This window comes from Kitasatospora sp. NPDC029312 (assembly GCF_055569215.1).
Window position 1 is genome coordinate 153,893 of the sequence record NZ_JBVHXY010000004.1, and the last position, 51,298, is coordinate 205,190.

Genomic DNA, 51,298 nt, shown 5'->3' on the forward strand with positions numbered 1-51,298 from the left:
CGTCGAGCGGGCCAACGCGACGGGCCAGTTGGAGCACAAGCTCGGGCGTTGCCGGCGCAGCCTGCTTCTTGACCAACTTCGCCTGGTTCTTGGCCTTGATGGCGGCCGTGCGGCTCCTACGTCGGCCGAAGAGCGGGTTCACCGCGAGCTTCCCCGCGTCGACCGCACCAGTCATGATCTGGCTCATCAGCGTGAGGCAGTGCGAGGCGGTGGTGTCGTCGTGTGTCTCGCCGACGGAGTTGGCCCAGGATTCCGCCTCGAACCAGTTGACCTGGTTGAGCGGCACGTGTTCCCAGCGCGGCAGGATGTGAGTGTCCAGCCGGTCCCACCGCGTGGTGTTGGTGCGGCCTCGAGGGGCCTTCGCAGCCATCCACTCCCGGGCCCACTGGCCGAACTGCATCTGTGCGGCCTTGGGGTCGATCCAACGGCCAGCGCGAATGAGGGCTTCCTGCTCCTGCCCGTACTCCTTAGCGGTCTTCTCCGTGGGGAATCCGGGCGCGCTGCCGTAGTTGATCCCGTCGGGCAGCAGGTACCGGGCTCGCCACGTGTACTGCTTCGTCTTCTTGCCGTTGCGGACTTTGTAGACCTTCTCGGCGTACGCCAAGGGGCACCCCTCTTTGTCCTGGCAGGCGGGGCCTGCCGTCCCGCAAGACCCCGCCGTGCCAAGGGTGCTACACGTCGGTCCCGCCGAACGTCCTCAGGAGGTCCGGGTCTTCGCGGAGCCGCTGGCCGAGCTTGAGCGCCTGGGCCTCGGTCACGAGGTTGGCGTTCAGCAGGACCACCGGGCACGCGCCGGCCTTCCGTCGGACGACCGCTAGGCCGCCGTGGGGGATGTCCGGTACGCGCTCGATCCGCAGCCGCATGGGAGCGGTCCCCCTTACCTGGTTGGGTGACCCCCCTCACTCAGGTAGCGGAATCCTGACACACGGTTGGCATATGCGCACGGGTTTGCGGGCGTGTCGTGTGATTGTCGACTTACTCCGAGTCGTCGGAGAAGATCTCGTGCGCGGCTCTCTGCAGCTTCGACCACTTCTTCTGCAGCTTGCGCCGTTCCTCGGGCGTGAGGTCCCGGGTTTCGCCCTCCTTCCAGATGATCACCACGTCGCCCTCGTCGGGCGTGTCGAGGGCGATCGCCGTAGCGTCCGCGACCCGGCCACCGAGCAGGGCTGCCCGCACCCGCCCGGTCAGGTCGTCAAGGAGCTCATCGACCTCGCCGTCTTCGGCTTCAGCGTTCGGTGCGGCGTCGCCGTGCGACCCGCGCGTCGTGGGGTTGCCACCCGCCAGGACGGTTTCGACGCTGTCCTCGGTCCAGCCCAGGGCCGTAGCGATAGCCCTGTGTGTCGCAGTGACCTTGGCGTACGAGCGCGATCCCCTTTCCAGGGTCTGGACTGTCGACAGGCCTACGCCAACGGCCTTGGCAAGGTCGTCTTGAGTCATGCCACTGCTCTGCCGCGCCGCCTTCATGGCGCGTCCAAGGCGGCCCCAGTCTCTGTCCATGGCCCCATGATGCCCCATGTTCATGCAACTCCGACGCCAGGATCAAGCCTTTTGAGCTGCACTTAAGACTCAAGTCGACCTTCGAAGTGTTGCATCAGGAGCCCCACACGGCCAGCGAGCCTCAACTCTCACCGGTAGAAAGTGTGGCCATCATGTAGCCAGAGGCCTTGAAAGTTGAGGCTCAGTGTGGTGAGCTTCTCTCGTGACACCGAACGGCACCGCAATCAGGGCCATACGGAGATCTCAACAATTGAGCCTCCGCGAGGTCGCCGCCAGAACTGGCCGGGACGTCGGCTTCCTCTCCCGCTTGGAGAGGGGTCTATCCGGAGCCAGCGAGGAGACGCTTCGGCGAATCGCCGCGACGCTGACGGTGCCCGTAGCCGCTATCAACCGAGAGGAACAGCCGTGACCGTGCTGGTCGAGCCGCCCGTGCTCTCCGCAGCGGACCGGCTCCGGCTCTACACGCCGGAGGAGGTGATCGAGATGAAGCTCCTGCCCTACACCGTCCGAACGTTGAAGGACGCCGCGTACAACAAGCGCATCCCGCACACCAAGGTCGCCGGGAAGATTCGCTTCCGTCTGGACCACGTGTTCGCGATCCAGCAGGCCGGTGACGTTGACCCGGCCACTCGCGGCCGTCGCCGCGCCGCCTAAACCACCCCTGACATGGGTCGGGCCCCCGCCCGGCAGTCACCCGGTCGCACCCGGATGCCGCCCGCGAAGGCCCTGGACCCCACCCCAACCAGAGAAGAGGTGGACGTCGTGTCCCCCATCATCCCCTACACGTTCCCGGACACGGGAACCCCGGTCCGGATCGTAACCCTCGACGGTGAGCCCTGGTGGGTCGCCAAGGACGTGTGCACTGTCCTCGACATCAAGAACAGCCGCGACGCCGTCGCCCGGCTCGACGCCGATGGGGTCGGTCAGACCGACGTCATCGACTCGCTGGGCAGGACGCAGGTCGCGGCCATCGTCAACGAGGCTGGCCTGTACGAGCTGATCATCCGCTCCGACCGCCCGCAGGCCCGCGCGTTCCGGCGGTGGATCACCGCCGAGGTGTTGCCGAGCATCCGCCGTGTGGGTTCGTACTCGGTGGCGCCGGCCGCGCCGGTGCTGCCGGACATCACCACCCCGCAGGGTGTGCTGGCGTTGGCCCAGCAGTTCGCTCGGACCGCCGAGCAGTTGGTCGAGGCGGACGCGAAGCTGCGCGAGCTGGAGCCGAAGGCGCTCGCTCACGACACGCTGATGGCCGCGCAGGACGGTGACGTCCTGGTGCGTGAGGCCGCGAAGGTGCTGGGCTGGCAGGAGAAGCAGCTCCGGACGTTCCTGCTGGACGAGCACCTGATCTACCGCCGACAGGCGACGTGCGGCGCCGGCCAGTACGACTTCTACGCCGCGCACGCGCCGCACTTCAACGCGGTGGTGCGGGTGGTGACCCACACGTGGGGGGACTGCGCGCACTACACGCTGCACATCACGCCGCGTGGCATGGAGCTGGTCCAGAAGCGGATCGCTCGGCGTCAGGCGGAGATGCGTGACGCGATCGGCGGTGCGGCCTGATGGGCGAGTTGGAGCTGAACGTGCTGATCGACGCCCTGGTCGCGGAGTCGACCGTGCCGGTCGACGTGCTGGTGGTCGAGGGACCGGTGTCCGACGCCGTCGAGTTGCCGGCGTGGTCGCCCGCGACGGAGGCCCTGATTGCCGAGTACATGGCGCGGACGGGCGGTGCTCGATGAACGCGCCGAAGGTGATGTCGCTGCAGGAGGCCGTGGAGGCCGGCCTGCTGGAGGGGTCGCTGATCGTGCGGGCCCAGACGGTGGTGGACCGGGCGAACGCGCTGCAGGCCCGCCCGGGACCGTTCATGGAGTCGACCGAGGCCGCGGGGCTCTTCGGCTCGATGCAGGCCACGATCGAGGGCCTCATGCACGAGCTGTACGTGTCCCGCCTGCAGGTGCAGGGCTTGGAACGCCTGCTGGGTGTCAAGGAGGCCGCGTGATGGCCGAGTACACGCCGGACGAGAAGGCCGCTGCTGCGGTGGCGGGTGAGGACTGGCTGGAGTCGGGGCTGAACCCGGAGCTGTTGCTGATGGGCCGGTTCATGGACGACCACGGCGACCCCCGCGAGTGGAACGAGACGACGGCCGCCCTGTACGCGGCCGAGCACAACCGGCTGATGGGAGGGGCCCGATGAGCGCCCAGGACGGGATGTTGCACGCCCGCATCGACGCGATGTGGATGCACGTGGTGCTGCGGGCCCGTGGGCCGCGCTACGACACGCTGCGGACGCTGGCTGAGGCGTGGGGTGACTCGCGGCAGCGGGTGATCGACGCGCTGGACGAGCTCGCGGCGGTGGTCGAGCAGGGCGGGCCGGCTTGGGACACGGCGGTCGAGAACGTCGAGGCTGACCTGCAGATGGGCGAGGCCGAGGTCGAGTTGACGCACGTGGACGCCTACCGGTTGTTGGACGAGTTGTTGGCGGCGGCGCCGTTGACGATGTCGGCCCGGCAGGAGACCGCTCGGGCGCCCGAGGTCATCGCGTTCCCGCACCAGCACCAGCGCGGGGAGGTGGCGTGATGCCGTGGATCTCCCGCCGCGCGGCCGCTGAGGCCGCCGCCGCGATGAGCCAGCTTCGCGACCGCATCCGACGGTTGGAGGCGGACCTCGCCGAGCAGGGTCGAGCGAACGGGCGCCTCGCCAACCGCCTGTCGGCCGCCGAGGCCGCGAACGCCGGTGCCATCGCCGCCGTCCGGTCCGCCCACCAAGGGCAGCACCAGGAGAACGCCAGGTTGCGGGCGCTGGTCGACCAGCAGCGAACCACGATCCGTTCGCTGAACTCGCAGCTCGACAACGGGCTCGGTTACACGGCCGAGGAGATCGCGTTGCTGAACGCGGGGGCGGTGACCACGCGATGACGATCACCGAGCTGCCGGGGCACTTCGCCCCGGCCGCCGGGCCCATCGTTACCGAGCCCGGTGTCTACGAGATGACCAACGAGCAGTACCACGCCGACCCGGTCCCGGGCGGAAGCCTCTCCTCGACCGGGGCCCGCAGGCTGCTGGCCCCGTCCTGCCCGGCGCTGTTCCAGCACGAGCGCACCAACGGCCGGGCGCCGAAGCGGGCGTTCGACTTCGGCTCGGCCGCGCACATGGTGGTGCTCGGGGCGGGCCCGGAGTTGGTGCGGATCGACGCGGACGAGTGGCGGACCAACGCCATCAAGGCCGAGGTTGCCGAGGTCCGTGAGCGGGGCGCGATCCCGCTGCGGCCTGCCGAGTGGGACCAGGTGCACGCTATGGCGGCCGCGATCCGCCAGCACCCTGTGGCGTCCCGGCTGTTCGCCCCGGGTAGCGGGCTGCCGGAGCAGTCGCTGTTCTGGGCCGACCAGGCCACCGGTGTGTGGCGGCGGTGCCGTCCGGACTGGCTGCCGTATCCGACCGGTGGCCGGCTGATCGTCCCGGACTACAAGACGTGCGTGTCGGCGGATCCGCGGTCGATCGAGCGGGCGGTGTACGACCACGGCTACTACCAGCAGGACCCGTGGTACGTGGACGGTATCCGGGCGGTGCTCGGCGTCGAGGACGTTGTCATGGTCTTCGTGTTCCAGGAGAAGACCGCCCCCTTCTTGATCCACGTCGTGCAGCTCGACCCGGTCGCGCTCCGTGCCGGTCGCCGCCGCAACCGCGAGGCCCTCTCGATCTACCAGGCGTGCACCGCTTCCGGGCAGTGGCCCGGCTACTCCGACCGCGTCGAGATCGTCTCCCTGCCCGCCTGGGCCGAGAAGCAGGAGAACCAGTGAGCAACATCGAGCAGTTCATGCCGCAGGCGCCGGCCCGGATCGGGCAGGGCACCGCGGTCGAGCAGTCCCGCGCCGTCGCCGAGGTCCAGGCCGCGATCGTCGTCGCCCAGCAGTGCCCCCGCAACGTGCAGGCCGCCGTCGCCGAGATGCGCCAGTCGTGCCAGCAGAAGGGCCTCGCCGAGCGGGCGTTCTTCCGGTACTCCCGCGGCGGGTCCACGGTCTCCGGCCCGTCGGTGCACCTGGCTCGTGAGCTGGCCCGCTGCTGGGGCAACATCCAGTACGGCCTCGCCGAGCTCCGCCGCGACGACGAGTACGGCGAGTCCGAGATGCAGGCCTTCGCCTGGGACGTGCAAACCAACGCCCGGTCGTCGCAGGTGTTCATCGTGCCGCACAAGCGCGACGTGAAGGGCGGCCCGAAGAAGCTCGTCGACCTCCGCGACATTTACGAGAACAACGCCAACAACGGCGCCAGGCGCCTGCGTGAGGCGATCTTCTCCGTCCTGCCTGCCTGGTTCGTTGAGGAGGCCAAGGACATCTGCACCCGAACCATCACCAGTGGCGGCGGCAAGCCGCTGCCGCAGCGCATCGCCGACGCTGTCCGGATGTTCGAGGGCATGGGGGTGACCGTCGACCGGATCGAGGCCAAACTCGGCCGGCCGAGCGGGAAGTGGACGGAGTTCGATGTCGCCCAGCTCGGCGTGACGTACAAGTCGGTGCAACGCGGCGAGGTCACCCTCGACGAGGAGTTCCCGGCCGACCGGGTGACCATCGCCGAGATCGCCAAGCTCCCCGTGCCGCAGCCCGCCGAAACGACCGCAGCCGCGACCGAGTCGGCCGCGTGGCCGCAGGTCGCACAGCCCGGGGGTGCCGAGTGAGCTGGTGGGAGCGCGAGTGGCTCGCGCTGGATCTGGAGACCACGGGCCTGGACGTCGAGTCCGACCGCATCGTCACGGCGGCAACCGCGCGCTGCACGCGCGGGGTGCCGTGCGAGACCCGAACGTGGCTGGCTGACGCCGGGCGGCAGGACATCCCGCTGGAGGCCACGAAGATCCACGGGATCCCGACCCGGCACGCGCACCGGTACGGGCAGCATGTTGAGCTTGTCGCCCGTGCGGTGGGCACGACCGTGGTCGAGGCCGCCAACGACGGGGTCCCGGTGGTCGTGGCGAACGCTCCGTACGACCTGACCCTGTTGAGTCGGGAGTTGTGGCGCGCCAACGTGTGGAGGGGTCTCAAGTCCCGGGCGAGCCTCCTGGTTCTGGACCCGCTGCTGCTCGACTGGAAGCTCGCCCCGTACCGGGAGGGCCGCCGACGGCTCGAAGACCTCTGCGACTACTACGACGTCGATCACGACGGCCCGCACCGGGCTGACGCGGACGCTGTGGCCGCCGCCGCGGTGACGTACAAGATCACCGGCTACCACCCCCAGCTGCGGGCCATGACCCTCGCCGAGGTCCACGAGGCGCAGGTGCGGTGGGCGGCGGAGCGTGCAGCGGCCCGACAGGCGTATCAGCGCCGCACCAACCCGAACGCGGTCGTGAACGGCCACTGGCCGCTCATCCCCCGGCAGGAGGTGGCGTCTTGATCCTCAAGGTCCGCAACGGTGCCGACATCGACATCCTGCTGCGGTTCCGCTCGCCCGCCACCGTGACCGCTCATGTCACCACGGACGACGGCCTCGACCTGGTCGCCGTCGAACGGGCGCTGACCGGCGAGATGCCCCGACCGCAGCTCCGGGCCTTGGAGGCCCACCTCGCCTGGCGACTGATCACCAGCCCACAGGAGGAGGCCCCCGACCGGCCACTCGCCGCACTCCTGGGCGTCTCCGACCGCACGATCTGCCGCTGGCGTAACCAGCAGACCCGGGCTGATCAGGCCCTCGAACCGAGGCCCGGAGGTGGCGAGATGAGCAGGTCCATCGACTGGCGCGCGGCGGCGCTGTGCGGTGACGACCCGGACAGCTGGTTCCTGGAGGAGGTCCGGCCGCAGTCGGCGAAGCACCTCGCCACCATGGCGGCCAAGGAGGCCTGTCGGCGGTGCCCGGTTCGGCGTCAGTGCAGGACCGAGGCCCTTCGGCTCGAGGCCGGGCAGCCAGCGCAGATGCGGTACGGCGTCTTCGGGGCCATGACCCCGGAGGAACGCGCGGCGGCGGACCCGATCGTGCAGGCCCGAAAGCAGGTGGCGGCGTGACCGCGAACCGGTACAAGGACCCGGCGGACCGGGCGGAGTCGTACGGCGCCTCGCTAACGCTGGCCGAACTGCCCGAGGAGACCCGGTCGGCGGCCCGCCGGTACATCGCCAGCCAGGCCCGGGACGCCGCGGACGAGCAGCTGCTGCTGGCCATCCTCGGCCTCGACCAGCCGGCGTGACCTGCGGCCAGTGGCTGCCCGCGGTGAACCGCTACTGCGGGCAGCCCACCCGGCCCTACCCCTGCGGCGCCAGGTGCGCCAACCACACCCCCGCCCGACAGAACGGGCGCCCCGAACCACCCACCACTCCAATGGAGACGCGATGACCACCGTGGCCGTCACCACCACGAACCTCCCGGCCCACCAGCTCGCCGAAGCCCTCGACCAGGTCATGCCGCACATGGCCAAGCCGCAGAGCAGCACCCCGATCCTGTCGAGCGTCTACTTCGACAACAACGGCACCTACCTCCACGCCGTCGCCACCGACCGCTACACCCTCGCCGTCGCCCGCCGCCGTCTGCGGTCCAGCGAGGGCGAATGGACCGCCACCGTGGGCGCCATGCACGCCACCTACCTGCAGTCCTGGGCTGCTGCCCACGGCTACAGCGACACCGTCGACTTGACCGTGACCCCGGGGCAGATGACCGCGGTCAGCAACATGGGCCGCATTGTGCTGCCGACCATGGACGGTGCTCACGCCCCGTGGAAGGCACTGATCAACAAGCACATCGAACGTCAGGCGGAGACGGTCGACATCTCCGGGCTGGACACGCAGTACCTGGCTCGCTGGGCGAAGGCCGGTCGCCACCTGCAGATCACCCAGTCCTCCGCGGAGGCACCGTTCATCGTGGCCGGCCCCGACTTCCTCGGCATGCAGATGCCGATCCGGCAAGTCCGCGGGGAAGCACCGTCCAGGGCCGCCCTTGCCGCCGAATGGGCCGGCTCGCTCGGCTTCGCCGTCGAACCGGGCGTCGACCTGCCGCTGGCGGCCGAGAACGACCACGGCCCGACGATGACCGAAGACCTCCTCAAGCAGGTACTCATCTCATCCCAGGAGCTGTACGACGTGATCGGCGGCACGAACTACGCCGCCATCGGCGCCCACAGCCGGGCCGGGTCCCACGCGTGGATCGCACACCGCCTGCTGCAGGTCCTGCGAGTGATCGACCCGCGCACGACCGAGCTGGCGCTCGCCGATATTTCGGACGAGTTGGACAGCGGCGACTTCGCCGAGACCGCCTTCGACGAAGCCGAGCGGCTCGGACACGACCCGCAGGCCTGGATCGACGCCTATATCGAGGGCCGCCAGAAGCGCGCCGAGGCGGCGGCTGAGCAGGCCAACGCGCAGGGCTGACGCCCGCCTGACTGCCTGGGGCGGGGTGTCACCGCCCCCGCCCCAGGCCACCAACCACCCGCACCAACTGACCGGAGACCAGCACATGCCGTGGTTCGCCGTCGACGATGGGTTCGACAGCCACCCGAAGGTCCGCAAGGCGGGCAACGCCGCCGCGGGGCTGTTCTGCCGGCTCGGAGCGTTCAGCGCCCGACACTCCACCGACGGCCGGATCGACGGCATCGTGGCCCGCAGCTACGGCACCGCCGCCCAGCTCGCCAAGCTCGTCGCAGTCGGCATGCTGCACGACGCCCCGCACAACTGCGACCCGAAGCGCTGCCCGCAGCCGCCGGAGGACGGGTACGCGCTGCACGACTACCTCTTCTACAACCGGTCGCGGAGCCAGGTCGAGGCTGCGCGGGAGGCCGGCCGGAAGCGCCAGCAGAAGGGCCGCGACGCTCAGAAACAGGAGCGAACCGAAGCTCAACCGGGCCTCACCCGAGACTCAGGTGAAACTCACCTGAGGTCCGGGTGGGATCCGGTTGACCCCCAAAACGAATCCCGGTTTTCGGATTCCGTTGCAGGTCAGGAGGGTTCGTCACGGCGTGACACCCTCCAGGGTGCGACGGTGGTCCCCTCCCCGCCCCTCCCATCCCCCGTTCCTTCCTTCGGAAGGAACGCTGCTGCAGCAGAGCGGCCCGCGGCCTACCCCGACCGGCTCGGCGACCTGAAGGCCGCGATCGCCAACGCCGGGATCGCCGGCATCGGCTGGTCCCTCCGCGAATCCCAGTGGGAGTACACCCGCCAGGCCGTCGAACGCGTCGGCATCCCCGCGATGGTCGCGTACGCGATCAACTCCGCCCGCCTGAAGGGCGTCCCCGCCACCGCAGCCGCCTGGGTCGACGGCTGGCGCTCCCTCGAAGCACCCGTGCAGCAGGACGGCGTCGCCTACCTGCCCGCAGCGGTCGGCGGCCTACCGCCCCAGCTGTCCCGCACCGATCAGAAGTTCGCCGCCGGCCTCTCCCTCGCCGCGCGACTCGAAGCCGAGGACAACCAATGAACCGAGCCGAAGCAGCAAAGATCCTGACCAAGGCGTCCGCATTCGACGGACGCGACCCCAGCAGCGAAGCCGCCGCCACCGCCTGGGCCGAAGCCCTCCACGACGTCCCCGCCGACGCCGACGCCTTCGCCGCAGTCAGCCGCTTCTACTCCGAATCGACGGGCACCGAACCCGGCGGTCGCCGCTGGATGGAGCCCCACCACCTTCGCACCGTTCGTCGCAAGATCCGCGCCGAACGTCTCAGCAACGGCGCAGTGGTCTACGACGGCGACCCCGACGAGACCCCCGAGCAGTACCTGGCTCGCCGCCGAGCGCAGGAGAACGCAGCCGGGAGCGGTGACGTTCCAGTACGGCCAGCCCTTACCGCGATCGGTCCGAGGCGTTCGCCGGCCGTCAACGCCGAGCTGTCCGAGGACGACGTGCGGGCCCTGCGCCAGCAGCAGGACCTACGGCGGATGATGCGCGACACCTCGACCGCCTCGACCGCCACCCACCAGGCCCGCCGGGCCGCGATACTCGCCCACCCCGACCTCGCCGAGCAGCTCACCCAGCCGCCACTCGCCCTCGCCAGCCCGAGCCAGTGGACCGGCTACCTGCCACCCGAGCGCCTCCCCGACGGCCGGCCCAACCGGTCCCCGGTCCGCACGCAGATCCTCGCCCTGGTAGCAGACGCCGAACGCCGCCCCATCCGCACAGCCGCCTGAACGGAGCCACCATGACCACCCAGCCGACCATCGAGCAGCGCGTCGCCGAACGCTTCCGGCTCGACGTCGCCCAGCACAAGCTCACCGTCCTCCACGAGGACGGCCTCTACCGGCACTACCGGTACGCCACCCCCGGTGACAGCTCGCACTGGTTCGACATCGTCACCTGGCCCGGCACCCTAGTGATCAAGGGCGACATGGGCAGCTACACCTTCAGCCGCACCCAGGACATGCTCGACTTCTTCCGCCGCTCCGCCTGGGACGGCGGCCCCAACCTCCAGTACTGGGCCGAGAAGGTGGACGCCGTCGACCGGCACGCTGGCGTCCGCGAGTACTCCGAGGAACTCCTCCGCCAGCACATCGCCGACGACCTGGCCGACCTCACGGACTCCGGCACCGTCTCCGCCGAGTACCTGGCCGGCCTGCGCGAAGAACTCGACGATGAGCTGCTCGGCGAGCTTCCCATCTGGTGCATCGAGGACGAGGGCAACGCCCTCGCTGGCATCCGCCAGTTCGAGTACCGGCCCGCTGGTGAGGAGCCGTTCACCTTCGACCCCACCGAGTGGGACGTCCGCGACTGGGCCTGGCACTACGTGTGGTGCTGCCACGCCATCGTCTGGGGCATCGCTGCCTACGACCGCGCCAAGGCCGAGAAGCCCGCACCCGTCCAGGCCGCCGCGGCCACGGCGGAACCGGACGACGACCAGCTGGTCCTTGTCGCGGCCGGCGCCACCGAGGGGACCGCTCGATGACCACCCAGGCCGTCGAGGTCCGGTGTGCGCGCTGCCAGCAGCGCCGGGTCGTCCACCCCGCCAACCCCGACTGGGGTCACGCCCCCAGCCCGCTGTGCACCACCTGCTGGACCCGCTACGCGGACGCCCGCGAGGCCGACGACTACGTCGACTGGGACGACGCCCTCCGCAACGCCAGCGGCGACGAGGTCACCCACGTACTCACCGCCACCGAGGAGCCCACCCGATGAACCAGCCCCAGCCCCGGCACTTCGTTCACTGCTACGTCTACGACGGCTTCGACTGCACCTGCAGCACCCCCGCCGGCACCTACGACGGCAACCGACCCGGTCCTGAGGAGAGCCAGCCCGAAGCCGACTGCAGCAACTGCAACGCCATCGACCGCAGCACCTGCCCGACCTGCAGCTGCACCCCCGCCGGGCCCGACGCGCCCCTCGACCTCGACGCCATCCAGGCCCGGCACGACGCCGCCACCCCCGGGCCGTGGCGCTTCGAGCAGCATGGCCCGTTCGGCGATGACACGGTGATCGGCTTCAACGGCGCCATCGTTGGCGCGTTCACCTTCGGTGTCGGCGACGAGGCAGATGCTGACGCCGAGTTCACGATCGCCGCCCACACCGACGTCGCGGCCCTCCTCGCCCGGGTCCGGCAGCTGGAGGCCGAGTTGGCCGGCATGACCGACCTCCGCGACCGTGCCATCGCCCAGCAGGACAAGCTGCGTGATCAGCTCGCCACCGCCGAGGCCGAGCTCCGCCGCGAGCGCGCCGCCCACCACAGCACCATCGACGAGCGTGACCGGGCCACCGACTGCGCCGACCGCCTGGCCGCCGTCGTCGCCCCCATCGACGTCCGCGGCGAACACTCGATCGGCAACTGCTCCTGGGAGGCGGCCCTGCACTACGCCGCCGAGCAGAAGCCCGCCGAGCCCGCCCTCACCGGCTGGGCCGCCGACATGGCCGACGCCGGCCTCACCCCGTACGAAGGCGCCATCACCCTCGACGCCGACGACGAGCCCTTCGTGCGGCTGCACGTCGCCTTCGCCGCCGACATGCCCGACCCGGAGCGCGAACGCTTCCTCGTCGGGCTCGGCCGGATCATCCTCGACGAGCTCTGAGGCCCCGCGCGCGGCCAGGACCGGACCACAGGCGGCCGCGCACGCCCACAGGCACCCCCCGAGTGCCACCCGAACGCCCACAGGCCCACATAGAGGCCGCCACGCCAGCCACAGGAGCCACCACCGTGACCATCGTTCACGCCGTCGAACGCATCCCCACCAGCCCCAGCGACCTCGCCTGCCTCATGTGGGAGCTGGAGCAGAACACCAAGCCCGGCCAACCCGACCCCTCCATCGCCCTGTGGGAGCGCCTGTACGCCCAGGAGGGCCACGACGTCGCCTCCCCGCTCTGGGCCGCCGCCTGCTCGTACTACGACCACATGTTCGCCGGTGACGACACCGACGACTGACCACCTTCTGGCCGCCCGGTCCCACGCCGGGCGACCAACCCCGAAGGAGCAACCCGTGACCGACCAGCCCGCCGACCTGCTCGCCGCCGCAGCCCAGCAACTCCGCGACCACATCGCCACCGGCAGGGCCGTCGTCCTCAACCCCAACGCCACGGAGTACCTCGCCCTGTGGCTGGAGACCACCGCCACCAACATCGACCTCGTCGACTACTGCATCGTCCACGGCGACGACCACCCGTGCCGTTGCATCGCCGAGCCCTGGGGCCTGGCCCGCGCGGTGCTCGGCCAGGACGGCGGCCAGCAGTGACTGGCGCCATCGTCTGTCCCACCCTCTGCTGGCCCTGCCAGTTCGGCCAGCACTACACCCCGCCCGCCCCGCACCCCTGGGCCGATGACGAGGACCACGCCCACGCTGCCGCAACCGGTCAGCCCGAGCCCACAGGCAACTGCGGCTGCTGGTGCGCCAAGACCGTCGGCCCGACGCGTGACGCTCAGCCCCTGGCTGGTCCTGGCCGGCGCCCTCGGCGGCGCCGGCCTCACCACCACCCTCTACGCACTCCACCCCTGGAGACGCACATGAACCCCGACCTCGCCACCGTCCTCGCCTGCAGCCCCGTCGCCTTCTGGTTCGCCTGCCGCATCGCCACCGCCCGGAGGATCCCCATGCCCGACATGCCCGACGACATCGGCGTCACCCCCGCCACTGGCACCCGGCCTGCCATCCTCTGGGCCCGCTACGGCAACACCACCGAGTTCCACGCCGTTCGCGGCACCCGGCAGGTCGACAGCGAGGCCGCCGACCACGAGGAGCCCCAGCCGTGACCACCGTCCCCACCCTCGAACAGCTCGGCATCCTCGCCAACATCGCCGACCGACGCATGCTCACCCCCGACGAGGCCGACCGCCTGCGCGCCGGTATCAGCGCGTTCGGCCGAGCCCTCAAGGCCGCCGCCGTCGGCCGCCTCGACCAGCAGGCGGCCGCCCGCCAGAAAGCCGAGAACGACCGGCTCCGCGCCCTCACCGCCGACTACGAACAGGTCATCGAGAACCAGCGCACCGAACTCCTTGCCGTCCGGCGCTCACTCGCCGGCACCGGCGCCGCCCTCCGTCGCGCCGAGGCCAAGGCCCGCCAGGCCGAGGCCAATCTGCAGGCCGCACTCACCCGGGATGCAGCATGACCAGCGCCTACACGCAGGACCTCATCAAGCAGCGCGACCGTGCCGCCGCGGAACTCCGCGCCGCCGAAGACGAGCTCGCCCGGTGGCGGCGCCAGGGCCGACGTGCCGACCGCTACCGCGCCGCCTGGCAGAGCGCGCGCCGCCGAGCCGTCGTCGCCCGCGTCGCCGTCAACAATGTGGCTGCCGCGGCCGAACAAGGTTGTGACGACCTCGGCCGCATGGCCCACGACCTGCTGGCCCGCGCTGAGCAGGCTGAGGCCGCGCTCACGCAGCCCCACCGCGCCCACGCCAGCCAGGACGCCCGATCCATGCTCCTGAATCTCCTCGCCCAGTGGGGAATGCGGAGCGGCCACGGCGCACGAGCCATCGTGGACGAGGCACTGCGCAGACACGCTGCCGAGCTGGGAACCAGCTTCGAGGCCCGGCCGCCGTCCTGCCCCACCTGCCTCTGGCCCGATCACCACGGCATCACCTGCCACGAGAACCTCGCCGTCCTGCGCTCGGCCGACGCGTCGTCGTGACCTGCCCCGACGACCTGTGGGACGGCTGGGAGGACGAGGCCCTACTCGACGACCTCGACCCCGACCAGTGGGACCCCATCCCGCCGCCCCGCACTATCCACGACGTCATCCCTGACCTCGCCGACTACCAGCCCAGGAGGACAGCATGACCAGCCGTACCGCCCGTTTCGCCGCCGCTTACGCGCTCCTCACCGCCGCCCACGAGGTCGCGGACCACTGGGTCCAAACCGACGGACAGGCCGCCGCCAAGGGCCAGCCCGGTCCCGATGGTGCCCGCAGCTGCGCGGCACACGTCGCCACCTACACCGCCACCCAGGCCATCGCCCTCATCGGCGGCGCCCGCCTGTTGGGCACGCACCTGCGGCCCGTGCCTACCGCCGCCGCGCTCGCCATCTCCGCCATCACCCACTACGCGGCTGACCGGCAGGCTGGCCACTGGCGCGACACGCACCCCCGCGGCGTCGCCCGCCTCGCCCACGCCACCGGCAGCAGCGCCTGGCTCCAGCGCGACCCCGGATCGCCCTACCTCCTCGACCAGGCCTGGCACAAGGGCTGGATCGCCGCCGCCGCGCTCATCGCCGCCTACTAACCCACCCGCCAAGAACAGCGCACCAGGAGACCGCACATGCTCCCCACCCCGCACCTGGACCGCCTCCGCACCCAGCTCGGCCAGCTGCCCGAGCTGATCACCCTGGCCCACCTCGCTCTCCAGCCCGGTGCGAGTCGGCGTGGGGCCCGCGTCTCCGGCGCCACCCGCACCGCACCGTTGCCGTGCAACCCCGGCGCCCTCTCCCTGATCGGCCCCACCGCCACCGCGACCGTCCACGACGAGTACGGCGACCAGGACGACACCCCCGGCCTCGACCTCCTCACCACCTGGGCCCGGACCGTGATCGAGGACCGGCAGCGCGCCAACGACTGGAGCGGATGGCTGCGGGTCAGCGCGCCGTTCATGCCGCTCGACTGGCGGGAGTCGACCGTCAGCCTCGCCGTCGCCTACCTGCGGCTCCACCTCGACTTCGCCGCCGGCCGCCCGTACGCCCGTGACCTTGCCGACGAGATCGGCCGCCTCCACGGCCACCTCAACCGAGCCGCCGGCCAGCCCATAGCCCCGCCGGCTCGACGGCAGGTGTGCCCCCGCTGCCAGCTCCTCACCGTCACCGTTCGGGCGGACGGGATGCGCGAGTGCTCGGACGTGGACTGCCAGGCTGTCCTGTCCGCCACCGAGTACGCCGACCGCGCCGAGCGCACCATCGCCGAACTCACCGCGGCCTGAGCTGCCAACCAGCGCCGGGCCAACCACGGATGCGCCCGGATGCGTGGCGGATGCGCCCCTGGTCAACGACATGAAACGGCCCCGCTCGGATACTCCGGGCGGGGCCGTGATGCGTGCGTGATGCGCCAGCAGAAACGTCACTTCGGGTGTAGGTCAGTCCTGCGGCCCTGCTGCGGTTTTCGGGTCTGGAAGTACGGCAACGCCTGTTTCCAGTCGACCACCTTTGACCGCCCCACCGTGATCACGGGCGGGAAGTTCGGATCTTCGCGGTGGAGCTGGGACACGCGCTGATGGCTCATCGACTTGACGATGTGCTCTGCCACGAGTCTTCGCGCTAGTTCACGAAACGACACCATGTCGGGCCCTCCTTCGTCGTCGGCCACTGGCACCATTCTTCCTGACTTACTAGCCATATGGCTAGGAAGTCGCTACCTTGGTTCTGGCAACAAAGAAGGCCCCGGCCGGCGCGCGAACGCCATATGGCCGGGGCCAGTCCCACCCTCATGCCGCTAAGCCGAGGAGAGCAGGACCATGCAGCAGCGTACCCGCAGCCAGCGCCGGATCATCAAGGCGCGCACCCACAACCAGCGCCAGACCACCAAGGCCCTGCGCACCGGTCAGCCCCTCACCGCCAAGGCTGCCCTCATCGACCGCGGCATGGACGCCGCCACCGCCGCCCGCTACTCCAGCGCGTTCTCCAAGGCCGCCGGCCCGGGCGTCGGCTCGGTCACCGAGCTGAAGCCGCGCCGGTCCAAGTCCACCGGCGAGCTCGTCGTCCTCAAGGTCCCGGCGAAGACCTTCACGCCCGCCCAGATCACCGCCGCGCTCGCCGTGTACCGGCCGAAGACCAACAAGGCCGCCGCCGAGCTGTTCGCCCGCCTCGCCCTCGCCGCCTAGGAGTCAGCATGACCACCGCCAAGAAGCACACCATCGTCATTACCCGCTCGCAGCTCTACCCGGAGGTCGCCCGGCCCGGTCCGGCCTGGCGGTGGAGCTACGACTACACGGTCGACGGAGGACCGGTCTGCCAGTACGGCACCGGCCTCGCGTCCCTGCGGCGCAGGCTGCGCGAGAAGTTCGGTGCGCGCAACGTCGACATCGTCGAGAGCTGGAAGCAGAACCCCACCGCCTGACCCTCGCAGTTGGCTCGGCGGCCGTGACCACCCCGGACGCCGAGCCCACCACCACCCGCGCCGCTTCCCCGGAGCACACCACCATGACCACCAAGCCCACCCCGCCGACCGCAACCGGCGCCATCGGCTGGGGCACCGCCATGGGACTCGTCCGCGCCGCCGCCGCCCTCATGGCCGGCTGGTCCCTCTACACCGTCGCCCGCCACTACGACGTCCCCCGGCCCCTCGCCCTCGCCGCCGGACTCGTCTTCGACGGCGTCGCCTACATGTGCCTCCGCATGGCCAGCGAAGCCGTCCGCGCCGGACGCTCCGCCGCCGGACCCGTCCTCGCCACCCTCGGCATGGCCGCCACCAGCATCTACCTCAACCTCGTCCACGCCCGCTTCACCGGCGGCGGACGACCCGCCGAAGTCCTCTACGCCTCACCGGCCGTCGGCCTCCTCCTCGTCTCCGCCCTCGCCTGGGCCACCGAACGAGCCGCCGCCCGCGCCGAACGCGGCGAGACCCCCATGCGCCTGCCCGCTTACGGCGCCCTCGGCTGGGCCCTCGCCCGAGACGAGGCCATCACCAACCTCCGCAAGCGCGCCGTCGCCCACGTGACCAGCGGCGCATCCATGCCGCATCCGCCCGCATCCGCCGTCCGGCGCACCGATCACCGCGCCCTGCTTCGCGAGCGCTTCGCCGCCATGGACCCCGCCGACGCCGTCGAGATCGCCGCCGCCTCCCACCCCGACAAGAGCCACGCCGAACTCGCGGAGATGCTCGCCACCTACGGCATCACCGTCTCCACCCTCGACGTCTCGCTCATCCTCGGCGAGGCCGCCGTGCCCACCGTCACCCTCGACCGCGTCCCCCAGCCCACGGCCGCGCCCGCACCCGCCATCGGCGCCCAGATGCGCCCGCATGCGGCACCGAATGCGCCGCAGGTCACCGGCCTGTCCAAGGCAGCCGCGATCACAACCATGGCCCAGCACCTCGGCGGCCTCGACACCCCCGCCGAATCCATCGCCATCGCCCTCGCCAAGCAGGACGTCACGGCCGACCTGGCCTACATCCGGCACCGCCTGTCCAAGGCCAAGAAGAAGGCCGCCGAGACGGCCATGCAGACCGAGCAGCAGCGCGCTGAACACGAGCGCCGCCACGGCAACGGCGGCTACGCCTGAAGGACATCACCGCGCGGACGGTCACCGCCGGGCCAGCCGCACACCCACGACGCCCCCGACAACCCTCCACGCCAGGAGACAGCCATGGGCCTCAGGTCCCTGCTCACCGGCGGCAACAAGACCGCCAGCACCACCCCGACCGGCCGCACCGCCAAGGACCGCCTGCGCGACAGCGACAACGTCCGCAAGGCCGACACCAACACCGCCAAGTGGCTCCGATCCGGCGGCCTCGCCCCCAAGAAGCGGAGCTGACCATGACGCCGCCACCCCCTCCGCCAGCCCACCCACCCACGATCGGACGGCCCCCCGAACAGGAACCCGTCCTCGAGTGGTGGCGCAAGAGCTGGCCCCCGAAACAGCCCGAGACGCACACCGAGCCCACGGCGCCTGTCGAAGCTGCCCAACAGCAGCCCTTCGACTGGAACGCCTTCGCGCACCAGATGGGCCACACCATCGGAACGCTGATCAACGAGACTCCCGAACAACGGGAAGCCCGCACCCAGGCCGACCGCGAAGCCCGCTACGCGGCCGAGGGGGAGACGGACGCCGAGCGCAAAGCCCGCCACCGTCGCGAGGCCGCCGCCCGCAAGCGCTCGGCATCCGCTCTGTGGCGCCAGGACAGCACCGGGCGAGCCCGCCGGTTCCGCCGCTGGTGCATCCTCACCGCCCTGTCTGCCTCCGCCGGTTACTCGATCGGCCTGGTCCAGTGGCTCGGCCACCTGCCCTACGGCGTCACCGTCGCCGCCCTGGCCGGGACCTACTGCCTCGACGTCTGGCTGCGCGGCGGCTGGTTCTCGGCAGTGCGCATCGCCGACCTGCACGGCGTGCGTCCGCTGATCGCGATCACTCTCACCCGCGTGCCCTTCGGCTCCGCGCTCGCTGCCAGCCTCCACCTCGGCCCCCTGCTGTCCGCCACCAGCCAGCTCTTCCACCACTAGGAGTACCGATCATGACTTCGCTGTTCGGCGCCTTTGGGTCCGGTGGCGTCTGCCTGGCCATCGCGGTCTGGGTGATCGTCGGCCACCGAGGCAAAGGCAAGCTCGCCGAGAAGCACAAGGACAGCCACACCGCCTGGTGGATGATCCTCTTCGGCGTATTCGCCGCCGGGGCTGGCCAGGCGTTCAGCGCACCGGGCACGGTGGGTGACACTCTCGCCCACGCCTTCTCCTCGCAGAACCAGGCGTTCGGCAACGTCGGCGTTGGCGCCGTCGCCGCGATCCTGACGATCGTTCTGTTCGGCACCAAGCCCCGGCCCATCCTGGACAGCATCCTCGGGCCCACCCTGCCGAGCGTGTACGCCGCCGCCGGTGGACTCTGGGCCCTCCCGCTCGCCGTGCTCGGCTCCGTGCTCAAGCCCCTGGTTGGTGCCTGATGAAGCGCTACCTCGAAGGGGTGTCGCTCACAGCCGTCGCCCAAGGTAACCGGCGCCTGCTGGCCCCACTGAAGACCCGCCACGCGGACGCGAAGGCCAGCCACACCGAAGCGCTCACAGCGTGGAAGGAACGCCGGGCCAAGGCCCGCGAGATCAAGGACCCCGACCAGCGCGCCAAGGCCCTGGAGGAGTTGCAGGGGGAGCGCCCCACCCACCCTCTGCTCGTCGCCACCGGGTGCACCGTCGTCGCGGCGGTGATCGTGTGGCCGATGCTCCACGGCCACCGAGCCGCCCTCCTCGCAGGAGCAGCAACTCTGTGGGTCCTGGCCGCCCTAATCGTCGGCCAGGACAACAGCGACTCGTCCGGCAAGGCCACCGCAAGCCCGGGGAACGACGCTGACGACCACGAGCCGGACGACGGGGAGTGGGTCCAGGAAGCCCCCGCACCCGAGGTGCTGTGGGCCCTCATCCGGCACACCGCCGGCCTCACCAAACAGGGCACCGCCGCACACCTCCAAGCGGTCCTCGAAGAGGGCCAGAAGCGGGGCCAGATGACCGACTGGAAGGTCGCCGATCTCGCCGACGAACTGGCCTCCCACGGGGTCGCCGTGGTGGAGCAGAAGAAGCTCACGATCGGGGGCCGCCAGTACAACCGCTCGGCTGTCCTCCTAGCCGACCTCCCCGAGGCCGACCCCGCGACCGTCCCGGCCATCGTCCACAGCGCCGCATGAGAGCGGTCCCCCGAGCCACCCGCGGCCCACCCCGAAGCCGACCAGTAGGCGGTAGGAACCGCAGGTCAGAGCCATCCCTACCGCTGTCCTACCCGGCCCCTACCGGGCCGTCCTACCCGACGACCTACCGACACCGGAGAGATCATGACCGTCATCCAGGCCCTCGGGGCCAGCACCGTCCTGACCCGAGCCGAGTACGACGAGCTCGTCTGCTGCGGTCAGCCCGCGCGCGTCGCCCACGCCACCGACACCCTGCCCGTGGCCGGAGCCGTCTGCGGTACCTGCCTGTGTGCCGTTACCTCGGTGCGCTACGGGGAGGCCAGCGTGCGCCCCTGTGACACGCACGCCCACTGACCCCTGACCCGAGAGGAAACGGCACCGTGACCATCGACCAGCAGCTCGACGCCGCGCACAACCGCCTCACCGAACTCCAGCAGCGCTTCATCGAGTGCGTCTTCGACGCGGACGAGCGTCGCCGTCTCGTCGACCAGATCCGTGCGATCCGCGACGAGATCACCCGGCTGTACGAGCTCCTGCCGGCCTGACCACGCCCCGGGGCGGCCGCCACGCCTGCCAGCAAACCGGCCGCCCCGGGCCTCCACCACCCAACACAGAGCAGGGAGACCGCCATCATGGCGTACAGCAACGGCGACGGAGAGCAGCCCACGACGGCCCAGGCCGAACCGCGCGTTGTCGAGCGCGGCGACGGCTACAGCGTCGTCTGGCCCCAGCCCGCACCCCAGCCCCAGCCCGGCAAGTAACCAACCCGCCCGCCCCAGGAACTACCGGGGCGGGCGGTTCCGCGAGAGGATGGACACATGACGCGCATCATCCGCAGCTGGATCCAGGCCCCCGGATTCGTGGAGGTCGTGGCCAAATCCGTATTCGCCGCAGCCCTCTGGTGCAGCCTGATCATCGCGCTGCGAGCGATCGGGTGACCGACGATCTCCCGCTGCCGTACGCCGACCACCCCGACTACCGGCCCGAGTGGGCGCCCAACGCCTGACCGGCAGGGACCGCTTGCGGAGTGATCGCTTCCCGTCGTAACCTCAGCTGCAGCAGGTAGCCCCTGCCCAGAAACGCCCCGAAGGCCCCGCAGACCAACGTCGCGGGGCCTTCGTGCTACCCGGGGAGGTGCGATGACCCGCTATCCCAACCCGCCGCTCGACCAGATCCACCCGGCCGACATCGCCGACCGAGCCGGCACCGCCGCCGCGTTCGGAGTCAGCGAGTCTGCGGTGAAGAAGTGGGCGATGCTCGGGCTGATCGAGGCACTTCCCATCCCCGGCGGCCCGCACCTGTACCACCTGCCCACCGCCGCCAAGGCCGAGTACCACTGCTGGCTCAACGGCGCCAACCGGCCCGCACGCGGCGGACGCCGACCCGACTGGCGCGTCGGACAAACCGCCGCGTAAGCGAACGAAACGCCGATGCTTGCGTGGTGGATGCCATGCCTGTCAAACTGCCGACGTTCGGCCAAGCCGGACACCACAGACCGCCGACAGACCTTCGGTCGGCCATATAGGTCCCGCTAGCCCGCAGAACACGGCGGCGGCGCAAGCCGTCTACATTGGCGAATGGGCCGAGCCTAACGAGTGGTGCCAAGCCGTGACGGCCCCTCGTTTTTTCTTCCGGAAGCCCCGCTGACTGCGGGGCTTCCGTGTTTCTGAGCCCAGCGGCCCCATCATCCCCCCAACGGGGCCGCTGCCTAATCACTGGGAGGTGACCATGCCCGGACGCCAGCTCGGCCCGGTCACCGACGAGATTCGTGCCGAGATCCTCCGCCTGCACGCCGAGGGCCTGTCCCGTAACGAGATCATGCGGCGCGTCGACCGGTCCGCCCGGGTTGTCACCGAGACCGTGCAAAACGCTGGGCTCACATTCGCCCGCTCCGCGCAGGTCGTCGCTGCAACCTCCGCCCGCCAGGTCGACAACCGGGACCGCCGAACCCGAGCCGTCCAGCGTCTCTACGACCGCGTCGAGCGCATCCAGGACCGCCTCGAAGAGGACGAGTACCGGTACCAGCACGTCACGCACACCGGCATGGTCGTCACCGTCTCCGACGAGTACCCGCCCGCCTCCGACGAGAAGCACCTTGCGAGCGCGGTCACCGGCTACCTGAACTCCGCGGCCCGCCTCGAAGCCATCGACGCCGGCACCGGCGCCGACGACGCCCTGTCCATGCTCGGCGCCCTCGCAGCCGGCATCGCGCGCTACGCGGAGGAGGACACCGGCGGGGAGGGCTGATGCTCGATCAGTTGCCGCTGTCCCGCAAGCAGCTCCGCTCCGTCGCGCAGGCTACGGCCCGCATCAACATCTGGTCCGGGGCGATCCGCTCCGGCAAGACCATCGCCAGCTTGTTGGCGTTCCTGATCGCCGTCTCGACCGCGCCGACGACCGGCCTGATCGTCATCGTCGGCCGGTCGCTACAAACGATCGAGCGCAACGTCCTCGACCCGCTGCAGACGCCCGAGCTATTCGGCCCGCTTGCCCGCCAGGTCCAGCACACCCGCGGCGCCACCACCGCCACGATCCTCGGCCGCACGATCCACCTGATCGGCGCCGCCGACGCCCGCGCCGAAGGCCGGCTGCGTGGCCTCACTGCCTCGCTCGCCTACGTGGACGAGGCGACGCTCATCCCCGAAGGGTTCTTCAACCAGCTCCTCGGCCGGCTGTCGGTTCCGGGCGCCCGGCTGTTCTCGACCACGAACCCCGACGGTCCGGCCCACTGGCTGAAGACTCGGTTCCTCGACCGCGCCAGTGAACTGGACCTGCGGTCGTGGCACTTCACGCTCGACGACAACCCGTCCCTCGCGCCGGCCTACGTCGCCTCCCTCAAGGCCGAGTATGTCGGGCTCTGGTACCGGCGGTTCATCGATGGCGCCTGGGTCCAGGCCGAGGGCGCCGTCTACGACATGTGGCAGCCCGACACCATGGTCGCCGACGTGCTGCCTCCGATGCAGCGTCTTCTTGGCGTCGGCGTCGACTACGGCACCGTCAACGCCTTCTCCGCCCTGTTGCTGGGCCTGGGTATCGATGGGCGGCTGTACGTCGTCTCCGAGTACCGCCACGACTCCCGCATCACCCGCCGACAGCTCACGGACGCCCAGTACTCCCAGGGCCTGCGCGACTGGCTGACCGCTCAGGACGCCCACCCGGACTGGCTGTTCGTCGACCCCTCGGCCGCCTCGTTCATGACCCAGCTGTGGGCCGACGGCCTCAGCAACGTGGCCAAGGCCGACAACGAAGTGCTGGACGGCATCCGCTCCGTGGGTGTCGCGCTCGGCTCCGGCCGGCTCCTGGTGCATCGCTCATGCCGCGGTCTGATCGACGAACTGCCCGGCTACGCGTGGGACGACAGCGCGGCAGCCAAGGGCCAGGACAAGCCCCTCAAGGTCAACGACCACTCCGTGGACGCCCTGCGGTACGTCCTGCACTCCACCGCGCACGAGTGGCGCGGCCTCATCCGCACCGACCTCAGCCAGGCCGCCTGACGGTCCTGACACGCCCGCAGGAGGTGACTGTGCCCCTGCCCGCGAACAACACCGCCTGGCCACCGATCGACCCCGTCGTCCGCACCTCCCTGGCCGACTGGTCCGCCTGGTACAGCGGCGACCCGGACAAGCTGCAACTGCAGTACCTGAACCGCGGCATCCGGCAGCCGGTCACCCGGCCGTCGCAGCTGCGAGGCGGGATGATCGGTCGCTTCAGTCGCTGGTGGTGGGGCCAGCCGACCCCGATCGGCGAGCGCCGCACCAAGATCCACGTACCACTCGCGGGGGACATCTCCCGCGCGTCCTCCGACCTGCTGTTCTCCGAGCCACCGAAGATCACCGTGGGTGACTCGGCCACGCAGGAACGGATCGACGACCTCATCGGCGAAGGCCTGCATGCCAGCCTCCTGGAAGCCGGCGAGGTAGGCTCCGCTCTCGGCGGCTCCTACCTGCGCGTCGTCTGGGACACGGACATCAGGCCCCGCCCGTGGATCACCGCGGTCGCGGGAGACGGAGCTGTCCCCGAGTTCCGGTACGGCGTCCTCGTGGCCGTCACGTTCTGGACCGTGATCCAGTGCGACGGCAAGAGCTTCGTCCGTCACCTGGAGCGGCACGAACGCGGCCAGATCCTCCACGGCCTCTATGAGGGCACCGTCGACAATCTCGGCAAGGCCGTGCCGCTCGCCGAGTACGACGCCACCGCCCCGCTGGCCGAGCAGGTCGACGAGCAGTCCGCGATCCCCACCGGCGCCCCGAACAACCTGACCGCCGCGTACATCCCCAACATGCGTCCAGCCCGCTCCTGGCGGGACATCCCCAGCGCCGCGTACTGGGGCCAGTCCGACTACCAGGGCGTCGAGGCCCTGTTCGACGCCCTCGACGAGACCTACTCGTCGTGGATGCGAGACATCCGCCTCGCCAAGGGCCGCATCATGCTGTCCGGCCAGTACCTCACCAGCTCCGGCCCCGGCCAAGGCGCCTCGTTCGACGAGGACCGCGAGGTCTACGCCGCACTGAACATCCCGCCCACCAGCGACGAGGGCATCACCGTCAGCCAGTTCGCGATTCGCCACGCCGAACACAAGGCCACCGCGGACGCGCTCATCGAGCAGGCGATCCGCATGGCCGGCTACTCCACCGCCACGTTCGGCGAGCCCGACGGATCCGCGATCACCGCCACCGAAGTCCGCGCCCGGCAGGCCCGCACGCTCACCACCCGCGGCCGGAAGGTCCTCTACGCCAGCCCGGCGCTGGCTGACATCATCGAGGCCCTCCTCGCTGTCGAGGCCGGGCCGCAGTTCAACGCCCGCGACATCGTGGTGGAGCGGCCGACGATCGATTGGCAGGACTCCATCAGCGAGTCACCGCAAGACCTCGCCACCACCGCGAACCTGCTGAAGGCCGCGGAGTCTGCCAGCACCGAGACCCGCGTCCGTCTGGTCAACCCGGACTGGGACGACGAACGGGTCGAGGAAGAGGTCGAGCGTATTCTCGCCGAGACGGGCATCGGCCCGATGGCAGACCCGGCCCGCATCGGCGCCGGCGGCTACACCATCGCGCCGCCCACCGAACCCGAGCCAGACCAAGACGACGAACCCGAGCAGTAGGGGGTGCAGTGTCCGCATCCCCCTCTGACGGTGTCGACCTGGCCCGAGCGATCGGCCGGATCTACGAGGACGCCGAGGACGTCCTGCTGGCCATCCTCGCGCGCGCCCTCGCCGAGGGCATCGAGTCCCCGCGGTGGGCCGAGCTCAAGCTCGCGGCGATCGGCAACCTGCGGGCCGCCGTCGAGGACGTCACCCGCGGCTTGCAGCGCGACGCCGACGGTGCGATCGGCCGGGCCGTCCACGAGGCCTACCAGCGCGGCGGACAGGCCGCAGTGGCCGAACTCGGCGCCCTCCCGGAAGGGCTGCGGCACGTTGCCGCGCGGGCCCTGCCCGGTGCGGCGGCTGTCGACCGGCTCGCCCACCAGGCCCTCGACGACACCCGGCCGATCTACCGGCGGATCCTGCGAGCCATCCCGGACGCCTACCAGGCGATCGTGCAACGCGTCTCCGGCTCCGTCCTCCTCGGCGGGCTGACCCGCCGCCAGGCTGCCCAACGAGCCCTCGACCAGTTCGCCGGCCGAGGCATCACGGGGTTCGTCGACCGGGCCGGCCGGAACTGGCAGATGGCCTCCTACGCCGAGATGGCCGTCCGCTCCGTCACCGGCCGCGCCGCGATCCAGGGCCACGTCGACCACCTGCAGGCCGCCGGCCGCGAGCTCGTCATCGTCTCGGACGCCCCGCTGGAGTGCCCGCTGTGCGCCCCGTGGGAGGGCGAGGTGCTGTCCATCGGCGGACAGTCCGGCCCGCACACACTGACCGAGGAGCACGCCACCGTGGACGGCAGGCCGGTCGTCGTGCACGTCGCCGGCAGCCTGGCGGAGGCCCGCGCGGCTGGCCTGTTCCACCCGAACTGCCGCCACTCCCTGAGCCTGTACCTGCCCGGCGTCACCATCCGACCGCAGGCGCCCCCACATCCTGGTGGTGCGACGTACGAGGACACGCAGCAGCAGCGCTACTACGAGCGGCAGGTACGTGCCTGGAAGCGGCGTCAGGCCGCAGCCATGGACGACGGTGCCCGCCGCAAGGCGGGGACCCGGATCCGCGACTACCAGAAGCTGATTCGCGACCTGACCCAGGACAAGCAGCTCCCGCGCAAGCGAGAGCGCGAGCAGGTGCCCGACACCGCGCGGAAGGCCAAGAGCGACCAAGGCAACAAGTTCTGATCAGACATGGCTCTAGCCTGTAATCGGGACAGACCGTTAGACCACTGACCAGCAACCAGGCCGCCGGTACTTGTCGGTCTGTGTGGCGGATGCCGAGAGGGATCTCAAACCGCCTACCGTGGGACCATGAATTTGACCTTTCTCGCCCCTATAGTGGTGGCCTTGCTCACGACCGTTGGCGTTCTTATCAATCGGCAATACCAGCAACCGCAGGGCCGACATCGAGTCAAGGTGGATCTTGAGATCCTGAAGCTGCTGCCACACGACAGTGAGGTAAGGGTCCTCCTGGGGCGCCACATCGATAGTACGATCAGGAAGATCGTCACCGTTGAGGATGCGCGGCGGCGCGATCCGGCGGGCATCGGCGCGGGCATCTTCCTACTCATTCTGTCCGGATCCAGTTTCTACGGCGTGGCAGCAAGCCACGGTGACGCATCGAAAGCCTGGCTAGCCACGGGGATCTACTTCGCCCTTTTCGGAGTCGCCATGCTTGTGGAGGGATGCATTAGCCGTGAGCGGACTATTGAGGGACCGCCAAGCTTTCCCCTAAATCTGATCATCGGATCCGGACGTCCCACGAGACGATCCACAGGAAAGGAATCTTGATCAGTGTCGAACTAGGCACTAATGGTCTACGCTGCTTGCTGGTAGGTCTAGTTCTGAGGAGACAAGTGGGATTCCGCGATGATTCTGTGCGCGCCATTCAGGCCGGTCTGCAGGCCGCCCGTACTGGCCAGCCCGTAACCGTGTGCCCGCACCCCCGCGGCACCATGCTCCGCACCGCATTGGTGCGCGGATACGCCCAGGGGTAACACCCCGGCACCACCTGATCTGAAGGGCCCGCCCCACGAAGGGGACGGGCCCTTTTGCATGCCCGCCAGGTGCGGGCACTCCACGACCGCCCCCAGGAGGGCCGATCATGCACGCCCCTGTCCGGCACCCGTCCGCCACCTACGCCCCGCAGACCGTCCTCGGCTGGCGCCGCGACGGGCGCCCCATCTACCCGATCGCGGGCGGCAACGGCGAAGGCGAGACCGTCCCCGACGCGCCGGCCTCCGAGACGCCCGAGGCGACGAACACCCCAGCCGAGCAGCCGAAGGCGGAGGCACCGAAGCCCGCTCCGCCGACCAAGGCTGCCGACGACAGCACTGCCACCATCGCCCGCCTGGAGAAGCAGCTAGCCGACGCCCGCAAGGACGCCGGCGCCGCCCGGGTCAACGCGAAGCAGCAGGCCGCCGAGGAGGCGAAGGCCGAACTCGCCCAGCAGATCGGCCGAGCGCTCGGCCTGGTCAAGGACGACACCCCACCGGACCCCGCCGAGCTGACCAAGCAGATCGCCGCGCACACCGGCCGAATCGGCGAGCTGGAGTCCGCGCTCCGCGCGAAGGACGTCGAGCTCGCGGTGCACGCCGCCGCCGAGAAGCACCAGGCAAAGACCAGTGCCCTCCTCGACTCGCGGTCCTTCGTCCGCGCGATCCGCGAGCTCGACCCCTCGGCCAAGGACTTCGGATCGCAGCTTGATGCCGCGATCAAGCAGGCCGTCGCTGACAACCCCACTTTCCGCACGCAGCCCCAGGCGGGCCGTAGCGGCGCCGACCTCACCGGCGGGCCCGGTGAAACCGGCAAAGCACGTTCCACATCCCTCGGGGCCGCGATCAAGGCGGCCTACCAGCAGTAAGGAGGGGCCGCAGTGCCCATCACCCTCGCCCAGGCGCAGGTCAACACCCTCGCCGACATCGACTTCGCCGTCATCGACAACCTCCGCCGCTACTCCTGGGTCCTCGACCAGATGGTCTTCGACGACACCGTCACCCCCGGCACCGGCGGCGGCACCCTGACCTACGGCTACACCCGCCTCACCACCGCCCGCAACGCGGCATTCCGCAACTACAACGAGGAGTACACCGCAGCGCAGGCAGCTCGCCAGCGGTACACCGTCGACCTCAAGCCGTTGGGCGGGGCGTTCACGATCGACCGCACTCTCGCCCGCCTCGGCCCCGCCGCGACGAACGAAATCAGCTTCCAGATGCAGCAGCTGCTGACCGGCACCCGGACCACGTTCCAGCAGCAGCTGATCCGCGGCGACAGCTCCACCGATGGCGGGTTCGACGGCCTCGACAAGAGCCTCACCGGCCAGAACACCGAGTACCTGCCGCTCAACAACGGTGCCACCACCGGCTACCTCGACTGGACCCCCGGCACGATCAACAGCCAGTCGCTGGCCATGGCCGCCCTCGACCAGCTCGACAACTTCCTCTCGCAGATCGTCCCCAGCCACACCGGCGGCGGCGACGCGGGCATGCCCGGCGCCTTGCCGCCTGGTGTGAAGGCCATCCTCGGCAACACCCAGAGCATCACCCGCGTGCGCGCACTCGCCCGCTGGGCCGCGATGTACACCGCCGTCCAGGACGACCTCGGCCGCAAGATCGAGTCGTACGGGCAGTGGGTCCTGGTGGACATGGGTGACGTCGCCCTCGGCACCGGGCCGATCATCCCGATCCAGACGCGCGACCCCGACGGCGCCGGCGCCGGCGGCAACATCACCGGCCTGACCGACCTGTACGCCGTCTCGTTCGGCCTGGACGCCCTTCACGGCGCCTCCGTCGCCGGCCAGCCGCTGGTCAACACCTACATGCCCGACTTCAACCTGCCCGGCGCAATCAAGTCAGGCGAGATCGAGATGGGCCCGGTTGCTGCGGTCATCCGCAACACCCGAGCGTGCGGTGTCCTCCGAAACATCAAGGTGAGCTGACCATGACCGAGATCATCGTCACGCACCCCGACCAGCAGTTCAGCGGCGACATCGTGGGCGTGCGCTTTGAGGGCGGCACGGCCACCATCGACAGCGCCAACCAGGGTGCCGCCTACGGCTACTTCCAGCGCGCCGGTTACGGCCTGGTCGCGGCGGACGAGCGCGTCGAGGCCGTCGGCTTCGACCCGGGCGCCGACGCCGTGCCCGACATCAGCGAGCTCGGCGCCGAGACGGCAACAGACGCCACCGACACGTCCGAGTCGGCCGACGAGGCCAGCGCCACCGACACCAAGTCCCGGAAGGGGAGTCAGTCGTGACCACCATGGGCCGCTACGTCGGCATCATCCGCGACGAGCTCTCGTACGCGAGTGACGTCGTCCGCCAAGAGCTCGGCGGCGCCGACCCCGGCTCCGCCTACTACCGATCCAACATGCCCAGGCTCCTCGCCTCGGCGGACACGGGCGCGCTGACCACGCAGGTCATGACGAGCGTGCCGATCTACCTGCGCAAGGGCGACGTCGTCTCCAACCTGACGTTCCGCTCTGGCGCGACGGCCGCGTCCGTCCCGACCAACCAGTGGGCGGCGCTGTACAGCTCGGCCGCGACGCCGGCGCTGCTCGCCCAGTCCGCTGACGCGACGACCACGGCGTGGGGCGCGACCACGAACAAGACGTTTCCGCTCGCTTCCCCGGTGACGATCACCGCTGACGGCTGGTACTGGGCCTCGATCATGGTCAAGGCCACCACCCCGCCCAGCCTGGTCGGAGTCTCCACGACCGCGTCGGCCGGCATCGTCACGGGCGAGAAGAACCTCGCGCAGACGTCCGGCTCCGCGCTTACCGGAACCGCGCCGGCCACCATCGCCACCCCGACCGCGGTCGCCACGGTGCCGCTCGTCATCGTCACCTGAGGAGGCGACCGTGGCACTCCAGAACACCCAGCTCCTGGTCAGCCTCAGCACGCTACTGACCGGCACCGCGCCAATCAGCGGCGCCACCCCGCAGCTGCCCGTCACCTACCAGCAGGCCCTCGGACTCGGCTCCGGCACCGGCGCCGGCCAGGCTGACAAGCTCTGGGTCTCCGGCGGGCGCACTCTCGCGGCGTCGGCAAACGAGGACCTTGACCTCGCCGGCACGCTGCTCGACGCGTTCGGCGGCACGCTCACCCTCGCCCGGGTGAAGGGGATCATCATCGCCGCGTCCGCCGCCAACACCAACAACGTCGTAATCGGCGCCGCGGCGGCGAACGGGTTCTTCGCCTGGGCCGGGTCCGCGACCGACAAGGTCAACGTCCGACCCGGTGGCGTGTTCGCCCTGCTCGCCCCGGACGCCACCGCCTACCCGGTCACTGGCGGAACCGCAGACCTCCTGCGGGTCACCAACGGCGGCTCGGGGACGTCGGTCACCTACGACGTGATCGTCATCGGCTCCAGCGCGTAGGAGGTGGCCTGTGGCCCGCGTCTACGCCACCGCAGCCCAACTCGCCGCCTACCTCGGCCAGGCGGCGCCACCGGACGCGGACCGACTCCTCGCCCGTGCGTCCGCGTTCCTGGACTCGCAGGTGTTCCGGCTGGCCGTCTACAACGCCAGCACGACCACCGGAATGCCCACCGACCAGCCGGTCGCCGACGCCTTCGCCAACGCCACCTGCGCACAGGTCGAGTGGTGGCAGGGCGTCGGCGACATGACCGGGGCAGTCGGCGCGGGCTGGAGCACCGTCCGCATCGGAACAGCCCACATGCAGCGGCCGGACGGCGCCGTGTCGGGCATGGCAAGCCCGGCACGCGAGGTCGCCCCCGCAGTCTGGGACTACCTCAACAACCCCGACTTGGTCGACTTCTTCCGGGTCGGCTCGCAGTGGACGGGGCTCGGCTGGTGAGCATGATCGCCTTTCTCATGCGGCACAGCATCACCGTTGAGCCCTACCTCGGCGACTCCGCCTACGGGCCCAAGTACGGGCCACCGCAGCCCGGCGTCCGCTGCTTCCTCGACGACCAGACCCGGCTCGTCCGGGCCAAGGACGGCCGCGAAATCACCTCCACGTCGACGGCGTACTGCCTGCCCGGCACCACTGTTCCGGCCGGCAGCCGGGTCACGCTTCCATCCGGCCGCCAGACCACCGTCATCGCCACCCTCAACCGCGACGGCGGCGGTCTCCCGACCCCCGACCACGTCGAAGTCCAGCTCGTCTAGGAGGTCACCATGGCGGTCAACGTCAGCCGGTTCAGCTGGTCGGGCGGTGAGTGGCTCCGGCGAGCGCGCGAGGAAGCCGCCAGCGGCCTGGCCGACGGCATGGAGTACGTGCTCGCCGAGTCCAAGCGGGTCGTGCCGCTGGAGGAGGGCACCCTGGAACGCTCCGGCAAGGCCCAGGTGGACCGGGCCGCGCTCAAGGGTGCCGTTTCCTACGACACCCCGTACGCGGTGCGGCAGCACGAGGAGCTGGACTACAGGCACGCTCCCGGCAGGCAGGCCAAGTACCTCGAGGCCCCGTTCAACGCCTCGCGCCAGACGGTGCTGGCGCTGATCGCCGCGGCGATCCGGAGGGCCGACCGTGGCTGACCTCCTTGACGGCGTCGCTCGGTACCTGGCTGGCCTGGGCCTGGTTACCTACGAACCCGACGGCACCGGTGGCGACTGCTTCATCGACACGATGCCGCCCGTCCCGGACGCCGCCGTTGCCCTCGGCGCCTACGGGGCGGCTGAGCCAGACCCGCTCAACGAGGACGACGAGGTCAGCCTCCAGGTACGCGCCCGCGGCGGTCCCGATCCGAGGGTGTCCCGCCGCCGGGCGATGGCCATCTACAGCGCTCTGCACGGCCTCGCCGGCGTCGAGCTCCCAGATGGCACCTGGCTGATCCTCGCTGTCGCCCAGCAAACGCCCAGCCCGCTCGGTGTCGATGGCAACGGCCGCCACGAGCACGTCACCAACTACCGCCTCACCGTGGTCAATCCGACCGCGAACCGCACGTAAGGAGGCCCGACGTGGCCACGAAGAAGATCGAGGCACGCGGCTATCTGTTCCAGATCGCAGTCGGCGCCACCCCCACATGGACCAGCGTCGCCGGCATCAAGTCGATCACCGTCAACCTCGGCGATCACGACGCCAGGACCGAGAGCACGGACTTCGACTCCCAGGGCCAGTACGAGGAGATCGTCCTCCAGCGCGGCGGCTCCCTCAAGCTCGAAGGCATCAGGCGCGTTGACCCGGCAACCGGCCTCGCCGACCCGGGCCAGGCCGCCCTCGACACCCTCGCGCAGGGCCTGGTGGACGCCAGCGTCGGCCAGATCCGGTTCCGCTACCGCACCGAAACCCAGTGGCGTGTCTGGAACGTCACCGCCAAGGCAGCGGAGATGGGCGGCGGCACCAACGACCTCGGCAAATGGGGCATGGAGATCAGCCGGACCGGCGCCGAAACCTACATGGCGGCGCCGTGACCAACCACATCACCCACCCCGAGGAGTTGGACGACCTGCTCGACGACGAGCCCGAGGACGCTGCGGAGGTGTTCGCCGACGCGGACGCCTTCTTCGCCTCCGAGGTCGAGCAGGCCCGCCCGGCCACGATCCGCCTGTACGGCGTCGACTACGAGCTGCCCTCCCGCGTGCCGCTGACGTTCAACCTGCTGCTCGCGCGGCATGCCGAGGACGAGGACATGGACGCGTTCGCCCGCGTCCTCGCGCCCCTCTTCGGCGCGCAGGCGCTCCAGCACTGGCTCGACAGCGGCATCGACGACCGGCAGCTCGGCATCGTCCTGGCCTGGTCCATCGCCAACATCAAGGCCCCCGGCTCGATCTCGCTGCCCCAGGCCGCGACGGCGTATGACCAGCAGCAGACCGTGCGGGCCGAGGGAAAAGCCCCGACCGCGTCGGGGACCTCTGGCGGGGCGTCCTCCGGCACTGGGCCCTCCTCGAAGCGGACTTCCGGCGGGAGTACGCGATCGGGCCGCAAGCGCTCGCGGCGCTGAGCGACCGCGAGTTCCTGGTCTACCTCTCAGGCCTGTCCCCAGAGTCCCGTTGGCTCGAGGCCTACAACCAGATGCCACGGCGCGCTGACAACCCCGCCGACATCGCCAGCGTGTTCGGCACCTACCTCGGCCCCGAAGCCGGCTCCACCCCCGGCGGTGACTCCGCTCCGTAGCTGATCCGGATGGGGGTGGTCGCGGTGCAGGTCGGCGAGCTGGTAGCCACCTTCGACATCGACGCATCCGGTGCCGACCGCGGCATGGCTCAGGCGGAACTGGCCATGGCCGGCCTGCAGCGCTCTGCCGACGGCCGACTGCGTGACCTACGCGGGCGGTTCGCGAGCGAGTCGTTGCTGCTCGGCCAGACCCTGGCCGACGGTGTTGAGGCTGGAACCCAGGCCGTCGCCCAGCATGCTGAGGAAGCCGGGCAGGCCGTTGAGCACGGTCTGGCCGAAGGCGCCCAAGAAGGCGCCCAGCGCCTTGTCGGATCGATGTCCGATGCCGAGCTGGCGGTCAACGGCTTCACAAGGTCGGCCGACGGCCGAATCCGGGACCTGCGCGGCCGGTTCGTCTCCGAGTCCATGACCATCGGCGAGGCCCTGGCCGAGCACGTCGGGGGCGGCGCCGAGCACGCGGCCGAGCGGGTCGAGGAGTCGGGCCGCCGAGTCTCCCACGAGCTCGGCCGGGGCGGCGACGACGGCGACCGGTTCGGCCGGATCCTGTCCGGCATCGGCGACGCTGCCGGGCCGATCGGTGCAGTGGCCGGCCGGATCGGCACGGTCGCCGGTGTCATCGGCTCAGCGATCCCCGTGGTGGCGGGCCTGGCCGCCGCGCTCGTGGCCATCGCACCGGCAGCGGGCATCGCCGCGACGGGTCTACTGGCACTGGCCTCGGCCGGCGCCGCCATCAAGATCGGCAGCGCGGGCGTCGGCGGCGCGCTCAAGGCCGCGTTCGCAGATGCCCCGGCGGCAGCCGGTGGCGCGGCCAACGCCGCGCAGAAGGTGGCCGACGCCCAACGCGCAGTGCAGGACGCGACGGAGAACGCGGCCTACGCCAACAAGCAGGCTGCACAGCGGGTGGTCGACGCTCAGCGGTCGGTTGCCGACGCGGTCCAGGCCGCTGCCGAAGCGCAGGTGCAGGCCGCCCGTCAGGTGCAGTCCGCGCAGCGGGCCGTGGGGGATGCGGTCCAGGCGGCCGCCGATGCCCAGGTGCAGGCGGCCCGCCAGGTCGCATCCGCCGAGCGCTCGTTGGCCGACGCCCAGAAGGCGTCTTTGCAGGCTCAGCAGGATCTCAACGACGCCCGTGCCGAGGCCACCCGGGACCTGGAGGACCTGAACAACCAGGTCCAGGACGCGTCACTCGGGCAGCGTTCGGCGATCATGCGGCTGGCCCAGGCCAAGAGCGACCTCGACCGGGTCATGGCGAACCCGATCGCGGATGCCTACTCCCGGCAGCAGGCACAGCTGGCGTTTGACGAGGCCCAGCAGCATCTCAAGGAACAGCAGGTCTCCTATGAGCGGCTTCAGGCCAAGGCTGCTCAGGCGAACGCCGCCGGGGTCGACGGCTCCGCCAAGGTCGTCTCCGCGCAGGACCGGTTGTCCGCCGCCCAGCGGGCAGTCGGCGACCAGACCCAGGCCCTGGCCGATGCCCAGATCAACGCACAGCGGCGCATCGAGGCTGCGGAGCGGGAGCTGGGCGATCGCCGCCAAGCGCTCGCGGACGCACAGATCGCCGGACAGAAGCGTGTGGCGGCTGCCGACCGTGAGGTCGAGGATCGTACGCGGGCGCTCGCGGACGCTCAGGAACAGCAGGCCCGCACCGCCAAGCAGGGCGCTGAGTCGATCGCGAAGGCTCAGGAGGCCCTACAGCAGGCGGGGCAGTCGGCGGCCGCGGGCGGGGTTGACCCGTTGGCCAAGGCGTTGGCGAAGCTAGCGCCCAACGCGCGGGCGTTCGTCGAGGAGATCATCCGCCTCCGCCCCGCGTTGGAGAGCCTCAAACTCGACGTCCAACAGCAGCTGTTCAGCGGTCTGGACGCCGCGTTGCGGGCCAGTGCCACTAGCACCCTGCCGGTGCTGCACACCGCGCTGGTCGCCAGCGCTGGGCACCTGAACGAGATGGCCAAGCAGACGATGGCCACCGCCGGGCACCTGTCCCAGTCCGGTGTTCTCGGCCAGGCCCTGGCCTCGGCGAACGCCGGACTCGGGTCGATGTCCCGGCTGCCGGCCACGATCGTGCAGGGCCTGGTCCAGGTCGGCGCGGCCGCGGGCCCCGCCTTCGAGAAGGTCAACGCCTCGGCGGGCGGGGCCATCGCCCGGCTGTCCGAGCACATGAACACCGCCTTCGCTAACGGCGGCATGCAGAAGGCGATCGAGCAGGCCGTCACCCTAGTCGGCCAGCTCGGCCGGGTCCTCGGCAACGTCGGAGACGTCATCGGCGCGGTGTTCGGCGCGGCCCAGCAGACCGGCGCCGGATTCCTCGGCACACTGGAGAAGCTGACCGGGGCAATGGCGGCGGCGTTCTCGACGCCCGCCGTCCAGCAGGGCCTGAAGGCCCTGTTCACCACGATGAGCCAACTGGCGAGCACAGCAGCACCGCTGCTCGGCCAGGCGCTTCAGGTGCTGGGACCTGTGATCGCCGCGCTGGCCCCCGGGCTGCAGGCGCTGATCACCGCGCTCGGACCGGCCCTGCAGCAGGCGCTCACGGCCAGCGGTCCTGTGCTGCTGGCAGCCGGCCAGGCAGTATCGGCGCTGGCGGTCGCGGCAGCACCCCTGCTCACCGTGGTTGGGCAGCTGGTCAGCGCCGCCCTGCCGCTGCTGACCCCGCTCCTGTCAGGCGCCACGACCCTGTTCCAGCAGATCACGCCGCTGGTCAGCGCACTGGCAACCGTGGTCGGCGACACCCTGTCGCCCATCCTGGGGGCCCTGCCCCTGCTGCTGACGCCGTTCGTCCAGCTGGTCACCACGCTCGTGGGCGCCCTGCTGCCGCCGCTGACGCAGCTGATCCAGCAGCTACCGCTGCCGCAGCTCGCCCAGTCGTTCGTGCAGATCGCCACCGCGCTGGCTCCGGTCTTGGTTCAACTCGCCTCACTGGCAGGTCAGTTCATCACCGCGCTGATGCCGATTTTGACGCCCGTGATCAACTTGGCGTCCCGCCTGGCGGGCGTCTTCGCGGGCGAGCTCGGTCAGGCGATCTCCAGCATCCTGGTGCCTGCGCTGCGGCTGGTCAGCAGCCTGATGCGAGGCGACCTGTCCGGCGCAGTCGAGGCTGTGAAACAGCTGTTCTCCGGCCTGGTGGGGTTGGTGGTCGATGTCTTCTGGTCGCTGCCGGGGAAGGTTCTGTCGGCGATCGGTTCGTTCGGTTCCCAGCTCTGGGACGCCGGAGCCAAGATCATCGGCTCGCTGGTCGACGGCATCAAGTCCAAGGCCAGTGCGGTCGTGGACGGGGTCAAGGGCATCTTGTCCTCGGCCCGCAACCTGCTGCCGTTCAGCCCGGCGAAGGAGGGCCCTTTCTCGGGCAGCGGCTGGACGTTCTACAGCGGACAGTCGATCTCCAGGGCGCTCGCTGACGGCATCCTCGGCGGCCAGGGCCAGGTCCGCGCCGCCGCCACGAGTCTCATGTCCGCGGCCCACGGCCCGCTCAACGGCGGCCTCGCGCTCGGCGGCGGGTTCGGTGGCCCGCAACTGGCGATGGCCGGCGGCGCGTTCGCTGGTGGTGGCGGTGGGTTCGGCGGACTCCAGATCCAGAACTACTACGAGTCCGACAGCGGCTCCGCGCGCTCGACCGCGGAGGAACTCGCGTGGATGGCCAAGGGGCGGGGGTGATTCGGAGTGGCTGGTGAGCTGGTCACCGGGCCCGGCCTCATCCAGTGGGGCACTCTCCTCCTCGGCCGCCGGCAGGCCACCGGCACGATCACGCCGTACCGGTGGCGCACGATCAGCGGCTGGGAGGAGACCCCGGGCCTGGACTCGGGGACGGTCAACCGTTCCCAGCAAGACGGCGCGTGGCCGGGGCGGCTGCTCGCCCAGCCGCGCACGGTCACGGTGGAGGGGGTGATGGTGCGGGCGGCCGCCGGACAGATCGGCACCGCAGTCCGCACCCTCAACGCCGCCTGCACGCTCGGCCAGGACGAGGCGCCCCTGGTCGTGTGGCTGGACGACCGCGGGCCGATGCTGATCAACGCTCGCCTCCTGCGCAGGAGCCTGCCGGTCGACCCCGCATGGCAGCTGGGATGGGCGGCCGGTGGCGCTCTGCAGTGGCAGGCGACGGACCCGCGCCGCTACCAGCTCACCCAGCAGACGGCCAGCACCGCGCTGCCGGCACCCGAATCCGGACTGTCCTGGGGCTCGCCCACCGAGACCGGCCTCAACTGGGGTTCACCGACGGAGACCGGCCTCAACTGGGGCACCCCGGGCAGCACGGGCGACATCCTCGCCGTCAACACGGGCGACGCCCCCGTGCACCCGCTCATCGAGATCCGGGGCCCGATCGACTCCCCGGCGATCACCATGCCGAGCACCGGCCTGGTACTGGAGTACCAAATCAGCCTCGCCGCCAGCGACGTCCTCACGATCGACACCTGGGCGGGCACGGTCCTGCTGGCCGGCCAGTCCCGCATCGGCACCGCTTCTCTCCGATCCGCTCCCGAAGGCTCGTTCGTGCTGCCCCCTGGCTCGACCACGCTCTCGTTCCGGGCCGCCCCCGGATTCGTCAACGCAGCCGCGTCCGCCACCGTGCGCTGGCGCTCCGCCTACTGGTGATCAGGAGAACCACCCCATGACCGTGCGCTCCGCCTGGCACCTCAACCCCGGCCAAAGCCGCCAGGACACCCGCCTGTCGCCCGTCGGCACGATGGTGCCGATCGACGCCACCCAGACCCGCTCCGGGGTCCTGCCCGGCGGCACCCCACTGGCGCTCACCATGTCCGGGATGACGGCGACCATTTCCACCGGACGAGCCGTCGTCCAGGGCACCTCCACCCAGGGCGCGTACCCGGTGGTCGTCACCGCCGCCGAGGCCGTCACGATCGCGCCCGGGCACGCGTCGCTGGACCGGATCGACACCCTGTGGATCGTGGCGTACGACCAGCTGTACGACACCTCCGGCCAGACCGCCGCCGCAATCGCCTACACCCAGGGCACCCCGGCCTCCTCGCCTACGGCCCCGACCGCGCCTGCCACCGGCACCGCCTACCTCAGGCTGTGGGACATCCGGGTTCCGGCTGGCGCGTCCGCCGGGTCCCCGCCGAACTGGACCGGTGCCGGCCTGCTGACCGACCGCCGGGTCTACACCACGCCTATCGGCGGCATCAACCCCGACGGCGGCACCGCCGGCGCGTACGCCGGTCAGTACCGGGACGGCGGCACCGCCACCGGCCTGGAGCGCTACACCGGCTCCGCGTGGGAGTCCCGGCTCTATCTCGGCACGGCCGGTCAGGTCGTCATCGGTACGGACGTCAACCTGTACCGGGGCGCCGCGAACCAGCTGAAGACCGACGACGATTTGAGCGTCGGCGGCAACATACTTGGCGCCGCCAACATGGGCATGGGCGCCTGGACGTCGTTCACCCCGACCTGGGCCAGCCTCGGCGGTACCCAGCCCAGCCTGGGCAACGGCACCCTCACCAGCCGCTGGTGCCGGATCGGGCGCACGATCCACTGGGCCGGCAAGCTCACCATCGGATCGACCACAAACGGCGGCGCCGGCCTCTGGTTCATGAGCCTGCCCGTCCCGCAGGTGCAGGATGGCATCACCAGGCTCGGTCCAATGAACTACGTTGCCGCGGGCAACAACTACATCGGCGAGGTGTCCGCCAACCCGACGGACAGCCAAGGCGCGACGTTCGTCGTCAAGGACAACAACGGTTCGGCGACGGCCGGGAACATGACCGCCACGACCCCGATCAACATCGCCTCCGGTTACACGATGATCTGGAATCTCACGTACGAGGCCGCTAGCTGATGACGACGTACCAGCTGCTGGTCACCGATCTGCGCTCTGACTCGCTGATGGACCGCCTGCCAGTGCAGCAGGTGACCTGCGACGACTACATCGGCAAGAGCGGCACGTTCAGCGGCACCATCCCGGTGCCGGACCAGGTGACCGCCCGTCGGGTCCAGGACTCGCTGATCTCCGGCCGCACCGCACTCTGGCTCCTGCGTGGCAGTGCCGTGGTGTGGTCGGGGATCATGTGGACGGACGTGCAGGTGTCCGTCGACCGCGGGGCAGCCTCCGTACAGATCCAGGCGTCGACAGCCGAGTCGTACCTGCGGGACCACCGGCAAATCGTCGACAACCTCGTCTACACCAGCACCGATCAGCTCGACATCGCCCGCCAGCTCGTCACCTACACGCAGGGCAAGTCGGGCGGGAACCTGGGCATCGAGGTGCCGGCCACACCGCTGTCCGGGGTGCTGCGAGACCGCACGTACGTGATGTGGGACCTGGCCAATGTGGGCAAGCGCCTCGACGAACTCGCCGCCACCCAGGGCGGTTTCGAGTGGCGGATCAACTACTACCGGGATGCGACCGGCGCCCGACACCGGGTCCTCCAGCTCGGCTACCCGAAGATCACCGTCGGGAGCTCGGACACCGTGCTGAGCATGCCCGGCCAGATCCTCAGCTACAAGATGAACCGCGACGCGTCGGTGCAGGCCAACGCTTGGATCAGCAGAGGAGCAACGCCCAACTCGAACCTCGCCGCGGCCAGTTACCCCATCCTGTCGACGCCGCTGACGACCGACGCCGACTACGCCGCGGGCTGGCCTCGACTGGACGGGTCGAGCGACTACTCGTCCGTCACCGACCCAACCGTGCTGCAGCAGCATGCCGCGGCTGACCTGGCCCGCCAGGTCCGTCCCGTGGTCATCCCGCAGGTGACCATCCGGCCCGGCGACGACGGTCTACCCGCCCTGGGCTCCACAGTCCGCCTCCGGATCGTGGACGTCTGGCACCCCACCGGCTACAACGCCCGCTACCGCGTCGTCGGCTGGCGACTGACGCCCGAGGAACGCGGACGCGCCGAATCCGCCGACCTGTATCTGGAGGTGGCCTGATGCCTCAGGTGCCGTACGACATCCTCGACCGCATCCGCGACGTCGAGCAGCAGCTTCGGGACCTGTACGGGCGGCTCGGGCAGCGACCGGCGATGAACCAGGTCGCCACTGGCGAGGTCGTGATCGGCAACGGCGGGAAGCTGTTCGTCATGACGCCGGGCGGCACCACGGTCCTGTACATCGGGGACATCGACCCGCAGCATCCGGACGGCAGCCGCCAGACGGGTCTCGTGGTCCGTCGTGAGGACAACAGCGCGGCGATGGCCGTGTGGGACGGTTCCGGCGGGGCCCAGACGTACTCCGTCTGGGACCGCAGCGGAAACATGATCATGTCCGATGACCGCACCACCGGCCAGGGACTCGCCCGCCCATTCATCGGCGGCGGCAATTGGTTCGGAATCACCGAGCAGCCGCAGTACACCACCACCTCTACATCGTTCACCACGCTCATGCGCTCGCCGTGGATCAAACAGCAGCCGAACGTCACCGCGTTCTATTTGGTGCGATGCTCCGACGCGACGACATCCGGAGAGATCCAACTCACGGACGACAGCGGCACCGCCATCAGCCCGGTGATCTCCATCAGCAGCGGCTCGTTCTACTACAGCAGCACATCCGGCCCCGTGGCCGGCAGCCACGAGACCCAGCTGTACCTGCGCTGGCAGGCCCGGGTCCTGCCAGGCAGCACCGGCAACATTGGGGTGCGCGGACTCAGCGTTTACGGCACGACGTCCTGATCAGGGGCGGATGGCCGTCTGCGAAGGGATCGGTGCCCCGGGGACCTCAGTGGAGTACGGGCCGTGGTCCACGGTCCCGGAACCGCCGTTGTTCTGGTTGTCCGGGTTGGCCGTCGCCGGCGCCGGAGGCTGCGGGGTCGGCGCGGGCGGCTGAGTGTCGACCGGCGTATCGGGGGCGGCGGGCTGCTGCGGCTGAGTCACGGCGTTCTCCTTCGTCTTGCTGCTCGGCCTGGCCGAAGCGGCAGGGCTCGTGCGCTGCACCGGGGCAGTGACTTCCGAGGCAACCGGCGCACTCGGTACGGCCGCCGGCGATGAGGCGACGGTGCTGGCCTCGACCAGCGCGGTGGGGCTGCTGCTGACCGTCGCGCTCGGCGTCGGGCTGACCTCTGCGGCCACCTGCTGTGCCGGCGCCGCCGGCTTGTCGTCGCCGCGGGTGAGCGCGGCCACGGTGACACTGCCACCCGCGATCACCACGACGCTCCCCATGATCGCCCACGTCTGACGGTTCAGCCTCAACGTCCCTACCCCCTGGCCCAGTTCGGTCTGCGTGCCCCCGACGGTACCGGGCCACACCGACGCATGCCCACCACATCGCCCACAGAGGAGATCTGTTGATCACTCCCGCCCTCGGCCGCCACGTCGACCACGACCCGCGGTCCCTCTCGTACGCCCACCACGTGCTGCCCGCCTCGGCCCTGCAGTCGAGGTCGTGGCAGCGACGCATCGGCGTCCTCGACCAGGGCCAGCTCGGCAGCTGCACCGGCAACGCCGCCACTGGCCTGCTCGGCACCGACTCCGCCACCCGCACCGGCACGACGACCGTCACCATCAGCCCGGCCGGCGCCGCAGCGTCCCACGGCTTCTTCACGGCAGGCGAGCACCAGCTCGACGAGGCCTTCGCGGTCGCCATGTACTCGCTGGCCACGGCCCTGGACGGCATCCCCGGCCAGTACCCGCCCACCGACACCGGGTCGTCGGGCCTCGGTGTCGCGAAGGCACTGAAGGCGCTCGGCCTCGCCAGCAGCTACACCCACGCGTTCAGCCTGTCCGCGGCCCGCACCGCCCTACAGACCGGCCCAGTCCTGCTGGGGATCCCCTGGCTGCAGTCGATGTTCACCCCCGCCAGCGACGGCCAGATCCCGGTCGACCCGGCCTCGGGGGTGGCCGGCGGACACGAGATCGAGATCACCGGCTGGGACGCGGACAGCGACCGATTCTGGCTGACCAACTCCTGGGGCGTCGGCTGGGGCTTGGAGGGCCGCGGCTACCTGACCGCTGCGGACCTGCAGTGGCTGCTGTCCCAGCAGGGCGACGTGACCGTGCCCGTGCTCACCGCCGCACCGACCCCGCAGCCCACGCCGGCCCCGGCGGACGCGGACGCCGTGTTCGCGGCTGCGGCCCACACCTGGCTGACTGCCAAGGGCCTGTGAGAGGAGGGTTCATGGCGAACGCTCGAGGTTACGACGTCTCCGACTACCAGTCCTCGATACCCGACGACGCCGAGTTTGTGATCATCAAGGCCACGGAGGGCGGCCGCACCAACCAGCAGGGCTACGCGGCCAAGCTCGCCGACGCCCGGAGTCGCGGGATCGTGGTTGGCCACTACCACTTCCTGCACGCGGAGAACGACGTTCAGGGCGAAATCGACCATTTCTGCCGCGTGGTCGGCGACGTGCCGCTCGGCGAGCTGCTGGTCCTCGACTTCGAGCCGTACGGGCAGCCGGTGGGCGACGCCCAGGCAACGGCAGCGAAGAACTCGTGGTTGGCCGCGGTCCAGGCCCGCTACCCGAACAACCGGGTGGGCTTGTACACCAACACGGACTGGTGGCACCGGACCGACGATAACGCGGGGGCGTTCCTCTGGATCGCCGACTACGGGGTCCCGGCTGGCGCTCCCCGCGTTCAGTCGGCGTGGCGATTCCACCAGTGGACGGACAGCCCAGTCGACAGCAACGTTTACCACGGCACGCTCGACGACCTGCGGGCTTGGGCGGCAGGGGGCTCCGAGCCGCCGGCGCCAGCCGTCCAGCCGGCGTTGTGGCCTGGCATGCAGCTGGTGACCCGCGCCCAGTGGGGTGCGCGGCCGTGGCGTGAGCCGAACGGTTCGATCCCGTACGCGGGTCCGCGGGCTGGGGTGAAGATCCACTACCTCGGCGCGCCATACCAGTTCGGTGCCCACGACACCTGCCCGGCCTACGTCCGCAAGGTCCAGGCCGAGCATATGGACGGCAACGGCTGGTCGGACATCGGCTACAGCTTCTTGGTGTGCGAGCACGGCTACGTCTTCGAGGGCCGCGGGCTGACCCGCCGGAACTCGGCCAACGGCGACGTCCCGCTCAACGAAGCCCACTACGCCGTCTGCGCGCTCCTCGGCTCGTCCGGCTCCACCGAGCCCACACAGGACCAGTTCCAGGGCCTGCGCGACGCCATCGAGTACTGCCAGCAGCAAGGCCCGGCCGGCCCCGAGATCCGGGGCCACCGGGACGGCTACCAAACCGACTGCCCCGGCGCCGCCCTGTACTCCTGGGTCCTGGCCGGGGCGCCACGACCTACCGAGGAGACCGACATGCCCCTCAATGACGCCGACAAGGCGGCCATCGAAGACCTCATCCGGAACACGGTCCGCTCTGGACCGCCGTCCGACCGGGACGCCTATGCCGTCGCGAACCTGTTCGCCTACGCCTTCGGTGGGCAGGTTCCGCCCGGCTCCGATGACACCGTGGCGCAGATGGCCGGCTGGCTGCACCAGACCACGCAGACGTGCGTGGGCGCGGTCGTGGACGACCGGCTCGCCGCCTTCGACCTGGCGGCCAAGATCGCCGCTGCGGTGCAGGCCGCAGTCGGCCCCGCAGTCGCCCAGGCTCTTGCGAGCGGCATCCAGCTCACCGTCACTCCGAAGGGAAACTAACCATGCCCAAGATCCTCGGCCGTGAGCCGGCCCTGTGGCTCGGTCTCGTCGCGGTTCTCGTCAAGGCCGGCGCCGCGTTCGGCTTGCACGTCACGCCGGACCAGCAGGCGCTCATCAACGCCCTGGCCGCAGCGCTGGTCGGTGCGATCGTGGCGTACACCGTCCACGACGGGGCCGCCGCCGCGATACTCGGCCTCGTCCAGGCGGCCATCGCCCTTGCGGTCGGCTATGGCCTGGACTGGACGGCCGACCAGCAGGCTGTGGCGATGTCGCTGGTGGCCGCCGCGGTGGCGATGTGGACCCGGACGCAGGTGACCGCCCCGGTGCCCGCGCCCGCCCAACTGCCGCCGGTCCCGCCCGTCCCGCCGATCGGGACCGCGGGGTGACGAGCCCGGCCCCGGACGCCGGGGTGTACATCAGCCCGGCTCAGACGCACGCGGAGGTGAGGCGGATCGCTGACGGCCAGATCAGGATGGAGGCGAAGCTGGACGCCATCCTCGGCGACCAGCGCGAGCACCGCGAGACGATCGCTGACCACGAGTCCCGGATCCGCCGCCTGGAGGCCGGCCGTTGGCCGCTGCCGACGATCGGCGCGATCGGGGGCATTGTCGGGGCGGCCGCCGCCGTGTACGCCATGGTCCATCCCTGAACACCGCGCCCTCGCTCAGCTCTCCCGGTGGGAGGGCAGGGCGGGGGCGCTTTGTTGCGCAAACGATCTCCGATGCTTGCCATCAGTCGCTACAGTGGCGCATCTCACGGATCTGCTCCTAGCGGGTGATCGACTTGTTCGCGCTCATGACGGCCATGGGGTATGGAGGTACAGTCATTACTGAACTTAGCCGCGATGACTGCCCGGACTGTGGACGCGTCTACTACGAGCGAGGGGCCTGTCACATGATCGAAGCAGCGGTGTGCCCAGACGGCGCCCTGGCCGATCAGTGGCTGGCCAAACTCGAGGGGTCGAGGAAGGCGCGGGACCGTGACCAGCTCGCCGACATCGCGATCGTGTTCGAGCGCTTCGCGCACCGCGGCAAGCTCGAGATCCCCCGCGAGCTAAACGAACTTGTCGACGGCTTGCGCGAGATCAAGGTCGGGACGCACCGGTTCCCCTTCTTCCACCTCGCTGGCAGCCCTGCTGCCGCGATCCGGCTCACACATGGGTTCATGAAGCGGCAACTCTTCACGGAACGGGCAAACCTCGACAAGGCCAAGTGGGTCAGACGGAAGGATCTGGAGTCATGACCACCCTTTACGACCGGCTGGCCCGCACTGACGACGGCGCCAAACGTCTGGCGGTGTCCCGTCTCCGGCACGAAGCCCTTCGTGCTCTTCACATGGCCCTCGACGCTGCCGGCATCACCCAAGTCGAGCTCGCCAAGCGGCTCCGTATTCGCAAGTCCGCCGTCAGCCAGGTCTTGCGCGGGGACGGAAACCTGCGGGTCAAGACCATCGCCGAGTACCTGCACGCCATGGGGTACGAGCTGGACATTCGCCTGGTGGACGCAGGCGAACCCCGCCGCGCGATGGTTGAGAACCGTGAGGTGATCCCTGCATTCCCGTCGACCGTCACGCCTGAGACTCCTCAGCACACGGAGGAAACGGAAAAGGCTGACGCACTCTTTATGTTTGATGGCGGAGAACGGCACGTGGTGGTGGACCTCACGACCTGGCATAAAACAGGGGCCGTGGAATCAACCTACTTCGAGGGATCAATGCACACGTTCCCGAAGATCGCGCCACCTGCTGCGTTCAAACCCATCGACCCTAAGGCTGCAACTACCCCATGACCGACCACGCGACGGCTCGCCCCGAAGACCTACTGGAGCTGGAACGGCGGGCGACGCTTGTCCATGTTGCAGCTCAGGAGTTGTACGCAGTGCGCGCGGCCCCTGTACTGCCCACGGGCTTTGGGTTCTCGTTGGCACCAGCCCTCGCCTTGGGTGAGGGCTGGGCTGACTATCAGCTGGCTGCAGAGTGCAAGTTCCACGACGAGCACGGTTCCGAGACTGCGCACATCCGGGTAGTCGTTGCTGGCCGGTACACCGTGAGCGAGGGGCGAAGCCTCCCTGAAGTCACCTACCACTCGTTTGGCCAGGGCCGAGCAATGATCGACTTGTTTCCATATGTCAGGCAAGGTCTCCAGGACTTGGCTACACGGATAGGGATTCCTGGCTTCGTTCTGGGCCATGTGCACAGCGACGGCAACATCACACTGTTGGATGGTGAGCCGGGCACTCCGAATTAGCCTGGCCGCCCCCGCCCTCCTTCAGGAGGGCGGGGGCGCTTCGTCATGTCCGCGGGCCGGGCAGGTCCATGTCGGCGGCGGCGAGCGGCCGCAGCGTTTCAGGCTCGTACCTGACCCAGGCCCATTGCCAGCCCGGTTGGGAGTCGGGACCCCAGCGGACGTGGGCTACCCATTGGCCGTTGGGTGGCCGGCGCCATTCGGTGAGGAGGCCGAGCCGCCAGTCGCCCATGATCCGGATGGCGACGATTTGCCAGGCCTGTCGGACCTCGATGATGGGGAGTGCCATTTGGGCGGGGTCGGCGGGTGGGGCGTCGCCGGGGTGGTGCTGGCGTGGCTGGTGGTACTGCACACGACCAGTATCGCTCACGCGTTCGAATCTGACCGTGCGGGGCGGCCTGGTCGTACGGTGGAGACATGACCGATCCGGCGACGATGGTGTGCGAGGGCTGCGGGCAGGTGCGCCCGTGGACGCCCTATGGGCGGTGCAGCTGGGCTTGCTACGACGTGCCGCGGGCGACGCGGGAGGAGATGCGAGCGGCCGAACGCGCCGCCCCGGAGGCTTTCGCCTTCTTCATGGGGCTACAGCCCGGTGACCGGATCGACGACGAGTGATCACGGCGTGTCGCCGGTCCACCGCCAGACGCCGCCCTCGTCGGGCCGGTACCAGGAGCGGCCACCGGGCCCGTAGGCGGAGTGGGGGCTGGTGAGCGCGGTCCCGGGGTCGGGGTCGGCCACGTCCACGACGGTGCGGTACCCGTCGAGCGGGCCCCGTGCAGCTCCACTGTCTGCCAGGTCTCCATGCGCCCCATGATGCCGCAGGTCAGGCTGCGGTCGTCTCGCCGTCGAGCGCCTTCTTCGCAGCCTGCAGACTGGCCTGCCAGGCGGTGTAGTGACCGCCGGCTTGCCGGACCTCGTCCCAGTAGGGGAGGTCGTGCAGGGCGGCGGCCGCGGCCAGGTAGGACGCGCGTGCGGCCTCCATGTCGCCCCCGGTCTCCCGCGCCTCGGTCATCGCACGCTCGGCCCGGAGGGCTTCGACGTGGAGGGTCAGCAGGTCAACAGGGATCTCGATGTCGGACATGGCGCCATCGTACGACCCGGCTCGAACGGACTGACGGCGATATCGCCGAGGTCCGGAAGGTGCCGACAGGACGTCCTCTCCTCGCTAGGCTGCAGACATGACGATCAAGGCTGTCGTGTTCGACGTCGGGGAATGCCTGGTTGATGAGACCCGGGAGTACGGCACCTGGGCTGACTGGCTGGGGGTGCCGCGGCACACGTTCGTGGCCCAGTTCGGCGCGGTGATCGCCCAGGGCCGCGACTACCGCGAGGTGTTCCAGGTCTTCCAGCCCGGCTTCGACCTGTATGAGGAGCGCGAGAAGCGGGCGGCTGCCGGCCAGCCGGAGCACTTCGGCGAGGACGACCTCTACCCCGACGTCCGGCCCGCGTTCGCTCAGCTCCGGACGGACGGCCTGTGGCTGGCTATTGCCGGGAACCAGACGGTTCGCGCTGGCGGGATCCTCCGCGAGCTGTTCACTGCGGATGTCGACCTGATCGGCACCTCGGACGACTGGGGCGCCAGCAAGCCCGACTCGCTCTTCTTCGAGCGCGTCGCCGAGGTGACGCCGGCGGACGTCAGCGAGATCCTCTACGTCGGTGACCGGCTCGACAACGACGTGCTCCCGGCCCGGGCGGCGGGGATGCAGACAGCGCTCATCCGGCGTGGGCCGTGGGGCTGGATCCAGCAGCACGACCCGGCCGCCGCCGAGGCCACATTCCGCATCGATTCCCTGACGGAACTGCCGGAACTGATCGCCAAGTTCAACGCTGGAGAGAGCTGAGCGTCGCCGACCAGGAGTAGAGGCGGTCGTCCACGCGCCGGACGGCCGCCGAATCCTGCCACGGGTTAAGCGCCCGCCGGGCGTCCCTCACGCGCTCCATCCCGGTGGCATACCAAGTCACCGCGAGTTGGTCGAGGGCCGCCTCGAGCAAGGCGCATGCAGCTTCCGGGTTCCTGGCTGCGGCTTCGACAGCGGCCAGATCGGCGAGGACGACGGTTCTCTGCTTCCCGTCGGTGTTGGGCAGGTCTGCGAGCGTCTGCTCCAGGGTGGTTCGGGCTTGAGGGAGGAGTCCGGCGATCAGCTCGGTGTTGCCGCGAAAGGCGTGCAGTCGGGTTGCGGAGAACCAGGTGAACCAGTCGGGCGAGACGACGGAGTTGCTTCCCTCGGCGAGCACGTCTTCGGCGTGGCGAAGGAGGGCGAGCGCGCCTCGGTGGTCACCGCAGCGGGTGAGGCACTCGGCCTCGACCGCGTCGAGCCACGCGAGCATCTCCACGGAGGTCGGTGCCCGACGGGCGTAGGTGCGGGCGGCCTGGATGCGTTCGCGGGCGGTGTCCATGCGGCCGTCCCAGCCGGGCACGAAGGCACTGTGGGCGAGGATCGCGGCACCGAGCAGGTGGTCGTCGGCCTCGCCGGCGGCCTGGAGGGCGCGGACGAATGTGGTGTCGGCCGCAGTCGGTTGACGCAGGTCGAAGAACTCGATGCGCCCGAGCAGCAGTAGCGATTCCGCGAGGGCTGCGGCCAGGATGCGGCGGGCTACGCCGGACGTCTCGCCGAGTAGGGCCGTGCCCAAGCCTGCGTGTTCGGCGACGGCCCGGTGGAGGGCGGCGGGGGCCACGGAGAGATAGAGCCGACGGTGGGCCTCGGTGACTATGGCATAGTCGGCGCCCACCGTTCCCGGCTGGGTGCCGGAGTGACCATACGGCCGGGGTAGCGCGCCGCGTAGTGCGGTGGGTACCGCGGCTGCTGCCGCCGCCGTCGCTCGGGCAAGTGTGGCGGGATGGGCCCGGTTCCACGGGGCGCGAAATCCTAGATCCTCGACGGGCTGGTGGAGGACGTGGATGAGGAGCCGCTGGTAGTCCTCGCCTGGCCACGGCGGGGTGTCGGACTCCCAGCGGCGGACCTGTCGGACGCTGACGTCGATGCCGCTCATGCCGAGTTGGCGGGCCGCATTCGTGAGCGCGTCGGCAAGGGCCTGCTGCGTGGCATAGCCGGCGGCCTGGCGGGCCGCCTTGAGCGCGGTGTTGGGCACGGTGTCCTCCGCACGAGCCGATGATGAGCCAACATTACGTCTCGGCGGTCGCTTAGGGGACCCGCAGGGCATATGACGGAGACTCACGTCCTCTGGACGTCCTCTCGATGTCCTCTTTGAGACCTTCAGGACGTCCGCTCGAGGGACGACGATTCCCCCATGACGGTCGACATGACGGTGCTGGTCGAGTACCGGCCCCCCGAGGGCGAGCCCCGGCAGATCAGGGTGACTGGCGAGCAGTTGCACGGACGAACGTGCGTCATCGGCGCGGAGTGCGCGGGCGGCGAACTGGTCGACGCTGGCCACGTCTACACCTCCACCAGCGCCGGTCAACGCGTATACGGCTGGCCCGTGGTGGCCCATCGCGCCTGTCTTGCGGACGCGTCGTGACCGCCGAGCTCGTGAACATCGACCCGCGCGGCCGCCGCCGGCGAACCCGCACGGACTCCCAGGAACACGTTGCCGCGACGACGGCCCGCATGCGACTGGACGAGCATCGCAGCGACGGTGGCCGGTGTGTGCGGTGCGACACCCCGTGGCCCTGCGCGGTCGCGACGGACGCACTGAACGAACCCTTCCATGACGCCGCAGGAGGACGAGGGCATGAGGATCGATGACACCCTGACTGTCGCTGTGGACGGCCACCTGAAGCGGGTCACCAAGCCCACACTGGAGGCCCTGGACGTTCTGTGGCAGGCGGTCCTCCAGCTGCCGATTGGCGAGTATCAGAGCCGGTACATGCACCGCCTGCTGGGGGGCGGCAGCACACTGGCCGTCGAGCAGTTGCTCGACGGCGAAGGTGCGGTCGAGATGCCGCTGGACCTTGGCTCCGATGGCACCACGACCATCCGCATCTGGCGGGGCGCCAGCCTCACCCGCGCACAGCGCGCTGTCGCCAGGTACGCCGTCGAGCAGCTGCCCCCGGGACCCCGTGGTGGACGCTCGTGGGCGATCCGCGATGCCGAGACCGGGGACCTGGTCCAGGACGACGAGGGCACCGTACGTACGTTCCCCATGGAAGCGAGCGCTGAGGAGTGGCGTCGGCGTCAGGGGTACCTCGCTGGCTACCGGGGTCTGCCCGGGTCTGGGGCGGCCCGGTGAGCATCGCGACCGATCAGTACATCCCGAAACTGCGGACGCCCCACGACGGCTGTGAGGAGTGCGCCGAGCTGGCATCAGCGCACGCCACGGCCGAGCAGGCGTACGACCGTTCAGGTGCCGTCGACGTCCGAGTCAGGATGCGCCGCCATCAGGTTGCGATGCACCGGACAGCGTGAATCTCTGCCGTCGGCGCATCGTGCGCGCCACGATGGTGGGTCCCACTTCCGACTCGGAGAGGACGACATGAGCGGTGTTGTCCCGTTTGACCGTCAAGGCCGTTGGCCTGGCCGTCGCCGGGGAGCTGCGGCTCCGACGGAGCAGAAACGCCACCCCCAGTTCCCGCCGCCGGACACGGTCCTGGCGGCACTAGAGAAGGAGGACGAGATGCACGACGACGGACAGAACCCGGCGTCGGGAGGTTCCGGGGGTATCGGCGGCCCGAAGGCGCCGCCCGCTGGCCCGTCCAACCCGCCGCCGCCGAACCCGCCGCCGACCGAGTAACGGCGGCGCCTGGCCGGCCGTACGGCGGTACGGCCGGCCATTACCCGTAGAACAGCCGCCACGTCTCGACGCCGAGCGCGCGTGCAATCGCGACGAGGTCATCGAGACCGGGCGGCGTTCTGCCGATCTCGTAGTTGCTGATCGACTGCCGATCGCGGTGGATCATCTGGCCGAGGCGTTCTTGGCTGATGCCCTGTTGACGGCGCAGGAACCTGATCCGGTCGCCGACCTCGCGCCGTTCCCGCAGCTGACGGGCATCTGGCTGGCGTTGTGGTGGGGTCGGCACGCATTGACCGTCGCCCGATCAAGATCAAATGTCTGCATACCAAAGTCCCCACTTGTTCGATTTTGCGTTCGCTATGATTGGTACATGCAACCGGGGGGACCGAACCGGGAGCACACGCTGAACACCTACACCCTCGCCATCGAGGGCCTGATCGAGCCGGCCACGGGCATCACCCTGGCAGACGCCGTCGCAACCCTGCGATCGCTACTCTCAGAGCTGCCCCTCAGCAGGGAGAACGC

Annotated in this window: 82 protein-coding genes (2 of these 82 cut by a window edge); 72 read left to right on the forward strand and 10 right to left on the reverse strand. The window is 70.1% G+C overall.

The window, feature by feature from the left end; translation table 11 throughout:
- The 3 genes from ACZ4WV_RS05235 to ACZ4WV_RS05245 form a co-directional block, all read right to left on the reverse strand.
- On the reverse strand, window positions 1-604 hold the beginning of the coding sequence (locus tag ACZ4WV_RS05235; RefSeq protein WP_465742949.1) for a hypothetical protein. It extends 671 nt beyond the left edge of the window; the window shows 604 of its 1,275 coding nt (coding positions 1-604); it begins with the start codon at window positions 602-604; the stop codon falls past the left edge of the window.
- Window positions 605-671: 67 nt separating this feature from the next.
- Complete coding sequence (locus ACZ4WV_RS05240) at window positions 672-863, reverse strand: hypothetical protein (RefSeq protein WP_465742951.1); 192 nt, start codon at window positions 861-863, stop codon at window positions 672-674.
- Window positions 864-975: 112 nt separating this feature from the next.
- Window positions 976-1,497 (reverse strand): helix-turn-helix domain-containing protein, encoded by a 522-nt coding sequence (locus ACZ4WV_RS05245; protein ID WP_465742953.1) that lies wholly within the window; start codon window positions 1,495-1,497, stop codon window positions 976-978.
- A 202-nt stretch (window positions 1,498-1,699) separates the two neighbouring features.
- On the opposite strand from ACZ4WV_RS05245, the gene ACZ4WV_RS05250 reads away from it, so the two are divergent.
- The 27 genes from ACZ4WV_RS05250 (at window position 1,700) to ACZ4WV_RS05380 (ending at window position 15,766) form a co-directional block, all read left to right on the forward strand.
- Window positions 1,700-1,906 (forward strand): helix-turn-helix domain-containing protein, encoded by a 207-nt coding sequence (locus ACZ4WV_RS05250; protein ID WP_465742955.1) that lies wholly within the window; start codon window positions 1,700-1,702, stop codon window positions 1,904-1,906.
- Entirely contained in the window at window positions 1,903-2,151 is a 249-nt protein-coding gene (locus ACZ4WV_RS05255; RefSeq protein WP_465742957.1) for a hypothetical protein, read from the forward strand. Before ACZ4WV_RS05250 ends, ACZ4WV_RS05255 begins: the two co-directional genes overlap by 4 nt.
- A gap of 108 nt (window positions 2,152-2,259) precedes the next feature.
- Window positions 2,260-3,057 (forward strand): BRO family protein, encoded by a 798-nt coding sequence (locus ACZ4WV_RS05260; protein ID WP_465742959.1) that lies wholly within the window; start codon window positions 2,260-2,262, stop codon window positions 3,055-3,057.
- Window positions 3,057-3,233, forward strand: coding sequence for a hypothetical protein (locus ACZ4WV_RS05265; RefSeq protein ID WP_465742961.1), 177 nt, complete (start codon window positions 3,057-3,059; stop codon window positions 3,231-3,233). The genes ACZ4WV_RS05260 and ACZ4WV_RS05265 overlap by 1 nt, the downstream gene beginning before the upstream one ends.
- Window positions 3,230-3,493, forward strand: a complete 264-nt coding sequence (locus ACZ4WV_RS05270) for a hypothetical protein (RefSeq protein ID WP_465742963.1) — start codon at window positions 3,230-3,232, stop codon at window positions 3,491-3,493. The genes ACZ4WV_RS05265 and ACZ4WV_RS05270 overlap by 4 nt, the downstream gene beginning before the upstream one ends.
- Entirely contained in the window at window positions 3,493-3,687 is a 195-nt protein-coding gene (locus tag ACZ4WV_RS05275) for a hypothetical protein (protein ID WP_465742965.1), read from the forward strand. The genes ACZ4WV_RS05270 and ACZ4WV_RS05275 overlap by 1 nt, the downstream gene beginning before the upstream one ends.
- Entirely contained in the window at window positions 3,684-4,070 is a 387-nt protein-coding gene (locus ACZ4WV_RS05280) for a hypothetical protein (RefSeq protein ID WP_465742967.1), read from the forward strand. Before ACZ4WV_RS05275 ends, ACZ4WV_RS05280 begins: the two co-directional genes overlap by 4 nt.
- Window positions 4,070-4,408, forward strand: a complete 339-nt coding sequence (locus tag ACZ4WV_RS05285) for a hypothetical protein (RefSeq protein WP_465742969.1) — start codon at window positions 4,070-4,072, stop codon at window positions 4,406-4,408. Before ACZ4WV_RS05280 ends, ACZ4WV_RS05285 begins: the two co-directional genes overlap by 1 nt.
- Entirely contained in the window at window positions 4,405-5,289 is an 885-nt protein-coding gene (locus tag ACZ4WV_RS05290; protein WP_465742971.1) for a PD-(D/E)XK nuclease-like domain-containing protein, read from the forward strand. The genes ACZ4WV_RS05285 and ACZ4WV_RS05290 overlap by 4 nt, the downstream gene beginning before the upstream one ends.
- Entirely contained in the window at window positions 5,286-6,164 is an 879-nt protein-coding gene (locus tag ACZ4WV_RS05295) for a hypothetical protein (protein WP_465742973.1), read from the forward strand. The genes ACZ4WV_RS05290 and ACZ4WV_RS05295 overlap by 4 nt, the downstream gene beginning before the upstream one ends.
- Window positions 6,161-6,874, forward strand: coding sequence for an exonuclease domain-containing protein (locus tag ACZ4WV_RS05300; protein WP_465742975.1), 714 nt, complete (start codon window positions 6,161-6,163; stop codon window positions 6,872-6,874). Before ACZ4WV_RS05295 ends, ACZ4WV_RS05300 begins: the two co-directional genes overlap by 4 nt.
- Entirely contained in the window at window positions 6,871-7,479 is a 609-nt protein-coding gene (locus tag ACZ4WV_RS05305) for a WhiB family transcriptional regulator (RefSeq protein WP_465742977.1), read from the forward strand. The genes ACZ4WV_RS05300 and ACZ4WV_RS05305 overlap by 4 nt, the downstream gene beginning before the upstream one ends.
- Complete coding sequence (locus tag ACZ4WV_RS05310) at window positions 7,476-7,658, forward strand: hypothetical protein (protein WP_465742979.1); 183 nt, start codon at window positions 7,476-7,478, stop codon at window positions 7,656-7,658. The genes ACZ4WV_RS05305 and ACZ4WV_RS05310 overlap by 4 nt, the downstream gene beginning before the upstream one ends.
- A gap of 142 nt (window positions 7,659-7,800) precedes the next feature.
- Entirely contained in the window at window positions 7,801-8,832 is a 1,032-nt protein-coding gene (locus ACZ4WV_RS05315; protein ID WP_465742981.1) for a hypothetical protein, read from the forward strand.
- Between the two features lie 85 nt (window positions 8,833-8,917).
- Window positions 8,918-9,871 carry a hypothetical protein gene (locus tag ACZ4WV_RS05320; RefSeq protein WP_465742983.1) on the forward strand — a complete coding sequence of 318 codons (954 nt, stop codon included), beginning with the start codon at window positions 8,918-8,920 and terminating at the stop codon, window positions 9,869-9,871.
- Window positions 9,868-10,575 carry a hypothetical protein gene (locus tag ACZ4WV_RS05325; RefSeq protein ID WP_465742985.1) on the forward strand — a complete coding sequence of 236 codons (708 nt, stop codon included), beginning with the start codon at window positions 9,868-9,870 and terminating at the stop codon, window positions 10,573-10,575. The genes ACZ4WV_RS05320 and ACZ4WV_RS05325 overlap by 4 nt, the downstream gene beginning before the upstream one ends.
- Window positions 10,576-10,586: 11 nt before the next feature.
- Window positions 10,587-11,327 (forward strand): hypothetical protein, encoded by a 741-nt coding sequence (locus ACZ4WV_RS05330; protein WP_465742987.1) that lies wholly within the window; start codon window positions 10,587-10,589, stop codon window positions 11,325-11,327.
- A complete protein-coding gene (locus ACZ4WV_RS05335; RefSeq protein WP_465742989.1) occupies window positions 11,324-11,557 on the forward strand; it encodes a hypothetical protein in 234 nt (77 codons plus the stop codon). The genes ACZ4WV_RS05330 and ACZ4WV_RS05335 overlap by 4 nt, the downstream gene beginning before the upstream one ends.
- A complete protein-coding gene (locus ACZ4WV_RS05340; protein ID WP_465742991.1) occupies window positions 11,554-12,441 on the forward strand; it encodes a hypothetical protein in 888 nt (295 codons plus the stop codon). Before ACZ4WV_RS05335 ends, ACZ4WV_RS05340 begins: the two co-directional genes overlap by 4 nt.
- Before the next feature lie 125 nt (window positions 12,442-12,566).
- Window positions 12,567-12,791, forward strand: a complete 225-nt coding sequence (locus tag ACZ4WV_RS05345; RefSeq protein ID WP_465742993.1) for a hypothetical protein — start codon at window positions 12,567-12,569, stop codon at window positions 12,789-12,791.
- Window positions 12,792-12,846: 55 nt separating this feature from the next.
- On the forward strand, window positions 12,847-13,098 hold the full coding sequence (locus ACZ4WV_RS05350; protein WP_465742995.1) for a hypothetical protein: 252 nt from the start codon (window positions 12,847-12,849) through the stop codon (window positions 13,096-13,098).
- Between the two features lie 269 nt (window positions 13,099-13,367).
- Window positions 13,368-13,613: a hypothetical protein gene (locus ACZ4WV_RS05355; RefSeq protein ID WP_465742997.1), complete on the forward strand. Its 246-nt coding sequence runs from the start codon at window positions 13,368-13,370 to the stop codon at window positions 13,611-13,613.
- Complete coding sequence (locus ACZ4WV_RS05360) at window positions 13,610-13,969, forward strand: hypothetical protein (RefSeq protein WP_465742999.1); 360 nt, start codon at window positions 13,610-13,612, stop codon at window positions 13,967-13,969. Before ACZ4WV_RS05355 ends, ACZ4WV_RS05360 begins: the two co-directional genes overlap by 4 nt.
- Complete coding sequence (locus ACZ4WV_RS05365; protein WP_465743001.1) at window positions 13,966-14,490, forward strand: hypothetical protein; 525 nt, start codon at window positions 13,966-13,968, stop codon at window positions 14,488-14,490. Before ACZ4WV_RS05360 ends, ACZ4WV_RS05365 begins: the two co-directional genes overlap by 4 nt.
- Window positions 14,487-14,639, forward strand: coding sequence for a hypothetical protein (locus ACZ4WV_RS05370; RefSeq protein WP_465743003.1), 153 nt, complete (start codon window positions 14,487-14,489; stop codon window positions 14,637-14,639). The genes ACZ4WV_RS05365 and ACZ4WV_RS05370 overlap by 4 nt, the downstream gene beginning before the upstream one ends.
- Window positions 14,636-15,079 carry a hypothetical protein gene (locus ACZ4WV_RS05375; protein ID WP_465743005.1) on the forward strand — a complete coding sequence of 148 codons (444 nt, stop codon included), beginning with the start codon at window positions 14,636-14,638 and terminating at the stop codon, window positions 15,077-15,079. Before ACZ4WV_RS05370 ends, ACZ4WV_RS05375 begins: the two co-directional genes overlap by 4 nt.
- A gap of 36 nt (window positions 15,080-15,115) precedes the next feature.
- Complete coding sequence (locus ACZ4WV_RS05380; RefSeq protein WP_465743007.1) at window positions 15,116-15,766, forward strand: hypothetical protein; 651 nt, start codon at window positions 15,116-15,118, stop codon at window positions 15,764-15,766.
- A 137-nt stretch (window positions 15,767-15,903) separates the two neighbouring features.
- Here the strand turns inward: ACZ4WV_RS05380 and ACZ4WV_RS05385 are convergent, their stop codons facing one another.
- The gene (locus ACZ4WV_RS05385) at window positions 15,904-16,158 is read right to left on the reverse strand and encodes a hypothetical protein (protein ID WP_465743009.1); all 255 of its coding nucleotides are present in this window, start codon (window positions 16,156-16,158) and stop codon (window positions 15,904-15,906) included.
- A 139-nt stretch (window positions 16,159-16,297) separates the two neighbouring features.
- Between ACZ4WV_RS05385 and ACZ4WV_RS05390 the strand changes: the two genes are divergently transcribed.
- The 33 genes from ACZ4WV_RS05390 (at window position 16,298) to ACZ4WV_RS05550 (ending at window position 40,931) form a co-directional block, all read left to right on the forward strand.
- Window positions 16,298-16,663, forward strand: a complete 366-nt coding sequence (locus ACZ4WV_RS05390; protein ID WP_465743011.1) for a hypothetical protein — start codon at window positions 16,298-16,300, stop codon at window positions 16,661-16,663.
- Window positions 16,664-16,671: 8 nt separating this feature from the next.
- The gene (locus ACZ4WV_RS05395; protein WP_465743013.1) at window positions 16,672-16,899 is read left to right on the forward strand and encodes a hypothetical protein; all 228 of its coding nucleotides are present in this window, start codon (window positions 16,672-16,674) and stop codon (window positions 16,897-16,899) included.
- 23 nt (window positions 16,900-16,922) lie between these two features.
- Window positions 16,923-18,062, forward strand: a complete 1,140-nt coding sequence (locus ACZ4WV_RS05400) for a hypothetical protein (protein WP_465743014.1) — start codon at window positions 16,923-16,925, stop codon at window positions 18,060-18,062.
- An 84-nt stretch (window positions 18,063-18,146) separates the two neighbouring features.
- Window positions 18,147-18,314, forward strand: coding sequence for a hypothetical protein (locus ACZ4WV_RS05405; protein WP_465743016.1), 168 nt, complete (start codon window positions 18,147-18,149; stop codon window positions 18,312-18,314).
- Between the two features lie 2 nt (window positions 18,315-18,316).
- Window positions 18,317-19,000, forward strand: a complete 684-nt coding sequence (locus ACZ4WV_RS05410) for a hypothetical protein (protein ID WP_465743018.1) — start codon at window positions 18,317-18,319, stop codon at window positions 18,998-19,000.
- A gap of 11 nt (window positions 19,001-19,011) precedes the next feature.
- Window positions 19,012-19,434, forward strand: a complete 423-nt coding sequence (locus ACZ4WV_RS05415) for a hypothetical protein (protein WP_465743020.1) — start codon at window positions 19,012-19,014, stop codon at window positions 19,432-19,434.
- The gene (locus tag ACZ4WV_RS05420; protein ID WP_465743022.1) at window positions 19,434-20,165 is read left to right on the forward strand and encodes a hypothetical protein; all 732 of its coding nucleotides are present in this window, start codon (window positions 19,434-19,436) and stop codon (window positions 20,163-20,165) included. The genes ACZ4WV_RS05415 and ACZ4WV_RS05420 overlap by 1 nt, the downstream gene beginning before the upstream one ends.
- Before the next feature lie 144 nt (window positions 20,166-20,309).
- Complete coding sequence (locus ACZ4WV_RS05425; protein WP_465743024.1) at window positions 20,310-20,519, forward strand: hypothetical protein; 210 nt, start codon at window positions 20,310-20,312, stop codon at window positions 20,517-20,519.
- Between the two features lie 26 nt (window positions 20,520-20,545).
- Entirely contained in the window at window positions 20,546-20,710 is a 165-nt protein-coding gene (locus tag ACZ4WV_RS05430; RefSeq protein ID WP_465743026.1) for a hypothetical protein, read from the forward strand.
- A gap of 87 nt (window positions 20,711-20,797) precedes the next feature.
- Entirely contained in the window at window positions 20,798-20,926 is a 129-nt protein-coding gene (locus tag ACZ4WV_RS05435; RefSeq protein ID WP_465743028.1) for a hypothetical protein, read from the forward strand.
- 378 nt (window positions 20,927-21,304) lie between these two features.
- A complete protein-coding gene (locus ACZ4WV_RS05440; protein ID WP_465743030.1) occupies window positions 21,305-21,580 on the forward strand; it encodes a hypothetical protein in 276 nt (91 codons plus the stop codon).
- Between the two features lie 313 nt (window positions 21,581-21,893).
- Window positions 21,894-22,412, forward strand: a complete 519-nt coding sequence (locus tag ACZ4WV_RS05445; RefSeq protein WP_465743032.1) for a helix-turn-helix domain-containing protein — start codon at window positions 21,894-21,896, stop codon at window positions 22,410-22,412.
- The gene (locus ACZ4WV_RS05450) at window positions 22,412-23,659 is read left to right on the forward strand and encodes a PBSX family phage terminase large subunit (RefSeq protein ID WP_465743034.1); all 1,248 of its coding nucleotides are present in this window, start codon (window positions 22,412-22,414) and stop codon (window positions 23,657-23,659) included. The genes ACZ4WV_RS05445 and ACZ4WV_RS05450 overlap by 1 nt, the downstream gene beginning before the upstream one ends.
- Before the next feature lie 29 nt (window positions 23,660-23,688).
- A complete protein-coding gene (locus tag ACZ4WV_RS05455; RefSeq protein WP_465743036.1) occupies window positions 23,689-25,266 on the forward strand; it encodes a phage portal protein in 1,578 nt (525 codons plus the stop codon).
- Between the two features lie 8 nt (window positions 25,267-25,274).
- A complete protein-coding gene (locus ACZ4WV_RS05460) occupies window positions 25,275-26,429 on the forward strand; it encodes a phage minor capsid protein (RefSeq protein ID WP_465743038.1) in 1,155 nt (384 codons plus the stop codon).
- Window positions 26,430-26,555: 126 nt separating this feature from the next.
- Window positions 26,556-27,035, forward strand: a complete 480-nt coding sequence (locus tag ACZ4WV_RS05465) for a hypothetical protein (RefSeq protein ID WP_465743040.1) — start codon at window positions 26,556-26,558, stop codon at window positions 27,033-27,035.
- A gap of 86 nt (window positions 27,036-27,121) precedes the next feature.
- Window positions 27,122-27,241 (forward strand): Rmf/CrpP fold protein, encoded by a 120-nt coding sequence (locus ACZ4WV_RS05470; protein ID WP_465743042.1) that lies wholly within the window; start codon window positions 27,122-27,124, stop codon window positions 27,239-27,241.
- Between the two features lie 107 nt (window positions 27,242-27,348).
- Complete coding sequence (locus ACZ4WV_RS05475) at window positions 27,349-28,107, forward strand: hypothetical protein (protein ID WP_465743044.1); 759 nt, start codon at window positions 27,349-27,351, stop codon at window positions 28,105-28,107.
- 12 nt (window positions 28,108-28,119) lie between these two features.
- Complete coding sequence (locus ACZ4WV_RS05480) at window positions 28,120-29,181, forward strand: major capsid protein (RefSeq protein WP_465743046.1); 1,062 nt, start codon at window positions 28,120-28,122, stop codon at window positions 29,179-29,181.
- Window positions 29,182-29,183: 2 nt separating this feature from the next.
- Complete coding sequence (locus ACZ4WV_RS05485; RefSeq protein WP_465743048.1) at window positions 29,184-29,498, forward strand: hypothetical protein; 315 nt, start codon at window positions 29,184-29,186, stop codon at window positions 29,496-29,498.
- Window positions 29,495-30,091 carry a hypothetical protein gene (locus ACZ4WV_RS05490; protein WP_465743050.1) on the forward strand — a complete coding sequence of 199 codons (597 nt, stop codon included), beginning with the start codon at window positions 29,495-29,497 and terminating at the stop codon, window positions 30,089-30,091. Before ACZ4WV_RS05485 ends, ACZ4WV_RS05490 begins: the two co-directional genes overlap by 4 nt.
- Before the next feature lie 10 nt (window positions 30,092-30,101).
- Complete coding sequence (locus tag ACZ4WV_RS05495) at window positions 30,102-30,620, forward strand: hypothetical protein (RefSeq protein ID WP_465743052.1); 519 nt, start codon at window positions 30,102-30,104, stop codon at window positions 30,618-30,620.
- A 10-nt stretch (window positions 30,621-30,630) separates the two neighbouring features.
- A complete protein-coding gene (locus tag ACZ4WV_RS05500; RefSeq protein ID WP_465743054.1) occupies window positions 30,631-31,059 on the forward strand; it encodes a hypothetical protein in 429 nt (142 codons plus the stop codon).
- A 2-nt stretch (window positions 31,060-31,061) separates the two neighbouring features.
- The gene (locus ACZ4WV_RS05505) at window positions 31,062-31,373 is read left to right on the forward strand and encodes a hypothetical protein (protein ID WP_465743056.1); all 312 of its coding nucleotides are present in this window, start codon (window positions 31,062-31,064) and stop codon (window positions 31,371-31,373) included.
- A gap of 9 nt (window positions 31,374-31,382) precedes the next feature.
- Entirely contained in the window at window positions 31,383-31,739 is a 357-nt protein-coding gene (locus tag ACZ4WV_RS05510) for a hypothetical protein (RefSeq protein WP_465743058.1), read from the forward strand.
- The gene (locus tag ACZ4WV_RS05515; RefSeq protein WP_465743060.1) at window positions 31,732-32,151 is read left to right on the forward strand and encodes a minor capsid protein; all 420 of its coding nucleotides are present in this window, start codon (window positions 31,732-31,734) and stop codon (window positions 32,149-32,151) included. Before ACZ4WV_RS05510 ends, ACZ4WV_RS05515 begins: the two co-directional genes overlap by 8 nt.
- 11 nt (window positions 32,152-32,162) lie before the next feature.
- Window positions 32,163-32,615 carry a phage tail tube protein gene (locus tag ACZ4WV_RS05520; RefSeq protein WP_465743062.1) on the forward strand — a complete coding sequence of 151 codons (453 nt, stop codon included), beginning with the start codon at window positions 32,163-32,165 and terminating at the stop codon, window positions 32,613-32,615.
- Window positions 32,612-33,145 carry a hypothetical protein gene (locus tag ACZ4WV_RS05525; RefSeq protein ID WP_465743064.1) on the forward strand — a complete coding sequence of 178 codons (534 nt, stop codon included), beginning with the start codon at window positions 32,612-32,614 and terminating at the stop codon, window positions 33,143-33,145. The genes ACZ4WV_RS05520 and ACZ4WV_RS05525 overlap by 4 nt, the downstream gene beginning before the upstream one ends.
- 188 nt (window positions 33,146-33,333) lie before the next feature.
- Window positions 33,334-36,963, forward strand: a complete 3,630-nt coding sequence (locus tag ACZ4WV_RS05530) for a phage tail protein (protein ID WP_465743066.1) — start codon at window positions 33,334-33,336, stop codon at window positions 36,961-36,963.
- A gap of 6 nt (window positions 36,964-36,969) precedes the next feature.
- Window positions 36,970-37,899, forward strand: a complete 930-nt coding sequence (locus ACZ4WV_RS05535; protein WP_465743068.1) for a phage distal tail protein — start codon at window positions 36,970-36,972, stop codon at window positions 37,897-37,899.
- Between the two features lie 16 nt (window positions 37,900-37,915).
- Window positions 37,916-39,100 (forward strand): hypothetical protein, encoded by a 1,185-nt coding sequence (locus ACZ4WV_RS05540; protein ID WP_465743070.1) that lies wholly within the window; start codon window positions 37,916-37,918, stop codon window positions 39,098-39,100.
- Window positions 39,100-40,194 carry a hypothetical protein gene (locus ACZ4WV_RS05545; RefSeq protein ID WP_465743072.1) on the forward strand — a complete coding sequence of 365 codons (1,095 nt, stop codon included), beginning with the start codon at window positions 39,100-39,102 and terminating at the stop codon, window positions 40,192-40,194. Before ACZ4WV_RS05540 ends, ACZ4WV_RS05545 begins: the two co-directional genes overlap by 1 nt.
- A complete protein-coding gene (locus ACZ4WV_RS05550) occupies window positions 40,194-40,931 on the forward strand; it encodes a hypothetical protein (protein WP_465743074.1) in 738 nt (245 codons plus the stop codon). The genes ACZ4WV_RS05545 and ACZ4WV_RS05550 overlap by 1 nt, the downstream gene beginning before the upstream one ends.
- Here ACZ4WV_RS05550 and ACZ4WV_RS05555 read toward each other — a convergent pair whose 3' ends face one another.
- Window positions 40,932-41,132, reverse strand: a complete 201-nt coding sequence (locus ACZ4WV_RS05555; RefSeq protein WP_465743076.1) for a hypothetical protein — start codon at window positions 41,130-41,132, stop codon at window positions 40,932-40,934. It lies immediately after the preceding gene.
- Between the two features lie 16 nt (window positions 41,133-41,148).
- On the opposite strand from ACZ4WV_RS05555, the gene ACZ4WV_RS05560 reads away from it, so the two are divergent.
- The 7 genes from ACZ4WV_RS05560 to ACZ4WV_RS05590 all read left to right on the forward strand — a co-directional run bounded on the left by ACZ4WV_RS05560 (window position 41,149) and on the right by ACZ4WV_RS05590 (window position 45,626).
- On the forward strand, window positions 41,149-41,433 hold the full coding sequence (locus ACZ4WV_RS05560) for a hypothetical protein (RefSeq protein ID WP_465743078.1): 285 nt from the start codon (window positions 41,149-41,151) through the stop codon (window positions 41,431-41,433).
- A 109-nt stretch (window positions 41,434-41,542) separates the two neighbouring features.
- Entirely contained in the window at window positions 41,543-42,361 is an 819-nt protein-coding gene (locus ACZ4WV_RS05565) for a C1 family peptidase (protein WP_465743080.1), read from the forward strand.
- An 11-nt stretch (window positions 42,362-42,372) separates the two neighbouring features.
- On the forward strand, window positions 42,373-43,839 hold the full coding sequence (locus ACZ4WV_RS05570) for a GH25 family lysozyme (protein ID WP_465743082.1): 1,467 nt from the start codon (window positions 42,373-42,375) through the stop codon (window positions 43,837-43,839).
- A gap of 2 nt (window positions 43,840-43,841) precedes the next feature.
- Complete coding sequence (locus ACZ4WV_RS05575; protein ID WP_465743084.1) at window positions 43,842-44,225, forward strand: hypothetical protein; 384 nt, start codon at window positions 43,842-43,844, stop codon at window positions 44,223-44,225.
- Window positions 44,226-44,281: 56 nt separating this feature from the next.
- A complete protein-coding gene (locus ACZ4WV_RS05580) occupies window positions 44,282-44,488 on the forward strand; it encodes a hypothetical protein (RefSeq protein WP_465743086.1) in 207 nt (68 codons plus the stop codon).
- Window positions 44,489-44,733: 245 nt separating this feature from the next.
- Window positions 44,734-45,081: a hypothetical protein gene (locus ACZ4WV_RS05585; RefSeq protein WP_465743088.1), complete on the forward strand. Its 348-nt coding sequence runs from the start codon at window positions 44,734-44,736 to the stop codon at window positions 45,079-45,081.
- Window positions 45,078-45,626, forward strand: a complete 549-nt coding sequence (locus ACZ4WV_RS05590; RefSeq protein ID WP_465743090.1) for a helix-turn-helix domain-containing protein — start codon at window positions 45,078-45,080, stop codon at window positions 45,624-45,626. The genes ACZ4WV_RS05585 and ACZ4WV_RS05590 overlap by 4 nt, the downstream gene beginning before the upstream one ends.
- Window positions 45,627-46,127: 501 nt before the next feature.
- Here the strand turns inward: ACZ4WV_RS05590 and ACZ4WV_RS05595 are convergent.
- Complete coding sequence (locus ACZ4WV_RS05595) at window positions 46,128-46,433, reverse strand: hypothetical protein (RefSeq protein WP_465743092.1); 306 nt, start codon at window positions 46,431-46,433, stop codon at window positions 46,128-46,130.
- Window positions 46,434-46,498: 65 nt separating this feature from the next.
- Here ACZ4WV_RS05595 and ACZ4WV_RS05600 point away from each other — a divergent pair, with 65 nt between their 5' ends.
- The gene (locus ACZ4WV_RS05600; RefSeq protein WP_465743094.1) at window positions 46,499-46,696 is read left to right on the forward strand and encodes a hypothetical protein; all 198 of its coding nucleotides are present in this window, start codon (window positions 46,499-46,501) and stop codon (window positions 46,694-46,696) included.
- On the opposite strand, the gene ACZ4WV_RS05605 is transcribed toward ACZ4WV_RS05600, so the two are convergent.
- Window positions 46,697-46,819, reverse strand: coding sequence for a hypothetical protein (locus ACZ4WV_RS05605; protein WP_465743096.1), 123 nt, complete (start codon window positions 46,817-46,819; stop codon window positions 46,697-46,699).
- An 85-nt stretch (window positions 46,820-46,904) separates the two neighbouring features.
- Complete coding sequence (locus ACZ4WV_RS05610; RefSeq protein ID WP_465743098.1) at window positions 46,905-47,162, reverse strand: hypothetical protein; 258 nt, start codon at window positions 47,160-47,162, stop codon at window positions 46,905-46,907.
- Between the two features lie 97 nt (window positions 47,163-47,259).
- Here ACZ4WV_RS05610 and ACZ4WV_RS05615 point away from each other — a divergent pair, with 97 nt between their 5' ends.
- Window positions 47,260-47,922 carry an HAD family hydrolase gene (locus ACZ4WV_RS05615; protein WP_465743100.1) on the forward strand — a complete coding sequence of 221 codons (663 nt, stop codon included), beginning with the start codon at window positions 47,260-47,262 and terminating at the stop codon, window positions 47,920-47,922.
- On the opposite strand, the gene ACZ4WV_RS05620 is transcribed toward ACZ4WV_RS05615, so the two are convergent.
- Window positions 47,903-49,171, reverse strand: coding sequence for a transcriptional regulator (locus ACZ4WV_RS05620; RefSeq protein WP_465743102.1), 1,269 nt, complete (start codon window positions 49,169-49,171; stop codon window positions 47,903-47,905). The two genes, ACZ4WV_RS05615 and ACZ4WV_RS05620, sit on opposite strands and share 20 nt — an antisense overlap.
- Before the next feature lie 159 nt (window positions 49,172-49,330).
- On the opposite strand from ACZ4WV_RS05620, the gene ACZ4WV_RS05625 reads away from it, so the two are divergent.
- Together ACZ4WV_RS05625 and ACZ4WV_RS05630 are read left to right on the forward strand one after the other, a co-directional pair.
- Window positions 49,331-49,561, forward strand: a complete 231-nt coding sequence (locus tag ACZ4WV_RS05625) for a hypothetical protein (RefSeq protein ID WP_465743104.1) — start codon at window positions 49,331-49,333, stop codon at window positions 49,559-49,561.
- 189 nt (window positions 49,562-49,750) lie between these two features.
- A complete protein-coding gene (locus tag ACZ4WV_RS05630) occupies window positions 49,751-50,272 on the forward strand; it encodes a hypothetical protein (protein WP_465743106.1) in 522 nt (173 codons plus the stop codon).
- Window positions 50,273-50,813: 541 nt separating this feature from the next.
- Here ACZ4WV_RS05630 and ACZ4WV_RS05635 read toward each other — a convergent pair.
- Entirely contained in the window at window positions 50,814-51,059 is a 246-nt protein-coding gene (locus ACZ4WV_RS05635) for a helix-turn-helix domain-containing protein (RefSeq protein WP_465743108.1), read from the reverse strand.
- An 84-nt stretch (window positions 51,060-51,143) separates the two neighbouring features.
- On the opposite strand from ACZ4WV_RS05635, the gene ACZ4WV_RS05640 reads away from it, so the two are divergent.
- Window positions 51,144-51,298, forward strand: the 5' portion of a protein-coding gene (locus ACZ4WV_RS05640) for a hypothetical protein (RefSeq protein ID WP_465743110.1). The gene runs 145 nt beyond the window's last position; 155 of the gene's 300 nt are visible here — the first part of the coding sequence; the start codon lies at window positions 51,144-51,146; the stop codon falls past the right edge of the window.

Bases quoted from the DNA above. Each gene is read 5' to 3' on its own strand.
- ACZ4WV_RS05240 (WP_465742951.1), bottom strand. From the start codon at position 863: ATGCGGCTGCGGATCGAGCGCGTACCGGACATCCCCCACGGCGGCCTA.
- ACZ4WV_RS05245 (WP_465742953.1), bottom strand. From the start codon at position 1,497: ATGGACAGAGACTGGGGCCGCCTTGGACGCGCCATGAAGGCGGCGCGG.
- ACZ4WV_RS05265 (WP_465742961.1), top strand. From the start codon at position 3,057: ATGGGCGAGTTGGAGCTGAACGTGCTGATCGACGCCCTGGTCGCGGAG.
- ACZ4WV_RS05270 (WP_465742963.1), top strand. From the start codon at position 3,230: ATGAACGCGCCGAAGGTGATGTCGCTGCAGGAGGCCGTGGAGGCCGGC.
- ACZ4WV_RS05275 (WP_465742965.1), top strand. From the start codon at position 3,493: ATGGCCGAGTACACGCCGGACGAGAAGGCCGCTGCTGCGGTGGCGGGT.
- ACZ4WV_RS05280 (WP_465742967.1), top strand. From the start codon at position 3,684: ATGAGCGCCCAGGACGGGATGTTGCACGCCCGCATCGACGCGATGTGG.
- ACZ4WV_RS05285 (WP_465742969.1), top strand. From the start codon at position 4,070: ATGCCGTGGATCTCCCGCCGCGCGGCCGCTGAGGCCGCCGCCGCGATG.
- ACZ4WV_RS05290 (WP_465742971.1), top strand. From the start codon at position 4,405: ATGACGATCACCGAGCTGCCGGGGCACTTCGCCCCGGCCGCCGGGCCC.
- ACZ4WV_RS05315 (WP_465742981.1), top strand. From the start codon at position 7,801: ATGACCACCGTGGCCGTCACCACCACGAACCTCCCGGCCCACCAGCTC.
- ACZ4WV_RS05320 (WP_465742983.1), top strand. From the start codon at position 8,918: ATGCCGTGGTTCGCCGTCGACGATGGGTTCGACAGCCACCCGAAGGTC.
- ACZ4WV_RS05325 (WP_465742985.1), top strand. From the start codon at position 9,868: ATGAACCGAGCCGAAGCAGCAAAGATCCTGACCAAGGCGTCCGCATTC.
- ACZ4WV_RS05330 (WP_465742987.1), top strand. From the start codon at position 10,587: ATGACCACCCAGCCGACCATCGAGCAGCGCGTCGCCGAACGCTTCCGG.
- ACZ4WV_RS05335 (WP_465742989.1), top strand. From the start codon at position 11,324: ATGACCACCCAGGCCGTCGAGGTCCGGTGTGCGCGCTGCCAGCAGCGC.
- ACZ4WV_RS05340 (WP_465742991.1), top strand. From the start codon at position 11,554: ATGAACCAGCCCCAGCCCCGGCACTTCGTTCACTGCTACGTCTACGAC.
- ACZ4WV_RS05355 (WP_465742997.1), top strand. From the start codon at position 13,368: ATGAACCCCGACCTCGCCACCGTCCTCGCCTGCAGCCCCGTCGCCTTC.
- ACZ4WV_RS05365 (WP_465743001.1), top strand. From the start codon at position 13,966: ATGACCAGCGCCTACACGCAGGACCTCATCAAGCAGCGCGACCGTGCC.
- ACZ4WV_RS05375 (WP_465743005.1), top strand. From the start codon at position 14,636: ATGACCAGCCGTACCGCCCGTTTCGCCGCCGCTTACGCGCTCCTCACC.
- ACZ4WV_RS05380 (WP_465743007.1), top strand. From the start codon at position 15,116: ATGCTCCCCACCCCGCACCTGGACCGCCTCCGCACCCAGCTCGGCCAG.
- ACZ4WV_RS05385 (WP_465743009.1), bottom strand. From the start codon at position 16,158: ATGGTGCCAGTGGCCGACGACGAAGGAGGGCCCGACATGGTGTCGTTT.
- ACZ4WV_RS05390 (WP_465743011.1), top strand. From the start codon at position 16,298: ATGCAGCAGCGTACCCGCAGCCAGCGCCGGATCATCAAGGCGCGCACC.
- ACZ4WV_RS05395 (WP_465743013.1), top strand. From the start codon at position 16,672: ATGACCACCGCCAAGAAGCACACCATCGTCATTACCCGCTCGCAGCTC.
- ACZ4WV_RS05405 (WP_465743016.1), top strand. From the start codon at position 18,147: ATGGGCCTCAGGTCCCTGCTCACCGGCGGCAACAAGACCGCCAGCACC.
- ACZ4WV_RS05410 (WP_465743018.1), top strand. From the start codon at position 18,317: ATGACGCCGCCACCCCCTCCGCCAGCCCACCCACCCACGATCGGACGG.
- ACZ4WV_RS05415 (WP_465743020.1), top strand. From the start codon at position 19,012: ATGACTTCGCTGTTCGGCGCCTTTGGGTCCGGTGGCGTCTGCCTGGCC.
- ACZ4WV_RS05420 (WP_465743022.1), top strand. From the start codon at position 19,434: ATGAAGCGCTACCTCGAAGGGGTGTCGCTCACAGCCGTCGCCCAAGGT.
- ACZ4WV_RS05425 (WP_465743024.1), top strand. From the start codon at position 20,310: ATGACCGTCATCCAGGCCCTCGGGGCCAGCACCGTCCTGACCCGAGCC.
- ACZ4WV_RS05435 (WP_465743028.1), top strand. From the start codon at position 20,798: ATGGCGTACAGCAACGGCGACGGAGAGCAGCCCACGACGGCCCAGGCC.
- ACZ4WV_RS05440 (WP_465743030.1), top strand. From the start codon at position 21,305: ATGACCCGCTATCCCAACCCGCCGCTCGACCAGATCCACCCGGCCGAC.
- ACZ4WV_RS05445 (WP_465743032.1), top strand. From the start codon at position 21,894: ATGCCCGGACGCCAGCTCGGCCCGGTCACCGACGAGATTCGTGCCGAG.
- ACZ4WV_RS05450 (WP_465743034.1), top strand. From the start codon at position 22,412: ATGCTCGATCAGTTGCCGCTGTCCCGCAAGCAGCTCCGCTCCGTCGCG.
- ACZ4WV_RS05465 (WP_465743040.1), top strand. From the start codon at position 26,556: ATGAATTTGACCTTTCTCGCCCCTATAGTGGTGGCCTTGCTCACGACC.
- ACZ4WV_RS05475 (WP_465743044.1), top strand. From the start codon at position 27,349: ATGCACGCCCCTGTCCGGCACCCGTCCGCCACCTACGCCCCGCAGACC.
- ACZ4WV_RS05485 (WP_465743048.1), top strand. From the start codon at position 29,184: ATGACCGAGATCATCGTCACGCACCCCGACCAGCAGTTCAGCGGCGAC.
- ACZ4WV_RS05505 (WP_465743056.1), top strand. From the start codon at position 31,062: ATGATCGCCTTTCTCATGCGGCACAGCATCACCGTTGAGCCCTACCTC.
- ACZ4WV_RS05510 (WP_465743058.1), top strand. From the start codon at position 31,383: ATGGCGGTCAACGTCAGCCGGTTCAGCTGGTCGGGCGGTGAGTGGCTC.
- ACZ4WV_RS05540 (WP_465743070.1), top strand. From the start codon at position 37,916: ATGACCGTGCGCTCCGCCTGGCACCTCAACCCCGGCCAAAGCCGCCAG.
- ACZ4WV_RS05545 (WP_465743072.1), top strand. From the start codon at position 39,100: ATGACGACGTACCAGCTGCTGGTCACCGATCTGCGCTCTGACTCGCTG.
- ACZ4WV_RS05550 (WP_465743074.1), top strand. From the start codon at position 40,194: ATGCCTCAGGTGCCGTACGACATCCTCGACCGCATCCGCGACGTCGAG.
- ACZ4WV_RS05570 (WP_465743082.1), top strand. From the start codon at position 42,373: ATGGCGAACGCTCGAGGTTACGACGTCTCCGACTACCAGTCCTCGATA.
- ACZ4WV_RS05575 (WP_465743084.1), top strand. From the start codon at position 43,842: ATGCCCAAGATCCTCGGCCGTGAGCCGGCCCTGTGGCTCGGTCTCGTC.
- ACZ4WV_RS05585 (WP_465743088.1), top strand. From the start codon at position 44,734: ATGATCGAAGCAGCGGTGTGCCCAGACGGCGCCCTGGCCGATCAGTGG.
- ACZ4WV_RS05590 (WP_465743090.1), top strand. From the start codon at position 45,078: ATGACCACCCTTTACGACCGGCTGGCCCGCACTGACGACGGCGCCAAA.
- ACZ4WV_RS05600 (WP_465743094.1), top strand. From the start codon at position 46,499: ATGACCGATCCGGCGACGATGGTGTGCGAGGGCTGCGGGCAGGTGCGC.
- ACZ4WV_RS05610 (WP_465743098.1), bottom strand. From the start codon at position 47,162: ATGTCCGACATCGAGATCCCTGTTGACCTGCTGACCCTCCACGTCGAA.
- ACZ4WV_RS05615 (WP_465743100.1), top strand. From the start codon at position 47,260: ATGACGATCAAGGCTGTCGTGTTCGACGTCGGGGAATGCCTGGTTGAT.
- ACZ4WV_RS05625 (WP_465743104.1), top strand. From the start codon at position 49,331: ATGACGGTCGACATGACGGTGCTGGTCGAGTACCGGCCCCCCGAGGGC.
- ACZ4WV_RS05630 (WP_465743106.1), top strand. From the start codon at position 49,751: ATGACGCCGCAGGAGGACGAGGGCATGAGGATCGATGACACCCTGACT.